General features: G+C 41.4%; 53 protein-coding genes and 1 pseudogene (1 of these 54 only partly in view). 20 read left to right on the plus strand and 34 right to left on the minus strand.

Annotated elements, in window-relative coordinates:
* The 7 genes from dnaG to radC all read left to right on the plus strand — a co-directional run.
* Positions 1 to 1,245: the 3' portion of a DNA primase gene (dnaG, locus tag FOC45_RS11115; protein WP_009390162.1), read on the plus strand. The gene continues 723 nt to the left of window position 1, outside the view; 1,245 of the gene's 1,968 nt are visible here — the last part of the coding sequence; the start codon falls outside the window, past its left edge; it ends in the stop codon at positions 1,243 to 1,245.
* Between the two features lie 70 nt (positions 1,246 to 1,315).
* Positions 1,316 to 1,576: a YkoF family thiamine/hydroxymethylpyrimidine-binding protein gene (locus FOC45_RS11120; protein WP_009390161.1), complete on the plus strand. Its 261-nt coding sequence runs from the start codon at positions 1,316 to 1,318 to the stop codon at positions 1,574 to 1,576.
* A gap of 10 nt (positions 1,577 to 1,586) precedes the next feature.
* Entirely contained in the window at positions 1,587 to 2,255 is a 669-nt protein-coding gene (pnuC, locus tag FOC45_RS11125) for a nicotinamide riboside transporter PnuC (RefSeq protein WP_009390159.1), read from the plus strand.
* On the plus strand, positions 2,210 to 2,770 hold the full coding sequence (locus FOC45_RS11130; RefSeq protein WP_034540344.1) for an AAA family ATPase: 561 nt from the start codon (positions 2,210 to 2,212) through the stop codon (positions 2,768 to 2,770). The genes pnuC and FOC45_RS11130 overlap by 46 nt, the downstream gene beginning before the upstream one ends.
* Positions 2,771 to 3,071: 301 nt before the next feature.
* Positions 3,072 to 4,052 carry a bile acid:sodium symporter family protein gene (locus tag FOC45_RS11135; RefSeq protein ID WP_009390156.1) on the plus strand — a complete coding sequence of 327 codons (981 nt, stop codon included), beginning with the start codon at positions 3,072 to 3,074 and terminating at the stop codon, positions 4,050 to 4,052.
* 6 nt (positions 4,053 to 4,058) lie between these two features.
* The gene (locus FOC45_RS11140) at positions 4,059 to 4,826 is read left to right on the plus strand and encodes a hypothetical protein (RefSeq protein WP_009390152.1); all 768 of its coding nucleotides are present in this window, start codon (positions 4,059 to 4,061) and stop codon (positions 4,824 to 4,826) included.
* Between the two features lie 25 nt (positions 4,827 to 4,851).
* Positions 4,852 to 5,532: a DNA repair protein RadC gene (radC, locus tag FOC45_RS11145; protein ID WP_009390150.1), complete on the plus strand. Its 681-nt coding sequence runs from the start codon at positions 4,852 to 4,854 to the stop codon at positions 5,530 to 5,532.
* 166 nt (positions 5,533 to 5,698) lie between these two features.
* Here radC and FOC45_RS11150 read toward each other — a convergent pair whose 3' ends face one another.
* The 3 genes from FOC45_RS11150 to FOC45_RS11160 are packed head-to-tail and all read right to left on the minus strand — an operon-like array spanning position 5,699 to position 6,895.
* Positions 5,699 to 6,070 carry a hypothetical protein gene (locus FOC45_RS11150; protein ID WP_009390148.1) on the minus strand — a complete coding sequence of 124 codons (372 nt, stop codon included), beginning with the start codon at positions 6,068 to 6,070 and terminating at the stop codon, positions 5,699 to 5,701.
* 6 nt (positions 6,071 to 6,076) lie between these two features.
* Positions 6,077 to 6,406 (minus strand): hypothetical protein, encoded by a 330-nt coding sequence (locus tag FOC45_RS11155; RefSeq protein WP_009390146.1) that lies wholly within the window; start codon positions 6,404 to 6,406, stop codon positions 6,077 to 6,079.
* A gap of 6 nt (positions 6,407 to 6,412) precedes the next feature.
* A complete protein-coding gene (locus FOC45_RS11160) occupies positions 6,413 to 6,895 on the minus strand; it encodes an SMI1/KNR4 family protein (RefSeq protein WP_009390144.1) in 483 nt (160 codons plus the stop codon).
* Positions 6,896 to 7,148: 253 nt separating this feature from the next.
* Here FOC45_RS11160 and FOC45_RS11165 point away from each other — a divergent pair.
* The 5 genes and pseudogenes from FOC45_RS11165 to FOC45_RS11185 form a co-directional block, all read left to right on the plus strand.
* Positions 7,149 to 7,532, plus strand: a pseudogene (locus FOC45_RS11165) (IS1 family transposase); the annotation flags it as partial.
* 161 nt (positions 7,533 to 7,693) lie between these two features.
* On the plus strand, positions 7,694 to 8,215 hold the full coding sequence (locus tag FOC45_RS11170; protein WP_009390143.1) for a YfbM family protein: 522 nt from the start codon (positions 7,694 to 7,696) through the stop codon (positions 8,213 to 8,215).
* Between the two features lie 20 nt (positions 8,216 to 8,235).
* Positions 8,236 to 9,006 (plus strand): NAD(+) synthase, encoded by a 771-nt coding sequence (nadE, locus tag FOC45_RS11175; protein ID WP_009390138.1) that lies wholly within the window; start codon positions 8,236 to 8,238, stop codon positions 9,004 to 9,006.
* A gap of 48 nt (positions 9,007 to 9,054) precedes the next feature.
* A complete protein-coding gene (gene purD / locus FOC45_RS11180; RefSeq protein ID WP_009390137.1) occupies positions 9,055 to 10,335 on the plus strand; it encodes a phosphoribosylamine--glycine ligase in 1,281 nt (426 codons plus the stop codon).
* A gap of 11 nt (positions 10,336 to 10,346) precedes the next feature.
* Positions 10,347 to 11,567, plus strand: coding sequence for a beta-ketoacyl synthase (locus FOC45_RS11185; RefSeq protein ID WP_009390135.1), 1,221 nt, complete (start codon positions 10,347 to 10,349; stop codon positions 11,565 to 11,567).
* Positions 11,568 to 11,590: 23 nt separating this feature from the next.
* Here FOC45_RS11185 and FOC45_RS11190 read toward each other — a convergent pair whose 3' ends face one another.
* From FOC45_RS11190 to FOC45_RS11265, 16 genes are all read right to left on the minus strand, one after another.
* On the minus strand, positions 11,591 to 12,172 hold the full coding sequence (locus FOC45_RS11190) for a DUF502 domain-containing protein (RefSeq protein ID WP_009390133.1): 582 nt from the start codon (positions 12,170 to 12,172) through the stop codon (positions 11,591 to 11,593).
* A 25-nt stretch (positions 12,173 to 12,197) separates the two neighbouring features.
* Positions 12,198 to 13,088: a histone deacetylase gene (locus FOC45_RS11195; protein WP_034540667.1), complete on the minus strand. Its 891-nt coding sequence runs from the start codon at positions 13,086 to 13,088 to the stop codon at positions 12,198 to 12,200.
* 11 nt (positions 13,089 to 13,099) lie between these two features.
* Positions 13,100 to 14,395, minus strand: a complete 1,296-nt coding sequence (locus tag FOC45_RS11200) for a Na+/H+ antiporter NhaC family protein (RefSeq protein ID WP_009390129.1) — start codon at positions 14,393 to 14,395, stop codon at positions 13,100 to 13,102.
* Between the two features lie 3 nt (positions 14,396 to 14,398).
* Positions 14,399 to 15,517 (minus strand): YhcG family protein, encoded by a 1,119-nt coding sequence (locus FOC45_RS11205; protein WP_009390127.1) that lies wholly within the window; start codon positions 15,515 to 15,517, stop codon positions 14,399 to 14,401.
* 55 nt (positions 15,518 to 15,572) lie between these two features.
* Entirely contained in the window at positions 15,573 to 18,362 is a 2,790-nt protein-coding gene (gene polA, locus FOC45_RS11210; RefSeq protein WP_009390117.1) for a DNA polymerase I, read from the minus strand.
* A gap of 152 nt (positions 18,363 to 18,514) precedes the next feature.
* Positions 18,515 to 21,547, minus strand: coding sequence for a leucine-rich repeat protein (locus FOC45_RS11215; protein ID WP_052141390.1), 3,033 nt, complete (start codon positions 21,545 to 21,547; stop codon positions 18,515 to 18,517).
* 29 nt (positions 21,548 to 21,576) lie between these two features.
* Positions 21,577 to 21,918, minus strand: coding sequence for a hypothetical protein (locus FOC45_RS11220; protein WP_009390113.1), 342 nt, complete (start codon positions 21,916 to 21,918; stop codon positions 21,577 to 21,579).
* Positions 21,919 to 22,208: 290 nt separating this feature from the next.
* The gene (locus tag FOC45_RS11225; protein WP_009390111.1) at positions 22,209 to 22,850 is read right to left on the minus strand and encodes a hypothetical protein; all 642 of its coding nucleotides are present in this window, start codon (positions 22,848 to 22,850) and stop codon (positions 22,209 to 22,211) included.
* Between the two features lie 193 nt (positions 22,851 to 23,043).
* A complete protein-coding gene (locus tag FOC45_RS11230; protein WP_009390109.1) occupies positions 23,044 to 24,210 on the minus strand; it encodes a hypothetical protein in 1,167 nt (388 codons plus the stop codon).
* Between the two features lie 37 nt (positions 24,211 to 24,247).
* A complete protein-coding gene (locus FOC45_RS11235; protein WP_009390107.1) occupies positions 24,248 to 24,766 on the minus strand; it encodes a bifunctional 2-polyprenyl-6-hydroxyphenol methylase/3-demethylubiquinol 3-O-methyltransferase UbiG in 519 nt (172 codons plus the stop codon).
* Between the two features lie 39 nt (positions 24,767 to 24,805).
* Positions 24,806 to 25,096: a type II toxin-antitoxin system RelE/ParE family toxin gene (locus tag FOC45_RS11240; protein WP_009390105.1), complete on the minus strand. Its 291-nt coding sequence runs from the start codon at positions 25,094 to 25,096 to the stop codon at positions 24,806 to 24,808.
* The gene (locus tag FOC45_RS11245; protein WP_009390103.1) at positions 25,086 to 25,325 is read right to left on the minus strand and encodes a hypothetical protein; all 240 of its coding nucleotides are present in this window, start codon (positions 25,323 to 25,325) and stop codon (positions 25,086 to 25,088) included. Before FOC45_RS11245 ends, FOC45_RS11240 begins: the two co-directional genes overlap by 11 nt.
* A gap of 80 nt (positions 25,326 to 25,405) precedes the next feature.
* A complete protein-coding gene (locus FOC45_RS11250; RefSeq protein WP_009390096.1) occupies positions 25,406 to 27,070 on the minus strand; it encodes a hypothetical protein in 1,665 nt (554 codons plus the stop codon).
* Positions 27,060 to 27,539, minus strand: a complete 480-nt coding sequence (locus FOC45_RS11255; protein WP_009390094.1) for a regulatory protein RecX — start codon at positions 27,537 to 27,539, stop codon at positions 27,060 to 27,062. Before FOC45_RS11255 ends, FOC45_RS11250 begins: the two co-directional genes overlap by 11 nt.
* Positions 27,540 to 27,716: 177 nt before the next feature.
* The gene (locus FOC45_RS11260) at positions 27,717 to 28,313 is read right to left on the minus strand and encodes a hypothetical protein (protein ID WP_009390092.1); all 597 of its coding nucleotides are present in this window, start codon (positions 28,311 to 28,313) and stop codon (positions 27,717 to 27,719) included.
* Entirely contained in the window at positions 28,310 to 29,872 is a 1,563-nt protein-coding gene (locus FOC45_RS11265; protein WP_009390090.1) for a hypothetical protein, read from the minus strand. The genes FOC45_RS11260 and FOC45_RS11265 overlap by 4 nt, the downstream gene beginning before the upstream one ends.
* Before the next feature lie 81 nt (positions 29,873 to 29,953).
* Between FOC45_RS11265 and FOC45_RS12020 the strand changes: the two genes are divergently transcribed.
* The 7 genes from FOC45_RS12020 to FOC45_RS11295 all read left to right on the plus strand — a co-directional run bounded on the left by FOC45_RS12020 (position 29,954) and on the right by FOC45_RS11295 (position 39,515).
* Positions 29,954 to 30,148 (plus strand): hypothetical protein, encoded by a 195-nt coding sequence (locus FOC45_RS12020; protein ID WP_196774057.1) that lies wholly within the window; start codon positions 29,954 to 29,956, stop codon positions 30,146 to 30,148.
* A gap of 153 nt (positions 30,149 to 30,301) precedes the next feature.
* Complete coding sequence (locus FOC45_RS11270) at positions 30,302 to 31,834, plus strand: thiol-activated cytolysin family protein (protein WP_009390087.1); 1,533 nt, start codon at positions 30,302 to 30,304, stop codon at positions 31,832 to 31,834.
* Positions 31,835 to 32,025: 191 nt separating this feature from the next.
* Positions 32,026 to 33,534, plus strand: coding sequence for a F0F1 ATP synthase subunit beta (gene atpD, locus FOC45_RS11275; protein WP_009390086.1), 1,509 nt, complete (start codon positions 32,026 to 32,028; stop codon positions 33,532 to 33,534).
* A 135-nt stretch (positions 33,535 to 33,669) separates the two neighbouring features.
* Complete coding sequence (locus FOC45_RS11280) at positions 33,670 to 33,837, plus strand: hypothetical protein (RefSeq protein WP_155846668.1); 168 nt, start codon at positions 33,670 to 33,672, stop codon at positions 33,835 to 33,837.
* 89 nt (positions 33,838 to 33,926) lie between these two features.
* Positions 33,927 to 34,163: a F0F1 ATP synthase subunit epsilon gene (locus FOC45_RS11285; RefSeq protein WP_009390080.1), complete on the plus strand. Its 237-nt coding sequence runs from the start codon at positions 33,927 to 33,929 to the stop codon at positions 34,161 to 34,163.
* A gap of 184 nt (positions 34,164 to 34,347) precedes the next feature.
* On the plus strand, positions 34,348 to 38,175 hold the full coding sequence (locus tag FOC45_RS11290) for a glycoside hydrolase family 2 TIM barrel-domain containing protein (protein WP_009390078.1): 3,828 nt from the start codon (positions 34,348 to 34,350) through the stop codon (positions 38,173 to 38,175).
* Between the two features lie 161 nt (positions 38,176 to 38,336).
* Positions 38,337 to 39,515: a dicarboxylate/amino acid:cation symporter gene (locus FOC45_RS11295; protein ID WP_009390076.1), complete on the plus strand. Its 1,179-nt coding sequence runs from the start codon at positions 38,337 to 38,339 to the stop codon at positions 39,513 to 39,515.
* Here FOC45_RS11295 and FOC45_RS11300 read toward each other — a convergent pair.
* From FOC45_RS11300 to FOC45_RS11365, 15 genes are all read right to left on the minus strand, one after another.
* Entirely contained in the window at positions 39,512 to 40,570 is a 1,059-nt protein-coding gene (locus FOC45_RS11300) for an FAD-binding oxidoreductase (RefSeq protein WP_009390074.1), read from the minus strand. The genes FOC45_RS11295 and FOC45_RS11300 overlap by 4 nt on opposite strands.
* A 118-nt stretch (positions 40,571 to 40,688) precedes the next feature.
* Positions 40,689 to 41,711, minus strand: coding sequence for a UDP-glucose 4-epimerase GalE (galE, locus tag FOC45_RS11305; protein WP_009390072.1), 1,023 nt, complete (start codon positions 41,709 to 41,711; stop codon positions 40,689 to 40,691).
* Positions 41,712 to 41,751: 40 nt separating this feature from the next.
* Positions 41,752 to 43,965 carry a hypothetical protein gene (locus FOC45_RS11310; protein ID WP_009390069.1) on the minus strand — a complete coding sequence of 738 codons (2,214 nt, stop codon included), beginning with the start codon at positions 43,963 to 43,965 and terminating at the stop codon, positions 41,752 to 41,754.
* Between the two features lie 25 nt (positions 43,966 to 43,990).
* A complete protein-coding gene (gene obgE / locus FOC45_RS11315; RefSeq protein WP_009390067.1) occupies positions 43,991 to 44,989 on the minus strand; it encodes a GTPase ObgE in 999 nt (332 codons plus the stop codon).
* Positions 44,989 to 46,113 (minus strand): adenylate kinase, encoded by a 1,125-nt coding sequence (locus tag FOC45_RS11320; protein WP_009390066.1) that lies wholly within the window; start codon positions 46,111 to 46,113, stop codon positions 44,989 to 44,991. Before FOC45_RS11320 ends, obgE begins: the two co-directional genes overlap by 1 nt.
* Positions 46,114 to 46,384: 271 nt before the next feature.
* On the minus strand, positions 46,385 to 47,059 hold the full coding sequence (locus tag FOC45_RS11325; protein ID WP_034540129.1) for a hypothetical protein: 675 nt from the start codon (positions 47,057 to 47,059) through the stop codon (positions 46,385 to 46,387).
* 62 nt (positions 47,060 to 47,121) lie between these two features.
* Positions 47,122 to 47,958 (minus strand): glycoside hydrolase family 16 protein, encoded by an 837-nt coding sequence (locus FOC45_RS11330; protein WP_009390062.1) that lies wholly within the window; start codon positions 47,956 to 47,958, stop codon positions 47,122 to 47,124.
* Complete coding sequence (locus FOC45_RS11335; RefSeq protein WP_009390061.1) at positions 47,948 to 48,511, minus strand: four helix bundle suffix domain-containing protein; 564 nt, start codon at positions 48,509 to 48,511, stop codon at positions 47,948 to 47,950. Before FOC45_RS11335 ends, FOC45_RS11330 begins: the two co-directional genes overlap by 11 nt.
* A gap of 78 nt (positions 48,512 to 48,589) precedes the next feature.
* Positions 48,590 to 48,745 (minus strand): hypothetical protein, encoded by a 156-nt coding sequence (locus tag FOC45_RS11340; RefSeq protein ID WP_196774058.1) that lies wholly within the window; start codon positions 48,743 to 48,745, stop codon positions 48,590 to 48,592.
* 136 nt (positions 48,746 to 48,881) lie between these two features.
* A complete protein-coding gene (locus tag FOC45_RS11345) occupies positions 48,882 to 50,579 on the minus strand; it encodes a RagB/SusD family nutrient uptake outer membrane protein (RefSeq protein WP_009390059.1) in 1,698 nt (565 codons plus the stop codon).
* Between the two features lie 24 nt (positions 50,580 to 50,603).
* Positions 50,604 to 53,435, minus strand: a complete 2,832-nt coding sequence (locus tag FOC45_RS11350) for a TonB-dependent receptor (RefSeq protein ID WP_009390058.1) — start codon at positions 53,433 to 53,435, stop codon at positions 50,604 to 50,606.
* Positions 53,436 to 53,490: 55 nt separating this feature from the next.
* Positions 53,491 to 53,760 (minus strand): carboxypeptidase-like regulatory domain-containing protein, encoded by a 270-nt coding sequence (locus tag FOC45_RS12140; protein WP_009390057.1) that lies wholly within the window; start codon positions 53,758 to 53,760, stop codon positions 53,491 to 53,493.
* A gap of 107 nt (positions 53,761 to 53,867) precedes the next feature.
* Positions 53,868 to 54,257: a hypothetical protein gene (locus FOC45_RS12025; RefSeq protein ID WP_196774059.1), complete on the minus strand. Its 390-nt coding sequence runs from the start codon at positions 54,255 to 54,257 to the stop codon at positions 53,868 to 53,870.
* Positions 54,227 to 54,358: a hypothetical protein gene (locus FOC45_RS12190; protein WP_255488582.1), complete on the minus strand. Its 132-nt coding sequence runs from the start codon at positions 54,356 to 54,358 to the stop codon at positions 54,227 to 54,229. The genes FOC45_RS12025 and FOC45_RS12190 overlap by 31 nt, the downstream gene beginning before the upstream one ends.
* Before the next feature lie 426 nt (positions 54,359 to 54,784).
* Positions 54,785 to 55,597 carry a S24 family peptidase gene (locus tag FOC45_RS11365; protein ID WP_009390054.1) on the minus strand — a complete coding sequence of 271 codons (813 nt, stop codon included), beginning with the start codon at positions 55,595 to 55,597 and terminating at the stop codon, positions 54,785 to 54,787.
* A gap of 583 nt (positions 55,598 to 56,180) precedes the next feature.
* On the opposite strand from FOC45_RS11365, the gene aspA reads away from it, so the two are divergent.
* Positions 56,181 to 57,566, plus strand: coding sequence for an aspartate ammonia-lyase (aspA, locus tag FOC45_RS11370; RefSeq protein ID WP_009390052.1), 1,386 nt, complete (start codon positions 56,181 to 56,183; stop codon positions 57,564 to 57,566).
* The last annotated feature ends 105 nt before the right edge of the window (positions 57,567 to 57,671 follow it).

Here is a 57,671-nt window from a genome sequence, read left to right on the forward strand (position 1 = left end):
AGCAAAGTGCTGTATGGTATTTTCTTTGCCAAGCAGGCGATTGCCAAGGCTGATAACTGCTACCTTGTAGAGGGATATACCGATGTGATACAGCTACACCAGAAAGGCATTGAAAACGTGGTAGCCTCGAGCGGTACTGCCCTTACCCCCGACCAAATAAGGCTTATACACCGCCTAACCCCCAACATCACGGTGTTATACGATGGCGATGCGGCAGGTTTGCGCGCTTCTATTCGCGGGATAGACCTTATCCTTGAGCAAGGTATGAACGTAAAGGTCTGCACCTTCCCCGATGGCGAAGACCCTGATAGCTTTGCGCGCAAGACCGCCTACGAAGACCTTGTGATATATCTGCAAGACCACGCTACCGACTTTATCCGCTTCAAAGCCTCTCTACTGATGCAAGAGGCGCAAGACGACCCTATCAAAAAAGCCGAAACCATACGCGATATGATAAACAGCATCGCCAAAATACCCGATGCTATCAAACGCGAAGTGTATGTGCGCGAGTGTGCTGTGATAATGGACATTTCGGAAGAGGTGCTCTTTAGTACCCTTTCGCAAATGCTCAAAAAAGACCTGTACGAAGGGCAAAAAGTAGAGCGCAAGCAGCCTACTATGCAGGTAAGCAGAACGCCCGAAGCCGTAGAGCAACGCGGCATCAACAAACTCGAAACCCTTGAGCACGACCTTATCAAAACGCTGTTGCTATACGCTAATCGCGAGTGTGAGTTTATCGATACCATACTCGAACAAGACGAAGAAGGCAACCTAAAGGAAAAGCAAGTGCAGCAAACCCTAAAGGTATACGAGAAAATATTCTTAGAACTGCAAGAAGACGAAATAGAGCTTGCCAATCCCGATTTTAAGCAAATATACCAGCTGCTGATGCAGAAGCTAAACGAAGACCCTGAGTACAACATAGATAGAATAGCTAACGAACTGCCTGTCGAGCTATCAGAAAAAGTATCAGACCTAATAATGGAAGATGAAAACCGCCATTTAGACGATTGGGAGCGGCGTGACATCATCGCTAAAGACAAAGATGCACACATCAACGCAATGGTAAGCGATATCATCTTAAACATTCGCACGCTATTAGTGCGCCACCTTATTCAGGAGATACAAGCGCAATTTGCTTCAGCAGAAGAAGAGGAGAAACGAGAGCTCTTAGAAACCGTAAAGAGCTACTTACAACTACAGAAGCTATTAGCCAAACGCCTAAATGTAGTAGTAAATTATTAAAGAGTTCCTTGTGCTTTAAGAAAAAGTTATTACATTTGCACCTCGTAAACACTAAAAACTAATAACCATTATGAAAATATCTGTAGAACTAACCTTTAGTCCGTTGCAAGACGATTTTGAAAAACCTATTCAGCACTTCATCAGAAAACTACGTGCCTCAGGACTTATTATCAAAGAAAATCCGCTAAGCACGCAAATCTACGGCGATTACACCCAAGTGATGAGCCTCCTCACTACCGAAATAGAAGAAGCTCTTGATTTGGTAGAACACGGACTTATGTACGTGAAAATAGTAAAGTCTGACCGCCACGACTACGTTCCTTTCTCTTAACTAACTACCGATGACTGATTTATTTGCTCAATACCAAGGGGTAGAAACTCACTTGGTAGTCTTAGAAATTATCGGAGTCTTTTTCGGCTTCTTAAGCGTTTGGTTTGCTAAAAAAGGGAATATATGGGTGTACCCTACGGGTATCATCAGCACTGTACTCTTTGTCTATCTGCTTTGGCACTATGTGCTGTGGGGCGATATGCTTATCAATGCTTATTATACCGCAATGAGTATCTACGGATGGGTACTATGGGCTAAAAACGCTCATAACAATGTTATTACTATCAGTCGCACTACTTCTCGCGATTGGTATATCTGTGCCGGCTTAGGGCTCTTCAGCCTCACTTTCGTTACTACAGTCTATTACCTCAAGCCTTTTATACAAAACAACTTCTCTATGGAAGGCGTAGCTTTAGGTTTTGAGCACTTCTTACCTACCGAATACGTTGATGTATTCACCACCGCTATCTTCTTAGTAGGTATGTGGCTAATGGCAAAACGCAAAATCGAAAACTGGATTTTCTGGATTGTAGGCGACTTTATCTCTGTACCCCTATACCTCAAAAAAGGAATGCTCTTTACTTCATTCCAATACCTTTTATTCACCATCATTGCTATTATGGGTTATATAGAATGGAAACGACACTTACGCAACACCCCAGCCCCCTCACAAAAGTAGCTTTTATAGGCCCTGAAAGCACAGGCAAAACTACCCTAAGCGCGCTATTGGCGCAGCACTACCATACCCTATATGTAGAGGAGTATATGCGCACCTATCTGCAACGCAAATGGGACGAGCACCGACTTACTTGCACCCCTGACGATGTGCTACCCATAGCCGAAGGACAGATGCGCACCGAAAACGAGCTCGCTGCTCAAGCCCATCGCTTCCTCTTCTGCGACACCTGTCTGCTGGAGCTGATGATTTACTCTTATCTGTACTACGGTTATTGCGACCCACGTATAGAGCAGGCAGCCCTCTCTCACCATTACGATTTTATCTTCCTAACCTACATCGATGTGCCTTGGGTAGCCGATGACCTACGCGATAAACCCAACGAGCGCGATGAGGTATTTGCTTTCTTCCAACAAATGCTTGACCTACACCACATTAGTTATATTATCCTCAAAGGCGACTTACACACACGGCAACAACAAGTAGTACATTTTTTAGACAGCTATCAAAAAAATTAACAGTATTGCGTTAAAATTTAACATAGCTTTAACGTATAGGGGGGGGTAAAATGCTTATCTTTGCCCCCGAAAATACACAAGATATTTGCTTTTCTTAAAGTCCCGACTTTCATTCTCTTTCATCTATTCTATTCTCCTCAGAAAGTCGGGCGATATTTCAGAGAATAGCAGAAGGGTTCCCACAATCATACACACCCTTCTGCTTCTTTCTCTGATTTTTTTATAGTTCCTTCAAAAGTTTTTTATATTTTTGCGCTATTAAATCACAATAAACAACTAATGGTTAGTAATATAAAAGAAAATGAGCAAGATTTTTAGTAAAAACGCCTTCCTTTGGCTCTTAGTACTAATGGTACTATTGGGCAAACTAATCCCCTATCGCGAAAGCTATAACGCTTACTTCAATTTAGGTACTTTTATTGATTGGGGCATAGTGATTATCTTCCTCCTCTATGGGCTTAAACTCAATATCCGCGAGGTGGTAAACGACATCAAAAACTGGAAACTACACCTACTAGTGCAGCTGGCTACCTTTGTGCTTTTCCCGCTTTTGGTCATTGCTTTCTATCCGCTAGCCAAAGACACTACTTTCTACCTGCTATGGTTTTCCATATACTTCCTCTCTTGCCTACCCTCTACAGTATCATCATCAGTGGTGATGGTCTCTATCGCTAAAGGCAATGTACCCTCAGCTATCTTCAACGCCTCTATATCAGGACTTATCGGCATCTTTGCCACCCCTATGCTAATGCACCCCTTCATGGATAACAGCAGCAACGCTACAGTCGACCAAGCCTCTATCATCCAACAACTATTGCTAAAAGTACTCTTGCCTATCGTATTAGGCTTGCTTCTAAACCCCTTATGCCGAAAGTTCATCACCCGTTACGGAAAACTCATTGGCAAGTTCGACCGACTTATCATCTTACTAATCGTTTATGAGAGCTTTTCTACTGCCTTTGTAAATCAAGTGTTCAGCAGCGTACCAGCCGTAACGTTTCTTATTATCGCAGGGGCATCAGTAGGACTGTTCTTCATTGTCTATCACGTATTAAGCTGGGCAGCTAAGCGTTTGGGCTTCAACCGCGAAGACACTATCACTACTACCTTCTGCGGCTCTAAAAAATCATTAGTACACGGCAGCTTGTTTATGATGGTATTAGGCATTCCTGACGATAATAAAGTAATGTTTCTCTTACCCATAATGCTATACCACAGCTTTCAGTTGTTCTACGTAAGCTGGCTAGCAAATAAATTATCAACAACACAAAGCAAACCCTAACAAACTATGAGAAAAGCACTAATCATCTTAACCACCTTAATAGCCATTGTAGGCTGCCAAACACGTATTAAGCCTCTTACAGATTTAGACGACAACCAATTGCACGGCAAGGTAAAACAAATGCTCGAGCTAACCTATTACTACGGCAATGTCGATAGAGTGTTTTTTGAAGAGAAAACCAAAGCCTCCGATTCAATGTTGTATATTTTTAATGAAAAAGGCTATTATACCGAAGCCGTTCGCTTAACTCCTTCTGATGATGACGAGGACGAACAGGCGGCCAGAAAAATCTACGTTACTCGCACTGCCGACGAAGTAAAAACAACCGCTTACAACAGCGATGGAGATATCCTATACCAAAGCATAAGTAAGCTAAACCCAGAAGGCTTAGAGCTTACCCGAACAGATGTTTATAAAAAAGATGATGAAAAGATTGTAATGAACTCCACTTATGACCATAAGAATCTCAAGAGAGAAATAAATATTGAACACAAAGACGGAAGTAAGCAGAAAAATGTACTAACCCATAACAAAAAAGGACAAGTCATTAAAGGAGAGTTTTACATAGGCAGCGAAAATGAGCTTTTTTTAACCTCTATATGTACCTACAACAGCAAGGACTATTTAGAAAAACGTGAACGGAAGTATGCTACTTATTCGGTTACTACCACTTACGAGTATGAATATGATGCCCAAGGCAGTGCCACTGTCGTCAAGGAATACGAAGACGGCAAACTCACAACCACAAGAAAGAGAATCATAGAGTATTATTAACACCCCCAATCCAAACCACTAAATTATGACGATTAAAAACTGGGAAGACACCGATAAACCTCGCGAAAAGATGATGGCGCAAGGCAAAACCGCATTAAGCAATGCAGAACTTTTAGCCATTCTCATTGGCTCAGGGGCTGCCAATGAAAGTGCCGTTGCTTTAAGCAGACGCATATTGGCTTCAGTAGGCAATAGCCTAACCACTTTGGGCAAACAAACCCTCGCACAGCTCACCGCCTTCAAAGGCATCGGAACAGCCAAAGCAATCACAATTCTCGCCGCTACCGAAATCGGGCGTAGGCGTGCTGCCGAAACACCTGAGCCACAGCCTAGAATCGAAGCCCCTCATAACATCTTCACCTTAATGCAACCCCTTATTGGCGACCTGCCGCACGAAGAGTTTTGGGTGCTATACCTCAATAGCGCCAATCGCGTCATTCACAAATGCCGACTTTCTTCAGGAGGCATCACGCATACTACCGTCGATATACGACTTCTCTTCAAAAACGCCTTAGAGCAAGGTGCCGTCGCAATTATTTTAGTACACAACCACCCTTCAGGCAGCACCGAGCCCAGCCACGACGACATACAGCTAACCCAGAGAGTAAAAACAGCAGCCGAAACCTTAGACATCAAACTATTAGACCACGTAATTATCACCGAGAAAGCCTATGAAAGTTTAGTAGAAAACGGAATTATGTTTTAAATTTAGAAATTTTGGAGGTGATTTAAAATGGTAAATTTCTGTTTTAAGGGCTCGTGTGATTTCCATATAGTGTTATTTTATCTTTGCTATGTCGTTTTTATAACTCGCAAAAGTATAGCGATGCAAAAGCGATTTTGAGACTTTTCAGATAGCCTCAACGGGTGTATTAACAACTAAAGTAGTGAAATACAAACTTAGGAAATTGGTCTCTAAGGTTGTAATATCCTTTGATGATGGCAAAATATTCTTGATCATCCCACAAGTGGGCTTCCACTCCTACAGCGGTATCATCATTGTTGAAGTTATACACCTCTAAATTCACCCCTCCGCCTTCTTCTTTATCCATTTCTTCTATAGGAAAGAGGTGTAATACGCTTTTGTCTTCTACAAAGTCAAGCATTTCATAGATTTCTTCTAAAAATTCTCCTGAAATATCAAATTTTTCAGCTAATACTTGGGTATTTTGCGATTTATAAGCATTTAAAAAATCGGTAAGAGCGTAGTAAATTTCTGTTTTAAGGGCTTGTGTAATTTCCATATAGTGTTATTTTATCTTTGCTATGTCGTTTTTATAACTCGCTAAACTGATGTTTCCTTCTAAAACCAATTCGCAAAGGGCTGTTGGGTCATAATTTTTAAAGGAATGAAGGGTATAATAGCAATGCTTGTTATCGCGCTCTAAGTGAAGTACATAACCATCGGGTTCATCTTGAAAAACAACGATTGCTTCTTTGTACTTTTCTAAGGTTGCTACCGAGCGTATCAAATCCTGCCTACTATCGTGCAAGTGAGAGGCTACAAAGGCTATTTCGGTAGTGCCATTGCTAATAGTTACCATTGCCCAGCCATGTTCTTTGGGAGTGTAATCAATCATTGCAAATTAATAAAGTTTCATTAGTAAATCGGCAAAAGAAGTAGCAATAGGAGAGGGCTCTATGTCTTGTATATTATGATTAAAAAGATAAATCTGCTGGTCTTCTGCTAATAGAAGCGTATCGCCCGCAGGAGTGCACGCAATCGGTATTCCCTGTTTCTGAAAGTCAGTATACAAGTCTATCAGCGAATGAAACTTATAAGCCGACCGAAAAGCCAAAAAGCGGTCTATTACCACCTTACTGCCTTTCACCCTGTTTTTAGAAGGAATGCCTCCGTTGTGCTCCAACAGAAAACGAATATATTCCTCATCGATAGGCTGGCTCAGCTCTCTCTGAAAATCAGCAATTTCTGTTTCTTCCGCCTTGTCCGTTTCGTAGGCTTTGATGAGGTTTTTTAGGGTTTGTTTATCGGGCAAAATCTTATAAGCCCTGAGCTGTTCCACTTTCTCCGGACTCAAGCCATATTTCTCAAAAGTAAGTTTTTTCATAGGTTTATTATCCACTAATCGTTTCTAAATGAAGGCGGTAGTTATCATCGAGCCTGATATTCACCAGATGCCCCAAAAAGTAATCAGTGTCCGTATCTACATCAAAAATGCAAGGGTAGTTTGTATGTAGCCATAGGGCTTAATTTTGGGCTACAAAAATAACAAATAATCAACAGATATACAAACGTATCAAAAATTTCTTTCTATCATAGATAAAAAAATTTGGAGGTGATTTAAAAAGTATGATGAATTTTGGACTTATGTTCAGAAAAAAGAGAACAAACAGTGGCTTATATACGCTTATGACAGAGAAACACGAGAAATTATAACTTATGTTTGGGGTAAAAGAGATTTAAGAACAGCTAAAAAGTTAAGGAAGCAACTTAAAGAACTGAATATTACCTATGATTCTATAGCAACTGATGATTGGAAAAGTTTTAAAACAACTTTTAAAGAGGATAATCATCTAATAGGAAAAGCATATACTGTTGGGATAGAGTGGAATAACTGTAAATTGAGACATAGAATAAAACGAGCTTTTCGCAAGACTTGTTGTTTTTCATCATACTTTTTGAAACACCACCGAAATTTTTTCTGTTCTTACTTACCCTATACAAACAATATAGGAACGATATAGGAACGATACAGGAACGATACAGGAAGAACACAACATCGCCCAAAGTATAAATATCTCCCCAAAAACCCGAAAACAGAAAAATATCCTAATTTGTCATTTGCCATTTGCCATTTGTCATTAAATTACTATCTTTGTGCTTTCAATAGTAAAACAGCAATATTATGGGTATGATTATGAACTACCTCCGCGTACCTAAGGCGGAGTTTGACAAATATCTAAAAGAACCTAAGGCACTCGAAGAGGAGATTCATACGCTTTTCGAGGCTGAAGAAACCAGTGAACGTTTATTTGATGTTGATAAGGCATGGAGCGGCATTATGTACCTACTCACAGGCAGTGCTTTCGTATGCGGCTACGAAGAAGATTCCGACGATGATGTATCTCGCCTCTTTTTCAGCGGACAGCTTTTTGATGAGCAGTCTGACCTCTATGGATTTGGACCTGCGCACTACATTACCCCCGCTCAAGTGGCGGCACTCAGTAAGCGACTCAGTGCTATGTCCGAAGCTGACTTAAGGGAAAACTACAATCCCGAAGAGATGGCTGCAAATGAAGAGCTTTATCCCTCATTAGAGTGGAACGAAGATGATTTTTCTTACCTAAAGTATCACTTCGAAAAGTTGCAACAGTTTTTTACCACAGCAGCCCAAAACGGCGATGCTATAGTAAATTTCCTATCATAACAATTCAAAAATATCAAAAAGTGGAAAAAACAGCTTCTCAAATCATTGATTGGATAAAAAACTACGCCCAGCAAGCCCGTGTCAAAGGCTTGGTGATAGGCATATCAGGAGGGGTAGACTCAGCCGTAGTCTCTACTCTCTGCGCGCGTACGGGGTTACCTACCCTTTGCCTCGAAATGCCCATTCATCAGGCAGAAAGCCACATAAGCAGAGCCGAAGAGCACATCAGCTTCCTCAAGGCGCACTACCCTAACGTCACTAATTTGCGGGTAGACCTCACCCCTGTATTCGACCAATTCGTAGTGCAAGTGCCGCTGACCGATAAGCCCACCTACGAAATGGCTTTGGCGAACACCCGTGCCCGCCTACGAATGACGACTCTTTACTACTTCGCTGGTTTAGAGGGGTATATCGTAGTAGGTACCGGCAATAAGATAGAAGATTTTGGCGTAGGCTTCTTCACCAAATACGGCGATGGAGGCGTAGACATCAGTCCTATAGCCGACCTGATGAAGAGTGAAGTGTACAAACTTGGCGAGTACTTACAGGTGCCTCAAAGCATTCTCAAAGCCAAACCCTCTGACGGACTTTTTGGCGATGACCGCAGCGATGAAGACCAGTTAAAAGCCACTTACGACGAGTTAGAGTGGGCTATGCTCCAAACTGAGCAAGGACAAACTGCCGAAGCCTTCACAGGCAGACAGCGCGAAGTATTCGAGATATACACCCGCCTCAACCGTGCTAACCAACACAAAATGCAACCCATACCCATTTGCAAAATCAACAAATAAAACAAATTGACTAATCGGCAAAATCAACAAATCGACAAATTGACAGAAATGAATATACTAATCTTAGGCTCTGGCGGTCGCGAACACGCCTTTGCCGTAAAACTACACAGCAGTCCACTTTGCGACCAGCTCTACATAGCCCCTGGCAATGGGGGTACTCACCACGTAGCTACCAATGTAGCTATTAGCCCTACCGACTTTCCTGCGCTAAAAGCCTTTGTACTCGAAAAAGAGATTGCAATGGTGGTAGTAGGTCCCGAAGACCCTTTAGTAAAAGGGGTATATGATTTCTTCGTTAGCGACAAAGACCTTGCTCACGTACAAGTAATAGGCCCTTCGCAACTCGGTGCTACCCTCGAGGGCAGTAAAGAGTTTGCCAAAGAGTTTATGGTGCGCCATAACATTCCTACGGCTAAATATGCGAGTTTTACTAAGGAAACGGTTGAAGAAGGTTGTGCTTTCCTCAGCACGATGAAAGCCCCTTACGTCCTCAAAGCCGACGGATTGGCGGCAGGCAAAGGGGTCGTAATACTCGAAGACCTACACGAAGCACAAGCCGAACTACGCCATATGCTTATCGATGCTAAGTTCGGGCAAGCCAGCACCAAAGTAGTGATTGAAGAGTTCCTCAAAGGTATAGAGCTTAGCTGTTTTGTGCTAACCGATGGCGTCGATTATAAAATATTGCCTACTGCCAAAGACTACAAGCGTATAGGCGAAGCCGATACAGGGCTCAACACTGGTGGTATGGGGGCGGTTTCTCCGGTGCCTTTTGCCGATGCCGCTTTTATGCAGAAGATAGAAGAGCGCATCGTAAAACCTACCATCAACGGACTACAAGCAGAAGGCATTGTCTATAAAGGTTTTGTTTTCATCGGACTTATAAAAGTTGAAGGCGAACCTTACGTGATAGAATACAACGTGCGTATGGGCGACCCCGAAACAGAAGTGGTTTTACCTCGCATAGAAAGCGACTTAGTGCCTCTATTCCAATCGCTTTACAACGGCACTTTGGCTGCACAAGAGCTAAAGGTAACCCCAGAAAGCGCTACCACAGTGGTAATGGTATCAGGGGGCTATCCTGAGGAATACGAAAAAGGGAAAGTCATCACCGGCACCGAAAGTGTAACCGATAGTATGGTATACCACGCAGGCACAACCCTAAAAGAGGGCGCACTGCTAACGGCAGGCGGTAGGGTATTGGCAATCACCTCATTAGGTGCTGATTTTCACCAAGCGCTACAGAAGTCATACCACAGTATCAGCAAAATACATTTCGAAGGGGCTTATTACCGAAGAGACATCGGTAAAGACCTTTCATCACTCTAATCAAAATTCTTATGAGGGTTGTCATCACAGGAATGGGGATTTATTCGTGTATAGGCACTTCGCTAAGCGAGGTCTATAGCTCATTATATCAGGGGAAGTCGGGTATTGTAGTACAGCCCGAGCGCAAGCTGATGGGCTATAGGTCAGCCCTTACAGGTGTTCTGCCTACCCCAGAACTCAAAGGTATATTGGGGCGGAGAGAGCGCATATCTATGGGGCAGGAAAGTGAGTTTGCCTATATGGCTACCCGCGATGCCCTTAGCGCGGCACAGATAGACCTCGATTTTCTACGCCAGAATGAAGTAGGCATTCTCTACGGAAACGATAGCGTAGCCGAATCGGTAGTACTCACACACGACAAAATACGCGAGAAGAAAGACACGGCATTACTCGGTTCAGGGGCAGTATTTCGCACAATGAACTCTACCGTTACGATGAACCTCTCCACGCTCTTTCAGCTGCGCGGAGTGAATATGAGCATTAGCGCGGCTTGTGCCAGTGGTTCGCACGCCGTAGGGTTGGGCTATCTACTGATACAGAGCGGTATGCAAGATTGTATCATATGCGGCGGAGCCCAAGAGGTAAACCCTTATTGTATGGGCAGTTTCGACGGATTAGGAGTTTTCTCAATACGCGAAGAGGCGCCTGCACTTGCCTCTCGTCCGTTTGATGCACATCGAGACGGCTTAGTACCTAGCGGAGGGGCTGCCACCCTTATACTCGAAAGTTATGAGCACGCGCTAAAGCGTGGGGCTACCCCTATAGCCGAAGTAGTAGGCTACGGCTTTTCTTCTAACGGCGCTCATATCTCTACCCCAAGTGTAGAAGGCCCCGCCCGCGCGATGAGGCGAGCACTGCAAAATGCAGGTATGCAGCCCCACGAGATAGACTATATCAATGCGCACGCTACATCTACCCCCATAGGCGATGCCAATGAAGCAAAGGCTATTTACGAAGTATTTGGCAGCAAAACGCCTGTGAGCTCTACTAAATCGATGACGGGACACGAATGCTGGATGGCAGGGGCAAGCGAGCTCATATACAGCATACTAATGATGCAACACGACTTTATAGCTCCTAATATCAACTTCGAAACCCCCGATGAAGACAGTGCCAAGCTAAATATTATCAGCAGTACGCAACAAAAGTCCATCAATGCTTTCTTGAGCAATTCATTTGGCTTTGGTGGTACTAATTCAGCTTTAATAATTAAAAAAATGCCCGTTAGCTAAAGCTAACGGGCATTTTTTTGATATTATTTATCACTTTTAAGGATACCCCCACTCAGGGCGAACTCCATAGCTTTTTGGGCGGTAAAACCCTCAGCAGGTTTAATATTTTCAGCAGAAGTAACGATTACCCACCCCGATATAGCATAAGAGTGCGGCAGATAAACACTTACCATACCTTCCAGATTTGTAAAGTTCATAGTATGCTGGGTAAGGAAGCCTATACGCCATATTTCAGGCGTTTCATTAACACGCACCCACACAGGATTGGTAAACTTGCGTTTATCGCCTACAAACGAAGCCAGCATATCTTTAATAGACGAATAGATAATCTTCACCCCAGGTATGTGCGCCACTATATAATCCATTAGGCTAACGAATAGTTGCCCCAAAATAAGTTTACTACCTACAAAGCCGATAAGTGCCGTACCGAACAGTACAGCCGCAAATACAGCTCCTGGGTATTGGCGAGAGATATTGGGTACTAAGTTATCTACACTCTTAAAGATAGACCATATAATCCAAACGGTGGCACTAAGAGGGCCTATAATAAGAATTCCTTGAAAGAAAAACTTGATAAAGATGCCTAAATAATTCTTTTTTTTCATTTGTTTTTTAGTGAATATTTAAGGGTTATTGGCTCATCATAAAAGTATTGGTATGCGCTCTAAGAATAGCTGAAAGCTGAGGCGAATAGCCTCCTCCCATAGAGCATTGCACCGGCAAATGGTGTTGCCGACAAAGGTTAAATACAAATCGGTCGCGGTCAGCACAGCCTTGCACACTCAGCGATAGTTTACCGAGCTTGTCGCTACTAAGCACATCTACTCCCGATTGGTAAAACACAAAATCAGGCTGATGAGCGGTGATGATTTCGGGCAAAACAGAAGTAAGTACAGAAAGGTAAGCCGCATCAGTAGTGCCTGTAGGCAGGGCAATATCTCTATCGGACTGTTCTTTTACAAAAGGGTAATTGCCCTCTGCGTGCATCGAAAAGGTAAAGACGCGCGGGTCGTGCCTAAATATCTCGGCAGTACCATTGCCCTGATGTACATCTAAATCGATAATAAGCACTTTTCTAACAGCTGTATGCGCCAGCAAATAGGCAGCAGCCACCGCTTGGTCGTTAAGCATACAGAACCCCTCTCCCCTATCAGAAAACGCGTGATGCGTACCCCCTGCTATATTAAACCCTACCTCAGCGGTGCGCAGTGCCCATAGGGCTGCCTCAATGGTACCTTGTACTAAGGTGAGTTCGCGGTCTACTAACTGCTGATTTTGCACAAAACCAATAGGCAATGCCTCTTTATGCGATAGCTGTAGATGCACAAACTTATGCACATAATCAGGGGTATGCGCCAAGCAGAGCGTCTCCAAACTTACCTTAGAGGGGGTGCGAAAGTCAGCAGGATCGGCTATGCCTTCGTGCAGAAGCTGTTGCGGCAAAAGGGCGTACTTCTGCATCGGAAAGCGATGATTATCAGGCACTGGGTGATTATAGATAGGGTGGTAACTGATGTACATTTCAATATAAATTATACCGTTTGTGCTTTCTTTCTACTGAAGTAAATATATACCAAAGTACCTATAAGCAGCAAGTGTAAATATACTGAATACATCACTAATTGAGGATAATCCATTGTATGGGCGAACTGATAAAGCCCAATAACCTGTGCTCCGTAAGGAATGAGGCCTTGAGCATAGCAAGAAAAGATATCGAGCACCGAAGCGGCATTGCGCAGCGGTACATTAAACTGCTCACTGATGCGCTTGCTTATCTTCGATACAATAAGAATCGCTACCGTATTATTGGCTACACAAACATCGGCTACCGTCACGAGGAAGCCCATACCGAGCAATGCCGATGCCCCACTCCTAATATGCCTAGCAATAAGATTCATCAGGTATTGTATACCGCCGAAATGTTCCACTAAAAGAGCCAATCCACCGATGATAAAGTACAAGAAGAAAATATCAGCCATATCCATAAAGCCTTTATAGGTATGCTGAGTAAAATCTAAAAAGCCAAACTTGCCATAAGATAGTCCTATCACTCCTGATAAGAGAACCCCTAAGAAAAGCGACACAAATACATTCACCCCAAAAAGAGAGATAATCACTACGGCTATATAAGGCAAAATAAGCACTATATTAAAGTCGTGATATGCCTCGCTATGGGTGAAGGTCTGCGCTTCGGGATTGCCTATAAACAAAAGAACAATCACAGAAAGCAATGCCATTGGCAGGGCAATCTTAGCATTGGCTTTCATCTTATCGCTCATCTTACAACCCAACGACTGGGTAGCGGCAATGGTAGTATCAGAAATAAGCGAGAGATTATCGCCAAACATAGCCCCTGACAACAGCGATGCCCCAATAAGAGCCGTATTAGAGTGACTTTCGGTAGCGAGATTGAAGACAATAGGCGAAAGCGTCATAATAGTACCTACTGAAGTACCCGTAGCAAACGATAGGAAAGAAGCCATAACGAAGATACCTACCGGAAAGTACTGAGGCGAAATGTAGTACATACCCATATTCACGATACTGTCTATACTACCAGAGGCTTTGGCTACTGAAGCAAATGCCCCTGCTAAGAGGGCAATAACGCACATTTGCAACACATTGCTATCGCCTGCCCCTTTAAAGAAGAGAGTTATTTTCTCATTAAGCGGAGCCCTATAAATAAGGAGAGCTATCACTACTGCAAAGAGCGCTATAATAGGAGCTGGTAGCGAATAAAAGTTATCGAAATACAAACCACTTCCTAAGAATATTGCTACGAATATCAGTAGCGGTATAATGCTTATTATATTTAATTTCTGTTTCATTATTTAGTTATTTGATATTTCTAATGGTGATAAATTATTTGTTTTCTGAAAAATAGATAGCAACTGGTTGAGCTTGTTAATTAGCAACTGTTTGTCAATTAATTGGGTTTGATATTCTGCAATAATAGTAGGACTTGCACTTCTTGCCAATGAATACTCTACCACTTCAGTGTCTTTCCCCTTACAAAGCAAAATGCCTATACTAGGATTTTCGTGAGGTCTTTTTACATCTCTATCCAAAGCTTCTAAGTAAAAGTTTAATTTCCCTAAGAATTCAGGCTCAAAATCCTGTATTTTAAGTTCAAAAAGTACTAAACATTGCAAATCGCGATGATAAAATAGCAAATCAGTATAATAGTCCTTATTACCTACTTGTAGGCGGTACTGCTCGCCCATATAAGTAAAGCCTTTGCCTATTTCGAGGATAAACTTTTGCAAGTTTAAAACAATAGCTTTTTCAAACTCCTTTTCAGAATGGTTATCAGGTAAATCTAAAAACTCAAACACATAAGGGTCTTTAAACAAGGCTTGGATATTGTCCATTTTCTGCACCATAGGCGAAGTTGCTTGTTTGGCTAACAAAGTGCGTTCATAAGTAGCTGTTTTTAGTTGTCTTCTCAACTCAGCTTTTGTCCATTTTTCAGTAATTGTTTGTAAAAGATAAAACAATATTTCTTCAGGATTTCTTATAGAAGAAAAAATATCTAAATGTTGAGACCAAGATACTTTTAGGAGCACATTTTCCATATAAAACTGATGCTTTTGAAATTGTGTCGCCGTTGGCGACACAATTAGAACATCTTGTTTTTCAGTACGTTCTACACTAAAGAACAACTCTTCCCACAGTTTAAAAACTTCAGAATTCACAGCGTGAATTTCATAGAATTGTTTCATTCGGTATAAACCTCTTCTATTAAACCCTGAAAGGTTAGGCATTTTGGTATGGATAAAATCAGCTAATGCAGTCATTGTTTTATCACCCCAAACACCTTTACCAATTTTGTCGGAAAGAATATTACCTACATTGAAGTACAACGCTACTAGTTCGCTATTAGCCTTTACATATACGCGCTCTTTAGCACTTTCTATCAGTTGTACTATATGCTGAAAATCTGTATCCATTTCTGTAATCTTTTATCATTAGTTTTATAATTGTGTCACCAGCAGTGACACATTTTTAGTGAGCATCAAGCCAGTTATTACCTACACCTAAATCGGCGACTAACGGAACGGCAAGAGTAAAGGCGCTTTCCATCACTTCTTTTATGAGAGGTTTCACTATTTCTAATTCGGTTTTAGGCACATCGAATACTAACTCATCGTGTACTTGCAGCAGCATACGGGTTTGCAATTGCTGGGCTTGCAGTAGGTCGTAAATGCGTATCATCGCTATCTTGATAATATCGGCAGCCGACCCTTGTATAGGCGCATTTACGGCATTGCGCTCTGCTGCCCCTCGCACTACTTGATTGCGCGAATGTATATCGGGCAAGTAGCGACGCCTGCCCAGTACGGTCTCTACATAGCCGTGCTCTTGGGCAAAGTGTATCTGCTTCTGTATGTAGTTGCGCAGATTGGGGTAAGTAGCGTAATAGGTATCTATCAGCTCCTTGCTCTGCGACCTACTCAAATCGGTTTGTGCTGAAAGCCCAAAAGCCGATACGCCATAGATAATACCGAAGTTTACCGTTTTGGCGTGGCTACGCTGCTCGCGAGTAACCGCCTCTAAAGGTACATTGAACACTTTGGCTGCCGTAGCGCGGTGAATGTCCTCGCCGTGCAAGAAAGATTCTATCATATTATGCTCTTCGCTTAAGGCTGCAATGATGCGCAACTCTATCTGCGAATAGTCGGCAGAGAGGAGTATATAATCATCATTACGAGCGATGAATGCCTTGCGCACTCGTTGCCCACGCTCGGTACGAATAGGGATATTCTGCAAGTTAGGATTATTGCTACTAAGGCGCCCCGTAGCGGCTACCGTCTGCATATAGGTAGTATGCACACGCCCTGTGCGGGGGTTCACCTCTAACGGCAACGCATCTACATAGGTAGATTTGAGTTTCTGCACTTGTCGCCACTCTAATATATCGGCTACTATCTTATGTTTAGCGGCAAAAGGTGCTAACACTTCTTCGGAAGTAGCATATTGCCCTGTCTTCGTCTTCTTAGGCTTACTGTCTATCTTAAGTTTCTCGAAGAGAATATCGCCTAACTGTTTGGGCGATGCCAAATTGAAAGGCGTACCAGCTTGCTCAGCTATAGTGGCTTCTAATTGTGCTATCTCTGCGTCTAAGGTTTTAGAGTATTCTTTCAGATACGCCACATCAAGGGTTACCCCCTCGCGCTCCATTACCGCTAATACTTTCAGCAGGGGCATCTCTAAATCGGCATATACTTTTTGGGCATTTACCTTAGGCAATTCTGCCTTAAAAACGTCCTTTAGTTGCCAAGTAACGTCAGCATCTTCTACCGCATACTCTTTCACCTCTTCCAAAGCTACGGTACGCATTGAGCGTTGCGCCTTACCTTTGCCTATAAGACTTTCGATAGCAATAGGGGTATAGCCCAAATAGGTTTCCGAGAGCAAGTCCATATTATGGCGCATATCGGGGTTGATAAGATAGTGGGCTATCATCGTATCGAATAGCGCCCCTTGTACCTTTATGCCGTAATTTTGGAGTACTTTGAGGTCGTATTTCAAATTCTGACCTACTTTGGTTATCTTCTCATTCTCAAAAAACGGTCGGAGGGTATTGAGTAACGCTGTAGCTTCTTCTTTATCTACAGGGAATGGCACATAATAGCCTTTGTGCGCCGTCCAACAGAAGGAAATGCCTACCAATTCAGCTTCGAGAGCATCAATAGCAGTGGTTTCGGTATCAAAACAGACTTCAGTCTGCTGCAATAGCGATTGTAGCAGTAGTTGTTGTGCCATTGGGGTATCTGCCAACTGGTAGTAATGGGGGGTATTGGCGGCTGTCTTCTTCTCGACCGCTACTTGGGGCTGAGCAAATAAGTCGCCTTGTACAGCAAACATATCTAACTGGGCTGACGGTGCTTTCTGGTTGCTTTGTACTACCGCTTCTGGCTGATATACCTTTTGGAAATTGACTAATAACTGACGAAACTCTAACTCTTCAAAAAGTTTGCCTACCGCCTCGAAATCGGGGGTAGAGACTTCGCAGTCCTTCTCATCAAAAACAACGGGTACATCAAGCATAATGGTAGCCAACTGCTTAGAGAGGATACCTTTTTCTTTATTATTCTCTATATTCTCGCGCAACTTGCCTTTAAGCTGGTCGGTATTAGCAAGTAGGTTTTCTAAAGAACCAAAATCGGCAAGGAGCTTTTTGGCAGTCTTTTCGCCCACCCCAGGGAGCCCAGGGATATTATCGACCGCATCGCCCATCATACCCAGAAAGTCTATCACTTGCAAGGGGTTTTGTACCTCAAATTTCTCTTGTACCTCTTTCACCCCCCATATTTCTATGTCGTTTCCTCCGCGAGGGGGGCGATACATAAAAATATTGTCGCTCACCAGCTGTGCGTAATCCTTATCGGGGGTAACCATATAGACCTGATAATCTTGCTTTTCGGCCTGCTTGGCAAGCGTACCGATGATATCGTCGGCTTCGTAGCCCTCTTTTTCGATAATAGGGATATGCAAGGCATTGAGAATCTGATGTATATAAGGAATAGCTATGCGGATAGCCTCAGGGGTTTCTTCGCGGTTAGCTTTATAATCGGCAAAGAGCTCGGTGCGCGCTACACTACCGCCCTTATCGAATGCTACGGCTAAATGATGAGGTCGCTCCTTTTTCATCACATCGAAAAGGGAGTTCATAAAGCCCAAAATGGCAGAGGTATTCAGTCCTTTGGAATTGATACGCGGGTTTTTAATAAAAGCGTAGTAGCCCCTAAAAATAAGGGCATAGGCATCGAGTAAAAATAGGCGTTTTTTCATAACGGCAACTATTAAGCGTTTTAGGGGGCAAAGGTACTAAAATAATGACAAATGACAAATGACAAATGGCAAATGACACGGCATTTGTATAATTAATAAAGAAAGAGCTACCTCTCTTTGTGAAGTAGCTCTTTTTGTAGATAACAAATAACCTATTTAAGGGCTTTTATTCTGTCTTTATAGCTACTATCATTATATTTTTGGTATGCTTCTAAACTTATTTCAGGCACATACACAGTAGCATTAGTATAATTCATAATAGGATAAAGACCAAAGGGTATTGTACCTTTGATATTTACTGTTTTTAAGTTTGTACAGCCGATAAATGGAGAATTATTACTATAGTATATACCGCTGATAGTTTTAGGGAAAGTAATTGTAGATAAACTCTTACAATTCTCAAAAGCATAATAACCTACAGAGGTTAAACTACTTGAAAACGCTATACTTTTCAAACTATAACAATTAACAAATGTACTACTTGGTATAACTGTTATATTTTCAGAGAGCTTAGCACTTTCAAGAACTGAACAATTTCGAAATACAGTTTCTCCCATATTTCTAACGGAATCGGGGATTACTATTTGGGTAAGGCTGCTACAATTATCAAAAACACTATGCCCTATATTTCTAACAGAATTAGGTAATAGTATATTGGTAAGACTGCTGCAATTAGCAAAAGCATAGTGTCCTATATCCCGTAAACCATTAGCTATAGTAACACTTGTTAAAGCACTACATCCATTAAAGGCTTCATAATCTATAGTTTTTACATTACTAGGAATCGTGATGCTTTTTAAAGCCTTACAATTGCGAAAAGCAGCATAATCTATTTTACTTACTGAATTAGCAATTTCTACAACACTCAATTCGCTACACCCTTCAAAAGCTTTGCCACCAATTTCAGTTACATTACTAGGTATTACCACTTTACCATCATCAGGAATCTTGTCGCAAGGCCATTTTTTAAGCACTCCATTTTCAATTATTACTCCATCAGGAATATCAGAAGCACTTGCCTGAACATTTACTGTTATACTTTTCTTTTCACCACTTTCATTGTCGGTTACTACTATTACAGCAGTACCTTTGCCTTTACCAAAAACGGTTATAGTATTCATTTTTACCAAGCTGGCAGTAGCTATGTAGGCATTGCTAGTAGCAAGAGTATAGCTACCTGTACCAGAGGTAATGTTTACTTGCACATTTTCTCCTTTTTTGAGAGTTACTGCATCGGTAGAAAGGGTGAGAGGAGCTAACTCTTTGGTTCTAAAATTACCATAAGCTGACTCTACCTTCATATTGCTATTGAGACGGTGACGGGCTATCACTTTCCAACGGAAGATATATAAGCCTTTGAAACTTGCAATAGTATTGAGGTCTACTGTCTTTTCGCGGGCGTCATAAGGCAAATCTGGTATAGTTTCTATAATATAAGACCCATCGCGCTGTAGACATTCTATTACCAAATCTATTTTCATTCTATCACCAAATGCATTGAAGTTGCCTCTGAAGAAATCCCATCTAAAGGTAATAGTCTTAGTATCGTTGAACGCCTCGCCTTCTTTAGGGTTATTTAGTGTAAAGTAGGGAGCATCAGCACGGTCTTCAATAAGCTGAGAAACAGCATTAGTATTAAAATAAGCATAGATTGCACCTGCTACATCTACTGCCAACTCACTTATCTTAATTACTTTCGTTACAAAATTAGCTTTTAGTATATGAGAACTTTGGTTGTAGTAACTTTTAAGGGTACTTCTATAGATATCTTTAGTACGAGTTACTCCTGCATACATTTTGGTTAGCTCATAAATATTACTCATATACTGATTTTGCTTTTTAGCATCAGGGTTGTTAAGCAACTGTTGAACCATAAAATAGGATAGTTGCCCACTTGCTATCAAAAACTCTCTATCGTGAATACTCTTCAAGAATTTTTTTAGTTCTTCAGGGTCTTTCATAAAATCCTCTGCTAAGGTAGTAAGAAGCTGTCTCATAGGATGGTTTCTAGAACCATAGCGAAAATCATACTTGAAGTTGTCAACTCCTGAAGCATTTCCTAAATCTTCAAGTCCTAAAGCTAAATCAATAATAGGTTTTATAAAATCACTGTATCCACTATGTAAGAAAGCTATAAGAATACGTTTTTTTTCGTCTTGAGAATACTCATCAAAAGGCTTTTCTAATTGTCCTACTCCATAAATTTCTAATTTCAGTTTATCGGCATTACCTATATCTACATTTATAGGGTCGGTAGTAGCTTTGAAAATGCTACCTGTCTCTCCTTGCAATGAGCCGTATACCACTTTCCAATAATTAGTACCTTGTGGTTTGAGCACTTCTACTTTTGAAAGTCCACCTTCATCTATATACTCTTCACTAGCAATAAGCCCATTGTTTTGCAATTTCATTTTTTTAGGATAGATGTGTATCACTCTCTTCAGATGATTAGTAACTGTGAAATTGAAAGCACCATCTTTCTTCTTCATACTACCCTTAGTAAACTCTACTTGGCTTTCATTACTATTTGAAATATTAGCTCTTACTTTTTTCAGTAGGGCAACTAAAACTCTGTTATAACCATTGAGTCCTGAATAATTAGGGCACTTACGAGCATTCATACTTACGAGCATTTCAGCAGCTACCTGAGCTCTATAATCTCCAAATTCAGGTAAACTTCTGATAATTTTCACAGCTTGCTGAAACTCAGCTTTATTACTTGTAATAAGCTCAGGGCGCAACATTAGTAAGGCAATGGCTGTTTGTTCAGCATCTATAATAAGACTTCCTGTTCTTGCTGTAGGGTCCGTTACACAGCACATCATTAAGTCTCCTTGTTGGTTGAGTACATTGTTGATAATAAGCCCAGGTGAAGTATACTGAAAAGTTCCCCCATAGAAAACATTTCCATTAATAGCACCTCTTCCCGTAGGATTAGGTTTGCTCTCTTCTGGCTTTTCAGTTAGTTTGAAATTTCCGTAAGCATTAGAGACTACTAACTCATCTAAGATTTTCTTATCTACTTCTTTAGGAAGTTCAACGGTGATACTTTGTTTTTTTACCACTTCTTCTTTGGGAGTGGGTTCAGGAGGAGTAGGAGTTGGGTTGTCTTCTCCCTCGTCTTTCTTGCTACAGCCTACCAAAATAGCCATACTGAGGCATAAGATACCTAAATGTTTTAACATCTTCATTACTTTTTTTGTTTTTAGGGTTATTATTTAAGAGTAAGGGTGTACGAACCGCCGTCTTGGTAGTCCACTTTGTATTTATCACCTTTTACAAATACAGCTGTAAGCTTACAACCATCTACCCAATAAAGGGTTACTTTGCCATTAGCGTTCGCCTCAAAAGTACGTCCGCCAGCACAGAACACGCCACCTGACACATCGGTAGATACTTTGGCGTATTTAGCTGCCGAACCATCAGCATTGCGCACTTCTACAGTGCAACTAAGGTCTTTACTACTCGCTTCGGTTGAAGGAACAAAAGCGGTAGTGAGCAGTATGAGGCTGCAAAGAAGTGCGCCCCAACGAAGGGTTTTGAATACTAAACTCATATTACAAAAAATTAAAATTATATGCTTCAGTATTACACGCTTTTCTTGTATGTAGAACAATAAAAAAAAACGTGAAACTTTTCTTAATATGTTGTGTTTAACAAACTCGTTGTTTCATTTATTTACGACGCAAAAGTACATATTATTTCTAAATGCGCAAATATTTTAACATAAAAAGCTTAAAAGAATAACTACTACTCACTAAATAATTACACAAAAAAAACTTTGTCAAGAAAAAACTGTATAGCAGTTCGTTTCTTGACAAAGTAATTATATCGAGTTGAAAAAAGTTATATTTTAGGCTTTTCTTCTGGCACTATGTGCGAGGTGTCATAGCCTGCAAAGAGCTTCAGATAATGTTGCAGTGTAATGCCATTGCCATCGGCAAAATCATAATTGCCTTGGCGTTTAAAATATTTGCGCACCGAAGTAGCCCCTGCTAAGTGTGCGGCTGCTAGAATACCTGATTCTGTTATTTCTATTCCGTTGATTTTTTTGCCTACATATTTTTCTATTTCCTTGCGCAAAAACCACTTGCTGCGCTGTAGGCTGAGGGTGAAGACCCGTTCTTGCTGCTCAGGAGAGTTGAGAAACTCGTCCATATCATTTACCCCAAAAAAGCGCAAGATACGTTTGCCAAATTGGTATTTGCCCATATACCCAAAACGGTTTACTACCGTATAACTGCCTCGCGACTCGCGATAGGCTAGGGCTTCTTTAAATCCTACAAAGGTTTTACCAGCGTGTAGGGCACTGAAAGTAATAGTTTCCTCATTATTGGTAGCTTCTGGCATAGCGGTAGCCAGCTGAGGAGTTTCTACTAAGAAATTGGTTGGTACAACAGTAGCTTTAGTTTCTTCATCTTTAATGGTAAATCCTAAAAAGAAAAATACCATAATCACAAATAAATACCTCTTTTTTTGTAAATTCATATAAGTTGTTTTCTTTAAGACTGACAGCGTTTTTCCGTGCGGAAAAACACCTGCTTAAAATTATTTCGGCGGCAAAAGTACAACTTTTTTTGAAAATGACCAAAAATAGTGGTTAGTCTTTAGTCGTTAGCCGTCAGAAAGAATACCTAAGTTACTCATTATTAACTACTAAATGCTAACCATATCAGTATCTTTAAAAATTAGATATTACACGATATTCTTTTTGGTTATGAGCTTTATTGATAAAGTTACGCATTTCATTGGTAAGAGGCAATTGGTTTTGGGTTTCCCAAAACTCTTTGTTATAAGGTATCTCTAATTTAAACAATTCTTTTTTACCATTTACATTGGGTTTAAAAGTGTTGATATCAGAGAAAGGATGGGTAACAATAAGCTCGAAACTTACCTCATATACTATTCGTTCTTCTCCTGCATATACTTCTACTTTTTCAGTATATATAGCAGTAGCTATAAAGTATTTGCCTTTTTCAACATCTTTTTCACATTTATCTTTATAAAAATAGTCAGAAGTTCTGTACTTAGTAAATAGTTTTTTAGTGTAGGGTATTTTGCTAACTATTTTAGGATTAATTTTATGAATTCGTTCTTTAATAGCGTAATCATCGGTATTGACAAGGAAATGACCTATTCCTTTTCTATAATTTTCTTCATTTTCAGGAGTGTAATTTACCTGCTGATGGTCTTCATCTATTATTTTGGAGTGTGAAAAGCGGTATTCGTTTGGGTTTAGAAACAAAATATTACTCCACCATTGAAATACGTCATCTAAAGAAGGCAAATCAAAATCATCTGCTCGCATTCCTTTCTTTTCTATACCGAACTTACGCATATTAAGCAACTGAAAGGTAAAATCCTTCTTAATACCCAATAATTTATCGCGTTTGATACGCCCACTAAAATCTTCTATTTTTACGAGTTCGCCATTGCGCTTAAGTACACAACGCAAAAAGAAATCTTCTGCAAAAGGCTCCATAGGATAATTGGTGGAGGCACGATTATAGGCTTCTTGAAGAATATTTTTGTTAGAAAGAGTTACCTCATCTAACTGAAAGGGTTTAGGGGTAAAATACAAGGTGTCTTTAGTGTGGCTAAGGGCTTTAAAAGTAGTTTTGAGTGTTTCATAGCCTAACATTTTTATAGTAATGCTGTCATTAGTAGAATAGAACACAAAGTACCCATCAGCATTAGTAATGGTGTAATCATTAACATTATGGATAGTAGCAGACTGTAGAGGTGCCTTAGTATCTTTATCTACAAGGTATTTAGAGATAGTATTTTGAGAGAAAGATAATGGTATTAGGGCTATATAGATAATGACTGCGATTATATTTCTTTCCATAGCTATATTTTCAATTTAAATTGTCTAATGCATTCAACTAACCCCTAACGGCATAGACAGCGTAATAGCGAGGGGTAAATAGGCGCAATAATGGGCGTATACCCCATTTGCTGACAGGATGCGTCCATTTTTCGCGATATACGATGTGCCAACCAGCCTTTTCTAACAACATATCTAACTGCCAGTCCTCAAACTCGTGGTAATGGCAGTCGCGAGGGTCGTTAGTATTGCGGTAAGCACGGGCAAACCACAAGCGCAAAGGCACGGTAACTAATAGCTTATCGGTAGGCAATTGCTGTAGTACCGCTAACGGATTGACTAAATGCTCGAGAATTTCGAGTGCCGTAGCAAAATCGGCAGGGAGCGACTGCAGGCACTCGGCTTGAAAGTCCAAGTCCTCGCCCTGAGTGTTGCGCACCGTGTAGCCCTCAGCTTGCATCAGTTCGCTAAAAGGGTTTACCACTCCTACATCTAAGATAGTAGCCCCCTGTGGAGCGTACTTTTTGAGTATGGCAAGGGTACGCTCGTAACGCTTTTTAGGAAGTTTTTTGTACATTCTTAACCTTGATTAATAGAGGCAAAAAGCTAAACATAATTAGAATAAAGGTCTCTGTTTATTGCTTCTGAAGTCTATTATCCAAATAATTTCTTCAGCTTCATCTATTTTGTAATAAATAGAGAATTTACCTTTGAAAAAGATTTTTCTATACAAATCTAATATATCACTATACTGCTTGCTGTAAGGATTGCTAAGTATCTCTTTTTCTACTTTTTCAGTTTCATTGAGAATTTTTTCTGAATAAGTGAAAGTTCCATTATTTCTATACCAATAATCGAGGGTCTGCTCTATGCTATCAGACGCCTCTTCTGTCCATCTAATTTGCATATTTAGCTCTTAATCTCTTAAACAGTTGGTCACTGCTTATAGTTTTCCCCTCTTTTATTTGTTGTTCAGATTTTCTCAATCTCTCTACCTCTTCAGATGATAGTTCATAATAAAAATCATCTTCTTCTGGCTCTGCTATCTGTATACCTATATTCAACAGAGCTTTTACAGCCTTTTGGTATTGCTGAAAATCTAACTTTTCTCTTAAAGGAATGGCATTTGCATACATAATTCTTATTATTTTTACGGCAAAGATACAAACTTATTTGTTAATTCACCAATTTGCTAATAAAAAACACCTATTTGTTATTAGCTTTTAGAAAAAATTTGCTCTAATATCTTAAGGGTTATAAGGTAGGTGGGTTTTACTCCGATGGTGCCCAAACCGCCTGAGGCAAGGGTGCTACCAGTTTCGAGGGGGTTATCAGAGGCATAGTACGCATAACGCACTTTTACGTCTTCGCGTATGCTCTTGCGTATCTTTGAGGCCGACTGTATCGCTTTCTGGTAATGCACGCCCTCCATCTCTAATCCTACAGCTTTCCACGTAGAATGTAAGAAAAACTTCAGTATATCTTTGTTCTGCAACGAGGTACCTAATACAGTAATCATAGAGCCCTCGAATACTTTTAGTCCGTGTCCTTCAAAATCGGCTTTAGAAAACTCATTGTTGAAAGGATAATTGTCGGCTGTACCCTCGAAAATATGCGATGTAGGTATCATTATATCGCCTTTGTCGCCCTCTAAAATACCTGCTTTGCCCATAATCGATACGGATACTACATCTAAAAAGTGAGTGTCCCCGCCCTTGTGGTAAGGCTTCAAAAGTTCGTCTATCGTTTCGTAGGCTTGTTCGCCAAAAGCATAGTCCATTACTAAGAGCACTGGTTTTTCTTCTTCCTTTAGGTGACTTAAATCATAAGGAGTACCTGTAAAGTCTATCTTGGCAGTATCGAACAGCTGCACATCGATATTCGTGCCTGAAGCATCGTCTACCGAAATCATACCGTGCGAGTGGGCATAGTTTTTCACTTTCTGTCTAAGCTCTTCGTTCTCGTGCTTGCTGAGCGACTCGAATAGCGCCATTTGGCTGTCTGCCTGTGTCTCTGTCCCTATCGCTTTTTGGGCAAATAGACTGTTCATCACGCTGTGCATATTGGCACTTATAATATGTATAGGTCGGTGCAGCAATCCGCGTTTGAGAAGAAGGTGTTTGAGGTGTTCTGCCCAAATCTCGCCGTGGAGGTGGTGACCAATGCGCTCGCGCAAAACGGTACTAAAGGTGATGGTGCGACGCTCGTCGTTAAGGCGTTCATTGACCGCTATTTTGCCCAACCAATAGATAATATGTATAAACCGATTGGGTTGTGCTACTGTAGAAAGGGCATTGTGTGCCTCGAGTACCTCTTCAAAAGTACGCCCCAACAGATTGCCTATGTGTATAAAGCAGGCTTCGCGCTCGGCAAGCGTCAGTTTGGGTTTATTAACCGCCGCGGTTACTTTTTCCCAATCGTGAGAAATCTTATTATCGTCTAACAAAATACGGTCGGCTATTTTATGCGACTCTATAAACAGAAACGTTAGGTGTGTAAGCACATCATAAATATCAGAACGCCCGCGGGTGATTTCGATATTCATCTGCTGGTCGTCTATACGATAGCAGTTGCGGCGGCGCTTGGGCGGAATGATAGGTTTGAAGTGCGATTTGCGATAACCCTCATCGGCTATAAGGTTGATATACAAACACTGCTCGATGCCCTCGGGCAGGCGGTCGAGTACGTAAATAAGTCCGTTGAGTTCGGTTTTGCTTTCGGCTATAGAGCCGTATATTTCGGGGCGCAATACCAATAATGATTCGCGCAATGCCTCGCCCGATACGCCCATAGGTTTGTAGAAACCTCGGGTGAATAGGTGACGCATAGTAACGTACATACGCTCAATAGCGTTAGTTGATTCTTGTGCTCTACTCTTCATATAATTCGTCTATTTTGCTGTATACTAAGTCGGGTTCGAAACCGCGATACAGCAGATAATTAGCTAATTTTGCTTTTGCTTTATAAGGGTTTGTGTCTTTTATCGAGGCAAATTTCTTTTCGGCTACAGTATCGAATACTTCTTGGTATTCATCTTCATCAATTTCTTCTAAGCCAGCTTCTATAAGGTAGTCGGTAAGCCCCATAGCGTAAAGCGAGCGAGTGATGCGGTCGCGCCCCCATTTTTTAAGGCGGAACTTACCGCGAGCATAGCTGCGAGCAAACCGCTCTTCGTTAAGGAAATCGTGTTTAATAAGATGCACGATAACCTCGTCAATAGCCAGCGGAATCATACGCATCTCGCGGAGCTTCTCGCGCACTTGCCTATGCGAGCGCTCTTGGTATGCGCAGTAGCGCTCTAAACGCCGCTTTGCCTCTTCTACGGTATATGTTTTTACTGAATCGTTCATAATAGCGCACAAAGGTAGTAAATAATTTGGCGATGCGCAAATTTGGTGGTTTGCCTATTAAAAAAAGGTTGCTCGCGTTTGCAAACAACCTTAATTTTATTGTTATTTTTTGCCAAATCCTTAGCATATTCTACTTTTGCCCCCTTTGAAAGTCAAAAGGAATAATGTTTATAATTTCTAAAACCTAATAGAAAAACCTAATCCTACACTTCGGTACTCTACTATATCAGGAATTTCATCGCCTAAAATAGGCACTGCTACATCATAGGTTACATAAGCAATATGAAGAAGCACTGCCACAGCAAAATTATCTTCTTCAGCGATAGGAATAGAAAGTCCTAATTTAGCTTCACCCAATGAAGCTTTTACCTTTTTACTAAGGGGTATAAAACCAGAAAGTTGTCCAAATATATCAGTATTATAAGAATCTTTATCCATAAAAAGTCTCACAACACCCCCTACTTTAAGAGCTGTAGCTACTGGATTTCTAAAATGATTAATTCCTGTAAGGGCTCCTACTGAAATAGTTTTTGACAAAATATAATTTACTGAAAAATCAGTACTATAAATAGGTTTAGTTTTCAAATTAATATCTTTACCATAGATACCTTTTTGTTTATCTAAATCATTTGTAGCATAAGAATAAATTGATTTTGATTCCGGAGAAATATTCAAACTTATATCAGAATGAAAAAACCACCTTTCATTATAAAAATCTTGTGCTTGTATTCTTTGAAATAGCAAAAATACTACTAACAAAATTATCTTTCTCATTGCTTAACCATTCTAAAACCTTTCCATTCTCCACCTACACGAGCCATGCCATAAAAATCATATTTTATAGCTGAAACCTTTTTCATATCAGGAGCCTGCAAATTATATTTAGCACTTTTCCATTCCGATCCTTTTGCTCCCCCAAAACTCATTCCAAAACTTGCTACAAATCCCCAATCTTTACTTATATAGTGCTTCAAATTGGCATCATTTTCTTCATGATAACGCTCTGAAAAATAAACAGCTTCTATAGTATCCTCAAACCAAGGAATTCTTGTAACTACAAACTCTTTTCCTTTTCTAATTTCTGATCCTAAAATATTTGCTCCCATTTCATATAGTTTAAGAATATTAGATTTTGATAATATATCATCTGTATAAAGTTGATAATCTTGGTTATTTACTAATGGCTTAATAAGAGCTGGAATATGAATATTTAATATTTCTCTATTTTCTATTCTTATAAAAGGGACTGGTATTTCACGTATATCAATATTTGTCTTAACTAAAGGGACTGGTGTATTATAATATCGTATCTGTGCATTATGTACATACATAATATCTTCTGGTCTTCCAGGAGCTTTTAACTCTTTCATTGTAGCCGTAGGCATTACATACTTTACATAAATATAATTCATCCCTAAAGCTATTTCATTAGCTTTTGATGCCCACCATATTCTAAAGCGTCTTGTTTGGTTTCTTACTGAAATTCCTGTAGATTTGTAAAAACCATAATCTTGATTAAAAAATTCAACTTTTACCCGATGTCTCCTATCAAAATAAGCCTCTGCAACGATACTTTGCCCTGTAATTCTATGAAGAAACCAATTTTTATCTCCTTCAGTTTGTGGCAAATTATTGATAATTAATTGCAAATCAGCCTCAGAAGTTCTACTTACAGCTTTCTTCTTTTCTTTTTCTAAATTATTTTTTTCTAATTCTGAAATTGGTGCTATAAAACGATATACCCCTTCTACCATTCTACGTTTCCCAAACTCAGTTTCACGCAAACGCCACACTTCTTCTTCTGAAATTTTTTCTTGCTCAATACTTTTTAAATAGGAAACTAATTTTAAAGTATCTTTTAAATGAGAAGAAAACACTCCTTTTTTAGTAAATTTATATAAAGTATCTCTTACTACAAGTTCGTTGTTCTCATTAAGAAATGTAGATAGAATAGGATCGCTTACCAAATCATTTTCTGCCTCAGCCTCTTCTGCTACTCCATCATCTAAATCATCTCCTAAGGGCATCCTGCTTGCATAAAAAGAAGTAAGCTTAGGGTCATTATCAATATCTCCAACAGGGTATTTAGGACGAAATCCCTCCTGATAAAGTTCTTCTATTTTCCTATCTAAAAGATGACTATTTTTACCTAATGTAGTCATCATTTTGGTTAAGCTTTCTATAGAAGAAAAATGATAACGTCCCGCGACCACACCATCTGTTACTATAGGTTGTGACTCTTTCTGTGTGTTAATAATAGAGTTTTCTTCTTTGTTACAACTTACAAAGAAAGAGGGAACTGTTAACAGCCCAATTAAAAATCTTTTTTTCATTAAACTAGTATTTATAAATTAGGGGGCAAAGATAATAAGTAATTTGGAAATACACAAATTTGGTAGCAAGCTGCTGGATTAGTGGGACGGGTGGGACAGGTGGGACAGGTGGGACAGGTGGGACAGGTGGGACAGGTGGGACAGGTGGGACGGATGGAGGTAGAGAGTAAAATAGTATATTTTTCTGAAATTGGGAGGTACAGTAGATATTTAATCTTTAGCAATATTTCGACCTTCCTATATCGTTCCTATATCATTCCTATATTGTTTGTATAGGGTAAGTAAGGACAGAAAAATTTTCTGTTTCTAAACATAGATAATAAAAATAAAGCACTCCTTTATGGCACGATTTTTGTTTTTTTAAGAGTAATAATGAAAAAAGAAGCTTAATATATTGTTATAATTGAAAAATTTATAAAAATATATTATATGAAATTACAAAATTTTACTTTCTTAAAAAGCTCTTTATTGCTTTTTGCAGCAATTACTCTTGTCGCTTGTAAAAAAGACGACTCCGACCCACAACGTAGCCCTTTAAACGCTACCCAACTTAACAACTACGTAGCACAGCTGCCTTCAGTTAAACAGATGTCCCCTTTTGCTGAAAGACCCGCTAAAAATGCTACCAGTCGTGCAGCTTCTTTCTTAGACGGTGCTCAATTCACCTCTGCTTATAACTATTACGAGCAAGCCAAAGAGTACGACAACCAGTTGCTTTACACTGAAAATGACGAGGTGTTTTACCCTGGTGCCTTAGTGAAAGCCCAAAGTGCTGTAGATGGTTCTTACAAACCTATTGCTGCCCCTCGCAAACCTATTACCATTTCGGTTTCGCTTACGGGTAGCAAACCTAGCATCACGATTGAAAAGCCTTCACTTTCTACTGTCCGTACGGGTATTAGCGAGTTGCTGAATCGCTCTTTTAACCCTCCGCCGGCTAATATTACCTATAGTAGCTACGAGGTGCACGATGAACAACACCTTAAACTCGCTTTAGGAGCAAGCTACAATGGGGCTATTAATACTGTAAAAGGCAGTGTGAACTTCAGCTACGAAAAGCAAAAAACGAGATATATCGTAAAAATAGAACAAGAGTTCTATACGGTAGACCTTGATATCCCTCAGAAAGCATCGGATTTCTTTAGCGATGATTTCGACTATAAAACGCAATTTGGCGCTGAAAAGCCTGTTTATGTATCGTCTATAAAATACGGGCGCGTTTACCTATTAGGTATAGAGTCTGACCTTAGCAAAGCAGATTTTGAAGCTAAGCTAAACGCCTCTATCCTCAGTGGTAAAGTGGGTGCTGAAGCAGAAACAGCTTATAAACAACTGAGCAAGAGTTCTAAAATTTCAGGACGTGTATTAGGAGGTAATGCCAAACTTGCGGGCAAGACGATAGGCGATATTGCATCGGTACGTGCTTTCATAGAAGACGGTGCTACCTTTAACAAAGACAATCTCGGGGTACCACTTTCGTACCGCCTAAGAGAATTGGGCAGCAACGAAACTTTTAAGACCGTTATCTATTCTAAATACCTCAAAAACGACAGTGGCAATATAGACCACAAAAAGTTAGATTTCAAACTGGTGATAAGAGAGGATAAACTAAAGAATGGTACTGGTGATAAAATTGAAGCTGACTATCTTCTCATTGAGAGAATCAACCCTAAAAGCAGTTCGCAAGGCAGTTCAAATAAAGAATATTTCAACAGAGGCGAACTTTCTAAAGATTTTTCAGCTTTTGAAAAAGGTGAAAAGATTCATATCAACATAAAAACCAAAAAAGGGAAATTCCTTCTGTTCAAAATAGATAATTTTGCTGAGTTAGTACAGCGCGCCCAAAGTACCCCCGCCAATGCGAATATGTACGACTTAGATAAAAATGAGGGGTTACAACTAAAAGACGAAAATAATAACATACTTACTATTGGTATTCACAACCAGAAACTAAGAGAATAGTGCATTCTTTTTTTGTTTTCTTCATCGATTTTTGAAAACGGGGCTTACTCGAAAAAAAGAGTAAGCTCCGTTTGGTGCATTTTTTTTAAAATTAAATTTTGCTTTTTCAAAAAAAGTCCCTACATTTGCGCGGTAATTAGGTTTGGGTTTTAACATAGCAAACCTAACAACTAACACCTAAACACTAAAATATGTTACAAAAAGGTAAAGTATCCCAAGTAATTGGGCCGGTAGTAGATGTGCAATTTGCCTCTGATAAAGAGTTGCCTCGCATCTATGACTCATTGGAAATTGTAAGGCCTGACGGCACTAAACTTATCTTAGAAGTGCAATCGCACATAGGCGAAGACGTGGTAAGAGCTATCTCGATGGACTCTACCGAAGGGCTTAGTCGCGATACTGAAGTAATCGCTACGGGTAGCCCTATAAAAATGCCGGTAGGGCACGATATATACGGTAGGCTCTTCAACGTAATCGGCGATGGGGTTGACGGACTTGGCAACCTGCCTAAAGAAGGCGATAACGGTCTGCCTATTCACCGTCCGGCTCCTAAATTTGAAGATTTATCGACTACTACCGAAGTGCTCTTCACCGGTATTAAAGTAATCGACCTTATCGAACCTTACGCCAAAGGGGGTAAAATCGGTTTGTTCGGTGGTGCCGGTGTGGGCAAAACGGTTCTTATACAAGAGCTTATCAACAACATCGCTAAAGGACACGGTGGTCTTTCGGTATTCGCTGGGGTAGGCGAACGCACCCGCGAAGGGAATGACCTACTGCGCGAGATGCTTGAATCGGGCATTATCAAATACGGCGATGCCTTTATGGAATCAATGGAAAAAGGCGGTTGGGACTTGAGCAAAGTAGACAAAAATGCGCTGAAAGAATCGAAAGCTACCTTTGTGTTCGGACAGATGAACGAGCCACCAGGGGCGCGTGCGCGTGTGGCACTTTCGGGTCTTACTGTAGCTGAGTACTTCCGCGATGGGGCTGGCGAAGGACAAGGAAAAGACGTTCTTTTCTTCGTTGATAACATTTTCCGTTTCACCCAAGCGGGTTCGGAGGTATCTGCGCTATTAGGGCGTATGCCTTCGGCAGTGGGTTACCAACCTACGCTGGCTACCGAGATGGGGGCTATGCAAGAGCGTATTACCTCTACTAAACACGGTTCTATCACCTCAGTACAAGCGGTATACGTGCCTGCGGACGACCTTACCGACCCTGCGCCTGCTACTACCTTTGCGCACCTCGATGCTACAACGGTATTGTCACGTAAAATTGCAGAGCTGGGTATCTATCCTGCGGTAGACCCTCTTGACTCAACTTCGCGCATCCTTACCCCTGAGATTTTGGGTAAAGAGCACTACGAGTGCGCACAACGCGTAAAACAGTTATTGCAACGCTACAAAGAACTGCAAGATATTATCGCTATCCTCGGTATGGAAGAGTTATCGGAAGACGACAAAGTAGCGGTGGCTCGTGCGCGCCGTGTACAGCGTTTCTTATCGCAACCTTTCCACGTAGCAGAACAATTTACCGGATTGCCAGGGGCTTATGTAGATATCAAAGATACTATCAGAGGCTTTAATATGATATTAGACGGCGAATTAGACCATCTGCCAGAAGCGGCTTTCAACCTTAAAGGTACTATCGAAGAGGTTATTGAAGCTGGTGAAAAGATGTTGGCAGAAGCGAGTTAATTAGTCGATTTGCCGATTTGTCGATTTGTCGATTTGCCGATTATTAACATCCCCCCTGCCCCCTTCGAAGGGGGAGATGGGACGGTCAATATACACGAAAAACTTTTTCGACAGACTCTTATAATAACAATAATAATGGAAGTGTTGGAAGAAGTACAGGTAGGCTTAGAAGAGGCTTTGTTATACTCTGATGAGTATGCCGATGAGATAAATAGAAGAATAGCTGAAATAAAGGTAGCTCCTGAAATAGGAATACCTTTTGAGGAAGTTTGTGCTGAAATAAGACAGACTTATGGCTTTTAGTTATAATACTCAAATGCTATTAAGCCGAATATCAGATATAAGAAATAATTAACAAATTGGCAAAATCAACCTATTAAAAAAAAGATTTTATGACAGTAGAAATTTTAACGCCAGAAGCATTGCTTTTTAAAGGAGAGGTAACAGGGGTGACAGTGCCAGGGGCAAAAGCGCCTTTTCAGCTGTTAGACCACCACGCCGCTATTATCTCTATACTTACTTCGGGCGAAATAAAACTATACGAAGGTAAAAAAGAACTGAAGTCTATCGCTATTACTGGCGGTACTATAGAGTTTAATAACAACAAGGCCGTAATACTTGTGGAGTAAGGCTTTGTGGTTAGTACCTAAAAACATTAGTCGTCAGAGGACAGCTGAAGCTGATACCTCTGGCGACTAATGTTTTTTTAAGGAATGATATTTGCTAATTTGCTAATAATTCTTACCTTTGCGAGAAAATTGAAGAGGCAAATTGCCCTATGACCTGACACCTAAGATAAATTACATAAATAGAATGAAAAATTATTTGAAAATGAGTAGTGCCTGCTTGATGATGGCACTCTGGCCGTGTGCGTGGGCTCAGCATAATCCGTTAGGAGGATTTGCTTACGGAGACAAAGATGCCCCTACTGGTAAAGAATGGGAATCAGTAGAGGAACTCGCTCTAAACAAGGAGTATCCACGCGCTTATTTCTTCTCGTTCGACAATGAAGCGCAGGCTGCCCAAGTACGCCCCGAAAAATCGCCTTATTGGCTGTCGCTTAACGGTCAATGGCGTTTCCACTGGTGCAAGACTCCTGATGAGCGCCCCAAAGACTTCTACAAAACCAACTACGACGCCTCTGGCTGGGATATGACGCCCGTACCCTCGAACTGGAACGTACAAGGGATACAAAAAGACGGTAAACTGAAATATGGTTTGCCTATCTACGTAAACCAACCTGTGATTTTCTATCACGAGCGCAAAGTAGACGACTGGCGACAAGGAGTAATGCGTACCCCTCCGCAAACGTGGACTACCTATGAATACCGCAATGAGGTGGGCTCGTATATCCGCTACTTCGAAGTGCCTCGCGAATGGAAAGGTAGAGAGGTGTATATCGATTTTGACGGAGTAGATTCTTTCTTCTACCTCTGGATAAATGGTAAATACGTAGGCTTCTCTAAAAACTCGCGCAACGCAGCTTCTTTCAACATAAGCAAATACCTAAAAAAAGGTCAGAATAAATTGGCGGTAGAGGTATATCGCAACTCTGACGGTTCTTTCTTAGAGTCGCAAGATATGTTCCGCCTGCCTGGTATCTTCAGAACGGTAGCACTGCGCTCTACCCCAAAAGTGCAAATACGCAACCTAAATGTACTGACCGACACTGACAACCTAAGCGATTGGCAGCTAAAAGTAACTGCCGAAGTGCGCAACCTCGGCAAAAAAGAGGCTAAGGACTATCGCCTACAGTATGCCGTGTACAAAAATATACTTTACAAAGACGATGCTCAGAAAGTAGATGCCCTACAAGCCACTACTGAAGTGCAGGCGGTTGCTCCTAACGCTATAGAAAAAGTAAGTGCGGCTATTGATGTGAAGCAGCCCGATATGTGGTCGGCTGAAGCTCCTAACCGCTATGTGCTTGTTGCCCAATTGGTAGATAAAAAAGGCAAAGTGATAGAAGCTGCCTCTACCTATTTCGGTTTTAGAAAAGTAGAGATAAAAGAAACTAAAGCCGAAGACGACAGTTTTGGCAATGCCGGCAGATATTTCTATGTGAATGGCAAACCTATCAAACTAAAAGGGGTAAACCGCCACGAAACACACCCTGAACAAGGACACGTAGTAACCCACGCACAAATGGAAGAGGAAGTAATGCTAATGAAACGCGCTAACATCAACCATGTGCGTTGCTCTCACTATCCTCCTGACCCTTACTGGTTTTACCTTAGCGACAAATACGGCATCTATTTAGAAGATGAAGCTAATATAGAATCGCACGAATATTACTACGGCAAAGAATCGCTTTCGCACCCTAAAGAATGGGAAAAAGCCCATACCGCACGAGTGGTAGAGATGGTAGAAGCCGCTTATAACTCGCCTTCTATCGTAATATGGTCGTTAGGAAACGAGGCAGGACCAGGACAGAACTTCGTAACTGCTTACAATCACCTAAAAACCTTAGACACCAGTCGCCCAGTGCAATACGAGCGCAACAACGACATCGTAGATATGGGCTCTAACCAATACCCATCGGTAGCGTGGGTAAAAGGCGCTGCAACAGGTAAATACGATATTAAATATCCGTTCCACATATCAGAATACGCACACTCTATGGGGAATGCTGTGGGTAACCTCGCTGACTACTGGGAGGCAATAGAAAGCAGCAACTACATCTGCGGAGGGGCTATCTGGGACTGGGTAGACCAAGCGCTAACTAACTACACCCCTGACGGCAAGCCTTATGCTGCCTATGGAGGAGATTTTGGGGACTTCCCTAACGATGGACAATTCGTAATGAATGGTATTATCTTTGCCGACCGCACTGTGAAACCTCAGTACTACGAAGTGCAAAAGGTATATCAGAATATAAAAGTGAAGAAACTGTCGTTTGATACTTTCCAAATCACCAATAAGAGTTATTTTGAACCTATGGAAGGCTATGAAGGGGTATGGAAACTCTACCGCAATGGCGAGTTAGTAGAAGAACGCTCTTTTGATGTATCGCCACTAAAACCACAATTAAAAGGCACTATTACCATTGCGCCTAAACGTATGGATAGCAAAAGCGAATACATAGTGGTAATAGAGTTTAGACAAGCTGCTGATAAACCTTGGGCTAAACAAGGTTTTGTGCAAGCACGTGAACAGTTTGTAATACAAGAAGCAGGACAAAAACCAGCTATCGCAACTGTAGCTGAAGGTAATGCATTAGAGTTATCGCCTGACCAAAAAATGATAGTAGGCAAGGACTTCAGCGTGATGTTTGACTTTGACAAAGGTACTATTGAAACCCTCAGATACGGCAATAACACCATCATAGAAAACAGTGGTTTGGCTCTTAACGCTTTCCGTGCCTTTACTAACAATGACCGCTGGGCATACCAACAATGGTTTGCCAAAGGGCTACACAACCTACAGCACAAAGCGTTGGCTAAGAGTGTAAAAGCTAATGCTGATGGCAGCTACAGCTACAGCTTCACGGTACAATCGCAAGCGCCTAATGCAGCGAAAATAGAAGGCGGCACCGCCAGCGGACGCAACAAGATAGTAGAACTTACTGACCGCGCCTTTACCGATGCTGACTTCCGCTTCGTTACTAACCAAGTATTTACTGTATATCCTGACGGGTCTATAGAAGTACAAGCGAGCATCGGCAGCAATGATGATTTTGTAAATCTTCCGCAGTTAGGTTATCTTGTGACAATGCCTAAAACTTACTTCCGTTTTACTTACTACGGCAGAGGCAAACAAGACAACTATCCTGACCGCAAATCAGGTGCCTTTTTGGGTATCTACGAAAGCGATGTACTGAAAGAAGCAGGGAACTTCCCTAAACCGCAAGATGTGGGTCACCACCAAGATAGCCGCTGGGCAGCCCTAACCAATATGCGTGGCGCTGGTGCTATATTCGTAGGCACACAGCCAATGGACGTAGCCGCACTGCCTTACACTGCCCAAGAAATGACCCTCGCGGGGCACCCTTTTGAGTTGCCAAATCCTTCGGCTACCTATCTACAGCTAAATATAGCTACTACAGGAGTAGGCGGTAATAGCTGTGGCCCTACCCCTCTACAAAGAGACCGCGTAATGGCTACTCAACACCGTTTTGGCTTTATCATTCGTCCGGCACAAGAAAAACTAACTCAAGCCGCTAATGTAAGCGCTAGCACTGAAGCTCCTGCGTTTGCCCCAGGGCTTATCAACCGCAGTACTATACCGATGAAAGTTATCTTTGCCAGCAGTGAAGAAGTAGGGGCAGGCAATGCTACTCACTTAGTAGATGGCAACCCTAATACAATATGGCACTCTGCTTACTCGGTAACCGTAGCTAAGCACCCTCACTGGGTAGATTTCGACCTTAGCAAAGAAGTATCTTTCAAAGGTATTAGCTACCTACCTCGCACAGACGAAGCAGGTAATGGTGATGTGAAAGACTTCAGCATATCAGTAAGCGATGACGCTAAAACGTGGAAAGAAGTGCATAAAGGCAGTTTTTCTCAAAACAGAGGCACACCACAGCAAGTACTCTTCAAAAGCCCTGTAAAGGCGCGCTACGTGCGTTTTACCGCCCTAAGCGAGCAGTACGGACAAGACTTTGCCAGTGGTGCTGAGTTTGGATTGATAGCAGAATAGAGATTAGTCGCTAGTAGTTAGTCGTTAGCCGTTAGAAATGAGTCGTTAAGTAAGCGACACCCTTCTAACGGCTAACGACTAATTTTTAGCGACAAACTTGCTAATTTAGCAATTAATTGTTACTTTTGCCTCGAACTTAATAGCTAAAAATAAAAATACAAATGGAAAAAATCTTTAACAGTTTATTATTTAAAGTATTCTGCGGTATCGGATTGGGTATATTATTAGGCAACTATGCGCCTGACTGGCTATATCGCATTCTCATTACTTTTAAATCATTATTTGCAAACTTCCTCAACTTCTCTATTCCGCTGATTATGATAGGGCTTATTATGCCCTCTATTGGCGATTTAGAAAAAAATGCTGGTAAGCTACTCGCCATCACAGTAGTGATTGCCTATGGGTTTACCCTCTTTTCAGGGTTCTCTACTTATTTCATAGGAGATGCTCTCTTCAGTTCTCTATTAGAAAACGAACAAATAGGCACTTTGGAAGACCACAGCCGGTCACTCCCCCCCTATTTTACAATCGATATGCCGCCTATCTTTGATGTAATGACGGCACTCTTACTCTCTTTTATCGTAGGAATTGGACTCTCAGTACGCGAAGCTCCCGTACTTACTAATGTAGTTAAAGAATTTGGCGATATAGTGAAGTGGCTTATTACTAAAGCTATCATACCCGTATTGCCCTACTATATTATGACGATTTTTGCGGAAATAACTTTTAGCGGACAAGTAGCTTCAGTAATGGTAGTGTTCTTTAAACTCATTATTATCCTCTTTATTATGCACATAGTGCTGCTGCTATTGCAATATATTTTCGCAGGGCTTATCTCTGGTAAAAATCCGATTAAATCATTAGGCACTATGCTGCCTGCTTACGCTACGGCATTGGGTACGCAATCGTCGGCAGCTACTATACCAGTAACTTTGCGCCAGTCGCTTAAATTAGGTATTTCGCAACGCATTGCTGGCTTTGTTATTCCGCTCTGCGCTACTATTCACCTATCGGGTAGTACAATGAAGATAACCGCTTGTGCTCTTGCGCTAATGATGCTGCAAGGCACTCCATACGATTTTAGTATGTTTGCAGGCTTTATAATGATGCTGGGTATTATTATGGTAGCGGCACCTGGGGTACCTGGTGGTGCGATTATGGCGGCATTGGGGGTACTACACTCTATGTTAGGCTTCGACGAGAACCAACAGGCGCTAATGGTAGCCCTCTATATAGCTATGGATAGCTTCGGTACTGCTTGCAACGTAACAGGTGACGGGGCTGTAGCTCTGATAGTAGATAAGATAGCTAAAAGACCGCAAACAGCTGACGAAGATTAGCCCTTGCGGCGCAACCGTTTGTTAAAGCGATTGACATTCATTTCTGACGGTATTTCCTCCCCTTCAAATACCGCTTTATATAATACTTGGGCACACAGAGGCGCATTGAGCACGCCGCGTGTGCCCAAGCCATTTAATACCCATAAGTGCGGATAAAGTGGGTGTGCCCCCACCAAAGGACGTCTATCGCCTACAGTAGGGCGTATAGCCGCTTGGTGCGATATGATTTCATAAGGAGAATCCGTCATCTTATGCAGTTTTTCGAGCAGTTCGGCACGTCCTGCCTCGGTAATAGTGTCGGTAAGGTCTTCGGGGTCGTAAGTAGCTCCTACGCGGTAAATATCGGCCCCCATACTGATAATAGAGCCGTCGCTTTTGAAGATAGCTTGTAGCTGTAGGTCGGGAGCTTTGATAGTAAGGCTCTCGCCCTTGCACGGACGCATAGGCAAAGAATTAAAATACGGATTTTTGCTAATACCACAGCCTTCGCAGAAGACAATATGCTGAGCTGTTACCCCCTGATAAGCCACGAAGTCAGGCTGTATATCGAGGGCTGAGTAGTCGAAAGAATGAAAGTGGTATACCCCCGCCTCTTGCCAAGAGCGCAGACTGAGCTGTATATAACGCTCAATATCTAAGCGCCCTGTATGTAGCACCTCGCCTAATAGGTAAGGAGCAGGCAACGCCTCAGAAGGGGTAGTGCGTAAGGTAGTGCTCAGGTAGTGTTGGAGTATGGGCGTATCGGAAGCTGCAAACCAATTGTTTTGCTCTTCTACAGAAGCGAACTTGCGCAGTACCGGCAAACTAATGCGCAAAGGTTGCCCCATTGTAGCCTCTATATTGTCATAAAAACGATTGGCGCACGCCATAATCTCTTCTGCTTTCCAAATAGGGGTAAAACGCTTTAACACTACCGGATTATAGACCCCTCCAGCTATTAAGCTCGCTACCTGAGAGCGGTCGGATAGTAAGCAGAAGCTTTTGCCGTGCTGCTCAAGCAAATGAGCGAAACTAACGCCTGCTAATCCTGCCCCTACAATTATAAAGTCAAACATCTTCTTCTTTCTTTTTGAATGCAAAGGTAATAATTTAATTGTGAATGATTAACTTAACAATAAAAAACTGCCTGAGAGCTAAAACCTCTCAGGCAGTTTTTTTATTAATTGTTTAAGACTATTTGCTTCTAACTTTTTGTTCCCATTTCCAAGCTGAAAGCATCGCATCGTCTAAGGTCGATTTAGCTTCCCAACCCAATACGTGGTTTGCTCTATCAGTATTAGCATAAGCAGCTGTTACGTCACCTGCACGACGAGCTACTATTTGGTAGTTTAGCTTCTTGCCTGATACTCGCTCAAAACTTTGTATTACCTCTAACACGCTGCTGCCTTTGCCTGTACCGATATTAAATACCTCGTAATTCTCAGCATTCTTATCGTTTAAGAGACGTTGTAACGCAATAACGTGTGCTTTTGCCAAATCGACTACGTGTATATAGTCACGAATACAAGTGCCATCAGGAGTTGGATAATCATCACCAAATACCGATAGTTTTTCGCGCAAGCCTATAGCTGTCTGGGTGATATAAGGCACTAAGTTCTGAGGTACGCCCAAAGGCAACTCGCCTATTTCGGCTGAAGGGTGTGCCCCTATAGGGTTGAAATAGCGCAAAGCAATAGCATTTAACTGAGGCGTTACGCGGCAGGTATCGCTAATAATCTCTTCTGAAATCTGCTTAGTATTGCCATAAGGCGACTCTGCTTTTTTCACAGGAGCATCTTCGGTGATAGGTAACTTATCAGCTTGCCCATATACGGTACAAGACGAACTAAAGATAAAGTGCGCCTTTTTCAGCTTGCTGAGTTCTTCTAACAGATAAATAAGGCTGGTGAGGTTGTTGTTGTAATAAAGCAAAGGTTTTTCTACGCTCTCGCCCACAGCTTTAGAGGCAGCAAAGTGTATAAGCCCCTCTACATCAGTATGGCGACGGAAGAAATCTTGTACATCTGCCTTATCTCTAAGGTCAAACTTCTCAAACAGCGGTTTTTTACCTGTTATTTTAGTGATGTGCTCTAATACACTCTCTTGCGCATTAGATAGGTTATCGATGATAACCACCTCAAAACCTGCATTTTGCAATTCTACTACGGTGTGCGAGCCTATAAAGCCCAACCCACCCGTTACTACTATCTTTTTCATTTTTATATGTGTTGGTATTTGTTTGTCGTTAAGTATATGGCTAAAGTCCTTGCTTCATCTTTATAAGATTTTTCTTTATCTCCTCTTTCTGCTCAGCATTGCCATCTTCATCTTGGCTCAACAGACTTACCGCCTTCTCTTCAGTAGCAACAGCCTCTTTCTTATCGCCGTGAGCAAACATCAAGTGAGCAAGCGTATCAAGGTAATAAGGACTCTTAGGCTCTAACTGCACGGCTGCCTTTGCCCATCGATAAGCCTCTGCCATAAGGGCTTTACTATTAGGCTGGTCTTCATATACCTTCCAAGCTATATTATTAGCGCGATTGGCAAAGAGCATCTTATAATAACGCCAGCTGTTCTCTGGATTATTATTGGTAAAATCGTTATCGAGGGCAGCTATTAGGTTAGCATCGGTAGCCATTAGGTTTTTGAAGTAAGTATCAAAAGCCATAGCAGCATCAGTAGTCAAATCTTGATTATAAAGAAAGTCAATATAATCTAAAGACGAAAGAGCGCCATTTTTAATCCCTTCAGCATAGGCTTTTTTCACCTCTGGCAGGGTAGCCTTGTCGAGGTCGTAGCAAGCCTTTAGAGTGCGTTCTACCGCAGCGGTATTAAATGCTATATACCCTCTATCAATGCGTTGTATATAGGTATAGTCGCCAATATCTTTAAGGGCATCATTATGAGCTTTTATCTCTTTGAAAAACCTTAAGAGGTAAGCTCCTGCTTCAAGGTCAGTTGTAGTAGGCTCATAATTTAAGTAGAAAGTTTTAGTGAAAAAATTATCATTTATCTCTACATTAAGCGATGCCAATAGCGCGAAATCAGTATCGAGCTTAGCGTCTGCCTTATGCGCAGCGACTACACGCTTCCATTGGGCGATAAGCTGCTCTGGAGTAAGCTGCAAACGATATAAGTTTTCAGGTTTTTTGTAGTAAGTGATAAGGTTTTCTAATTGGTAGTCTATTGTAGCCTGTTTATCTTCATCAGTTTCTACATCACCAGTTTTAGGGCGTTTGGCTAAGAGCAATTGCACATCAGGGTCTTGAGTGTAATTAGAGAGTGCTATTAAGACCTTTACAACCTCTTTTAGCGGTGCTTTAGGATTGCTGAGTACTCTATCGGCTAAACTTGCTTTAGCTGCTGTGCGCAACAGACCGGTATGGTTGTACTCCAATGTTTCATCAGCTAACACTTGCGCTATGGTAGCCGGTTCGTGGTAAATCACCTCTCCTTCAGAGGTCAGAATGATAAGCTGGTCTTCGTTAGTGAGCCCTTTAGCTTTCAAACTTTTTAGCTCTTTAGCTGTCGCTAAGTAAAGTTCAAAGAGGTAAGGGTCAGTCAGCACTGTCTCCCCGTTCTGCTCATACCATTCAAATAGCTCTTTAAATTCGTTAGTAGCATTCTTGTTGTTAGGCTGATAAAGCAGCGCTACCAATCGATTATTTTTCTTAGCTGCTGCAAGGGCTGCACTAAGGCTATTAGCCTGTTTTAAGGTACTAAGGGCTTTCTTCTCTGGGTTAAATTCAGGTATATCTTTCTCTTCGTCAAAAGCAATAAGATGCTTCCACTGCTTTACCTTTTCGGTAGCTACAGGTTGCAATGCCTGCGCATCAACAGCCAACACTTTGCTAAATACTATAGGATTAGACGAGAGTGATTTATCATTGAGGGTAAGCGTTTGCTTTTCAGGGTTATAGGTTGCTTGCAACTCATTTCTAACCGAATTTTCTGTATCAAAAGTAATTTCTACTCCGCTAGTATTTTTACCAACAAGATATTCTTCAATAATTACGGCAGCCTTTTTATCGCCTGTAATAGCTACACCATAAGCATTCACAAGGTAAAGATTATCCGTGCGCGGTATTTCTATCGTATAATCATCTTGCCCTTGCAGTTTGTTATACGCACTTTCGTACACGATTTCTCCTTTGCTGTTTTTGTAGCCTATATACAAGAAACGAGGGTCGAACATATTTATATCAGCCTCTTTAAACGTAAGGGTCAGCTGGTCTGTTGTACCTTGCGTTTTCACTACCCTAAAGCTATTACCGGTGCCAAACTGCAAACTAATATTCTTATCTTTTGCGGTATAAGTACCCGTAGCCATCAGCGCATCTACCGTATTATCAGCATTGATGCGAAGCTGAAACTGTCGCGCTTCTTTTGATTTGTATACCCCGATAAGGTCAGACGGCTGTGCTACTGCCACCAAAGGGAATAATGCACAAAGTGTAAGTATCTTGTTCATATTGATTTGTCAATTTGCTAATTTACTAATTGTCTAATCGACTCATTAGCTCATCTTTTAGTTTTTGTATGCCTTTGCCCGAAACCGACGAGATAAACAGATAAGGCACTTTCAGCTTAGCAGCCAATTCCTTATCTATAGCAGCCGTCAGTTCCTCATCAAGCATATCCGATTTAGAGATTGCCACCAACCGCTGTTTGTCCAAAAGTTCAGGATTATACTTCTTGAGCTCATTCAGCAGTATCTCATACTCTGCTACTATATCATTAGCATCAGCGGGAATGAGAAACAGCAATAGCGAGTTGCGCTCAATATGTCGCAAGAAGAAATGCCCCAATCCTTTGCCTTCAGCTGCCCCCTCTATAATACCAGGGATATCAGCCATTACAAACGATTGAAAGTCGCGGTTTTCTACAATGCCCAAGTTAGGTTTGAGGGTAGTAAAAGGATAATCGCCAATTTTAGGTTTAGCAGAAGTGATAACTGATAGTAGCGTCGATTTACCCGCATTAGGGAAGCCCACCAATCCTACATCGGCAAGCACTTTCAGCTCTAACAACAGCTCGCGCTCCTCACCTGGCAACCCTGGTTGTGCATAGCGTGGTGTCTGGTTAGTAGCCGTCCTAAAATGCCAATTGCCTAAGCCCCCTTTGCCACCGCGTAAGGCGATAACCTCTTGCCCGTCTTCGGTGATTTCAAAAAGAACTTCTTCCGTCTCTGCATCTTTTACGATGGTGCCCAGCGGCACTTCTAAGTAAATATCCTTGCCATCAGCCCCAAAACTGCGGTTAGCCCCTCCTGCCTCGCCGTGTTCAGCGCGAAAGTGCTTCTGAAATTTGAAGTGTATGAGCGTCCATAGGTGCTTATTACCTTTTAGGATAATATGCCCCCCACGACCCCCATCGCCTCCATCAGGACCTCCTTTGGGTACAAACTTCTCGCGGTGCAGGTGCATAGAGCCTGCACCACCGTTGCCCGATGCCGCGTATATCTTTACGTAATCTGTAAAATTACCTTCCGTCATTATTGGGCTTTTATTTGGTCAATAGCCTTAGATAAGCGTACAGTAATCTCTTCTACTGTACCAATACCATCTACAGCGTGATATTTGCCTTGTGCTTTATAATAAGCGATAAGCGGAGCAGTCTTTTCGTTGTATTCTACAAAACGATTTTTTATCTTTTCTTCATCTTGGTCATCAGCGCGTCCGCTCACTTTACCACGCTCTACAATACGTTTTATAAGCACCTCATCATCAGCTTCTAAGGCAAGTGTACCGTGTATGCGCATTCCTTTAGATGTCAAGAAAGCATCAAGAGCTTCAGCCTGTGCTATCGTACGTGGGAACCCATCAAAAAGGAAGCCTTCAGCGTTAGGATTCTTTTCTACTTCCTCTTGAAGCATCTGTATAGTCACCTCATCAGGCACAAGATCGCCTTTTTCGATGTATGATTGTGCTAATTTACCTAATTTCGTCTCGTTTTTGATATTGAAACGGAAAATATCGCCGGTAGAGATATGCACTAAGTTGTATTTGTCTTTCAAAAAAGCGGCTTGAGTGCCTTTGCCAGCACCTGGTTTGCCAAAAAGTACTAAATTTGTCATTGTTATAGAGGTGTTTAATTGATATACTTGTGGTAAGTTACGCCCTACCTCGTCAAAATCTAAGCCATAGCCTACGATAAAGCGGTTAGGGATAGGCTTGCCCACGTAGTCTATTTTGAAGTCTTTTTTGTAGGCATCAGGTTTGAAAAATAGGGTAGCGATTCTAAACGATTTCACTTTTTTATCTTTGAAGATACGGTATATTTCTTCTAGTGTATTACCGGTATCTACTATATCTTCCAGTATTACCACGTCGCGCCCTTCTACCGAACCTGATAGACCAATAAGTTCGTGTACCTTTCCGGTAGACTGGGTGCCTTCATAAGAAGACATTTTTACGAAAGAAATCTCGCATTCGCCTTTGTAATGTCTCACGAAGTCGGCAGCGAACATAAACGAACCATTAAGGACAGCAACAAACACAGGTCGCGACTCTCCTAAGTCTTGATAGACCTCAGCGGCCATACGGGCATTAATTTCATCAAGTTGCTGAGCACTGATATACGGCTCAAAAGTTTTATCGTGTATTTTTATAAGTTCCATTATATAATTATTAATGGTTATTTGTAAATGGTTAAAAACTAATTCTTATTTTGGCAATACTAAATTTATAATGGGAGTTAAACTTTATATCCAATAGATTTGGTATGATATACAAGTATAATATTCGTGTATATTGCCCATCACGTCTCCCCCTTTTGAAGGGGGCAGGGGGGATGTTTGTATAAAAACAAATTCCATTATAAATTTAGTATAGGCCTTATTTTTTGGCAAAAGTAATCATTTTTTTACAAACCAGCAAACTTCCCAATCCCTACGGCAAAGTAGCTCCCACCGCTATATCGCAACGGTGACCGGGTTGTCCGTGTGGCGGATTAGGTTTCCCTGAGAAGCCGGGTTCTGTCGTGCCCGTATGCTGTTGTGCCTGCTGAGGGTCTATCACCACCTGCTGTTGCACTACTTGCGGTTGTTGGGCAGGAGCGGCTGTAGTAGCCGCTGCAGGCTTGCTGTTGAGTGGGGCTCCTACCGGTATATCACAACGGTGACCAGGTTGTCCGTGTGGCGGATTGAGCTTTTCACCATTAGCCCCTACATAATTCTGAGGCTGCGATACTTGTATCACTTGCGGCTGCTCCATTCCATTCGACACTACGGGCATCGCCTCCCCCTGACTTACGGGGTGACTTACATTTTGGGCTTGAGCTATCACGTTGCCGTCATTAGGCAGAGGAGCTCCTACTGCTATATCGCAACGGTGACCAGGTTGTCCGTGTGGCGGATTGAGTGTCACCCCACCTCCTTGCGAAGTAGCAGGAGTTGAAAGTGCTGTCCCTTGGTCAAACGGATTAGCGTCTTTTGTCTTATCGCGTTGTTCTTCAGCCAACTGAGTATTAGCCATAGCATCTTCAGCTACGGTTATTTCTTGCGGATTATTTTTGCACCCAATAAGTGCCACCGCCGAAAGAGCTATAAAAAATTGTATTTTCATTGTAGATAATAATTTCGGCAAAACTACAACATAATTTGCTAATTAGCAAATTTGCTAATCGACTAATCAGCTAATTGATAGTATCGTACCCAATCGATATACATAGCCACAGGCTTATCAAAAGGCTTAACGGCTCCTACCCAGTTGCCGCCGAGCTGCATATCTATAAGCAGATAATAAGGTCTAACAAAAGGGTACTGACCTTTGTCTTGCTGATCTTTCAGATAAGGGTACAAAAGCGTCTGCACCCCATTCACATACAAACGCACACTTTCAGCATCCCATTCCACCGCATATACGTTGTAATCATTAGCATTGATTTTAGCAGTGCTACCACTTTTAGGGTTTTGTTTGCTCACGTTTTTAGTGTATGAAGTATGGAGCGTTTGATAGACAAAATCATCGTAATTCAGATGCTCCATAATATCTATTTCGCCTCCTGTAGGCCATTTGCCCTCTTTAGGGAGCATCCATATTGCAGGCCACGCCCCTTGAGTCGATTCCAGCTTACAGCGCACCTCTAGCCTACCTGTCTCAAAATACTTTTTATTAATAGTATAGACCCCTCCAGTGATATACTCCGATGGGTCTGCCTTTAGGTCAGTATTCATTTTGCCGTATAGTATAAGGTTACCCTCTTTTATGTCGTACAGACTAGGGTCATCGCTCATTGTATTGCGCCAATCTATCTTCTCATTGCGCGATATTTTAGACCATATCCCTGTAGCGAAAATATCATCTCGATCAAAATTATCTTCCCATACCAATTGCCATTGTTTGCTCACAGACTGTTCTACTTTAGGTTTCTGAGGTTCTTGAAGTTTCTTTTCCTCTTGCGCAACCTTATAGCAAGCATTGCCTAATACAAAGGCACTTAATAATAAAAAACTAATTTTCATTGCTATTATGATTTGTTAATATTCTTCTTCTGGCTACACTCATTTGCTCTCTTACGCCACCTTTTTGCAAAAACACCTCTTGTTGTTTTTCTATTAATCGCCGAAGTAAAAAAGTAGTTTGGTTAATAAGAGTAATGCAAAGATTTGCTAAAGACGCATCATCATATTTAGGCAGCAAAGACGGATAAAGTTCAAAGATTTCCTTACTCGAAGCAAAAGTGCGAACCTTATCATAGCGAGGGTGTCCTATATGCCATTGTTCTTTATTTCTAACTCTCAAATAGTCTTCATAATCTATGAGTAGTTCCTCAAGACTTGCTTTAGCCACGTTAGTAAGTTTTATTTCAGTTTCAATCGAAGTAGTCGAAGCCTTACTTCCTTCAGCAATATTTTGTTTGCCAGAGCGAGCAGCTTGCAGCATTTGGTCTATAGTACGGTCACCTTTAGTAAGAAAATGTTGAGTGAAGTAAAAAGTAATATCATAAATTACCTCTGCTTTTTGGTAAGCATACAAAGATCTGTATCCTCCTTTCAATTTCAAAAAAGTTGTCATTATTTTGTTTTTAGTTTGTTATTATAGAGCACAAAGTTAGTATTTTTTTCGATACAACGGCCTATTCCCTCTATTTTTTTATCCCACTCGTCCCACCTGTCCCACCTGTCTCACCTGTCCCACCTGTCTCACCTGTCCCACCTGTCTCACCTGTCCCACCTGTCTCACCTGTCCCACTTGTCTCACCCGTCCCACTCGTCCCACCTGTCCCATAATCGCCCGTGCGGCTCGCACTCCCACCTGTCCTACCTGTCCTACAATCGCCGGTGCGGCTCACACTCCCACCAAAAAAAACTTTGCCAAAGGTCATAACAAATATGCTATAACCTTTGGCAAAGTTAAAATACTAATTGGGTAATTCTCTAAACTTCTACCATCCAGGGTTTTGTCTGTAGCCTACTAACTGAAGTTGGTCGGTAGGTAGCGGATATAAATATTGTTTATCATTCCAAACACGGCCAGTTAGAGGAAGTGAAGGATACATTATCAAATAGTTATTGCTATCTACAGGTAGATTAGCTACTCCCGATCTGGCAGGGTATAGTGCTTTTAGGGCAGGAGTAAGTTTCATACCTCTGATAGTTTTAGGATTTTCTATCAATTTTCCTGCTTTCCAACGCATTATATCATCAAAACGGAAACCTTCTCCTATTAATTCAATACGGCGTTCTCTGCGAATTTCGTATAGTAGAGGGGTTACTGTATAGCCGTAGTTATCGGCATTAGCATCTGCACTCACTGTAGTGGTTAGGTGTGGCATACCCACACGGTCTCTTAGCTTGTTGATGCTGATATCCAAATCACCTTGACTCAAAGTTCCTAATTCATATTTAGCTTCTGCGTAGTTTAACAGTATTTCTGCGTAACGGAATATGAATAAATCCAAATCACTTTGCTGAGCTATCCATTGTTCTGGGTCGCTTGAGCGTCCTTTTATAAACCAATAACCAGAACTTGTTTGTCCACTACCTACAGCAGGTAGGGTTACTACTTGTTGTCTTGTAGGGTCAGGATTTTCTGTCCATACAAATCCTGGGGTAGCAACTGTCTGTGCATAGCGAGGGTCGCGGTTAGCAGCTTCACCTGCAGGAGTGCTATCATCATAAGTAAATGAAGTACCACTAATAGGCTTACCATCAGTAAATAGGTAATTTTCCATAAAGTCTTTGCTACAGCCGGTACTATTTTCACCCGCAGTACGAGTATAACCGTGGGTACCTATCCCTTGTATATAGGTGCGTGCCATTATAGCCTCGCTATTAGTAGAAAGGTCTTTTTGTATAAACAAATTACGATAATCCTTAGTCGGATTTCCAGTGCTGTACACTCTATATCTGCCTGAGTTTATAAGCGCTTGCGAAGCATCTGCTGCTGCTTGTAGCCAGCTTGTCTCATCTCCTAATCCGTGATATTTCCTAAAAGTACCTTCCCATAGCGCTATTCTCGATTTTAGAGCTAAAGCAGCATCTTTATGTAGGCGTCCAGCTTCTGCCGATGCTTTTGCAGGCAAATGTTGTACCGCAAAGTCCAAGTCTTCTAATACTTTCTCCATCACTTGCTTATGTGGCACTCTAGGACCGTAGATAATAGGCGAAGCGTCGTTTACCTTAGTCAAAACCAAAGGCACATCACCAAAGGTCTTTACTTTATCCCAATAGTACAATGCTCTGAAGAAACGCACTTCTGCTGCAAATTGTTCTTTGTGCAAACCTGTTGAGCGGCTGTAGTTGTCTAAGAAAAAGTTACAGTTATAAATACCGTTCCAATCTCCTGTAGACCAACCTCCTCCTGAAGCAGGTACTGTATAGTTTCCTGCCAAAAAGGTATTCACATTTCGGGGCACCATATTGTCAGAGTCGCCATCGTTATAGATAAGAATTTGCACTGGCAAACTACCGTAAAAACGATTGGCAAAAATCTTCAAGTCATTATCTGTGTTGAAGTACCCCTTTTCGTTAAATGAATCAGGTGGATACTTATCCAAAAAATCGTCATTCTTGCAAGCGGTTTGGCTTAAGGTCGCCAACAAAATACCCGCAAATACTATGTGTTTATATAGATTTTTCATTGTTTATGTTTTTTATGTTTAGTACTAAAAACGTGCTTGTAAGCCTAACGTTACGATACGGTTGATAGGATAATCTTGCGATAGCAACTCTGGGTCGTATGATTTAAGTAGCTTAGTCCATTCCCAAAGGTTCTGACCTGTCACAAACAAACGCAAATTGTCTATTCCTATACGGCCCATTACATCTTTCGGTAGTGTATAACCTATAGTTACTTGTTTAAGGCGTATATACGAAGCATCTTGCATATAGCGTGTTTGAGTATTCATATTACCTCCACCAAAACGCAAACGTGGGTAATAAGCATCTCTGTTATCAGGTGTCCAGTGGTCTAACTGATTAGTAGCAGGTACATCCCATTCGTTAGTAAAGCCCCAGAAATAAGCACCTCCAAGTACCGCATCGCGTTTGCCTACTCCTTGGAAGAAGACTGTAAAGTCGATGTTCTTAAACTCACCTCCTAAATTCAAACCAAATGTATAGCGCGCTTGCGAATTACCGATAATTTTTCTATCACCAGGGTTATCTAACGTATTATTACCCCAGTCAATTTTGTTGTTACCATCTAGGTCTTTATACTTCACGTCTCCCGCTAACCATTTGTAGTTCCCTAATTTCGAATTGTCTACAGCAGCTGCTTCAGCGTCTGTTTGATACAAACCTTCTGTTTCATAACCCCAAATTTCTCCTATCTCTCTACCTACGTAGTAATGACCCAAATCGTTAGTAGGGTTAAGATCGTATTTGGTGATAAACGAACGGCTATCTGCTAAGTTGAAAGATACGTTATATTTAAAGTCTTCTCCTATTTTGTCTTTCCATCCTAATACTAACTCAAAACCTTTAGTTTCTAGGTCAGCTGCGTTGCGCTGAGGAGCTCCTGTACCCAATACCGCTGGTAGAGGGATACCACTTACTAACATTCCATTAGTATTACGAATATAGTAGTCAAATGACCCTGTAAGGCGGTTGTCAAAGAAGCCAAAGTCTACCCCAAAGTTACGAGTCGCTACTTCTTCCCAAGTAAAGTTATTACTTACTAAGCCAGGAGCTGAAACGTATGGCAATTGTTGGGTACCAAATATATAACCTGTTTTAGTACCATATCCCATTGTAGGTAGATAAGGGTAAAGTGCTGACACTTGTTGGTTAGGCAGTTTACCGTATGAAGCTCTTAGTTTCAAATCGCTTACAATGGTATTGATAGGTTCAAAGAATTTCTCTTTAGAAATACGCCAACCCAAAGATGCTGACGGACTAAATACATAACGGCTTTCACGGCTAAAGCGTGATGAACCATCATATCTACCATTTACCTCTACCAAATATTTTTGGTCAAATACATAGTTCAATCTGAAGAAAGAACCTATCAATGCCCAATCGCTTATGCCGCTACCTACTGATGGTTTTTCATCGTTGTTAAGTTTCAAAAACGGATAGTCTTGGTTTACTAAGTTTTTAGTCGATACACTGAATGATTCATTGTGTTTTTCTTCTTGGTTGTACCCCACCATTGCCTTTACATAGTGTTTTTCAGCAAAAGTATTTTCGTACTGAGCGTAAATATTGGCTGCCTGATACAAATCGTGACTATTGTTTTCTGACACTCTCGAAGGGTTATTGTGTGGGTAATAACCCAAATCAGTTGCTTTCAGAGGGTCGTAAATGCTTGTGCCATCAGTAGGAGCTCCGTATTCTTTAAATTGCTTTACAAAGCTCTTACCGTTGTAGTGATACGGATTCCAAGTGTAATCACCTACTATTTTCACGTGTTTAATAGGGGTGAGGGTAAAGCCACTAGTTATCCAAATATCATCTGATTTATAAGTGCTTCTACCACCTGTAGCTATTACCGCAAAAGGGTTAGTAAAGTTTCCTTGTCCTGAGAAATGACCATCAGGGTGATATACAGGCATCAATGGTTTTACGTCTGTAGCAAAACGTTCTGGCGAGAAACCTAAACCAACATCTGAAGGCTGGTTGTTATCTTTGTGATTGATGGCAGATTTTAAGTGAAGTGATAACCACTTAGTAATATCAGTATTTAAGCTAAGGGTTACGTTGTAACGTTCAAATTTTTGTTTAGCGGCTTTAAATAGCCCATCTTGGCTAAACATACCTACTGAAGCCAAGTAAGTAGTCTTTTCACTACCTCCTGAAAGAGATACGTTGTGCTGTGCTTGCGGAGCCCAACCTGGGAACATCTCTTTCACCCAATTGGTATTGCCCACATATCTGTATTTTTTAGGGTCATTAGGGTCAGGATATACTGAATTGGCAGGAGTCGGATTGTTCAAATAAGCCTGTGCTTTTTCAAGGTCTGTTTGAGTGAAGTTTTGAGACCCTGTTCTACCTCCTGATATTCTTCCTGTATTATCTGCCTCCATATACATTTTTAGATAGTCTACAGAGTTTACTAAGTCAGGCAATCTGGTAGGTCTTGTGATAGAGTAGTCGGTAGAGATATTTATCTGCATAGGAGTACTCTTTTTACCTTTTTTAGTAGTGATAAGCACCACCCCAAAAGCAGCACGTCCTCCGTAAATAGCCGCTGAAGCAGCATCTTTTAGTACAGTTACGTTCTCTACATCATTAGGGTTGATTTGGTTAGGGTCCATTTGTACTCCATCTACTAACACTAATGGCGAACCACCGTTAATAGAGGTAAAACCCCTAATATTAAATGAAGAGCCAGCCCCTGGACGACCGTTAGAAGTGCTGATGTTCAAGTTCGGAATAACCCCTTGTAGTCCTTGTCCTATAGTAGTAAGCGGACGGCTTTCAAGTACTTTAGCATCTACAGTCGCTATAGCTCCTGTTAAGTTTTCCTTTTTCTGAGTACCATACCCTACAACCACTACTTCAGTAAGTTCTTGGGTACTTTCTTTTAGTACTACACTAAGTGAGTAACTTTTACCCCCCCCCTACAACTTTTTTAGTTTGGGTAGTATAGCCTACTGAACTAAATTCAAGTACATCACCGGCTTTAGCCTGCAATTCATACTTACCATCAATGTCAGTCGAGGTACCGTGGGTAGTGCCTTTCACCACTACTGAAACCCCTGGCATCGGTAGTTTGCTTTCATCAGTAACTGTCCCTTTTACTGATATGGTTTGCGCTAAAGCTGCACTAAAACAGCAACCTAACACAAACCAAATGACTGTTAAAAATTTTACTTTCATAAGTTTGGTTTTATTAAAAATGAAATTACGGCGGTAAAAGTACGCCCCTTTTTTTATATAAGCAAATATTTTGTTAATTATTTTATTTCATTTAACAAAATAAATTCTTAACAAATTGAAATACAATTAAAATCCGAAAGTAAAATAGAAAATTTAGAAGGTGTAAAAATTAAAAAAACGAAGAGAACAATATAAGAAGAGTAAACGATGAGCGAAGGATAAGCGAACAATGAGCGAACGATAACTGAACGATAACCGAATAATTCTCCCACCAGTCTCACCTGTCCCACTCGTCCCACCTGTCTCACTCGTCCCACTCGTCCCACTTGTCCCACTCGTCCCACTTGTCCCACTCGTCCCACTTGTCCCACTCGTCCCACTTGTCCCACTCGTCCCACTTGTCCCACTCGTCCCACTCGTCCCACTTGTCCCACTCGTCCCACTTGTCCCACTCGTCTCACCTGTCTCACTCGTCCCACTCGTCCCACTCGTCCCACTCGTCTCTCAATCCTCCTAGCCCTCTCAATCCTCCCAGCCCTCTCACTTGTCTCACCTGTCTCACCTGTCCCATAATCGCCCGTGCGGCTCGCACTCCCACTCGTCTCCCAATCCTCCCAGCCCTCTCAGCCGTCCCACAATTGCCCGTGCGGCTCGCACTCCAAATTAAATTTTGCCAATTCAAAAAATAGTAGTACCTTTGCATCGATATAAAAAGAGAAAGGCAGCAGGAGTTGCCGCTCCCACTGCCTGCCCATTAATAAGTAATTTTAATGAGGAATTTCTTTTTAGAAATTCTTATCAAAATCTTAATGAGCTTGAAGCTAAAGTTGAGGTTTACCTTCATTTTTCTCATTTTATATCGCAAAACACCTGCCCGTCTTGCATTGGCACCTTTGGCTTTCAAAGGTGCTGCAAAGGTAGGATACGCTAATGGCTTTAGCAAAATTTTAACATCAAAAATTAAGGTTGCTTGCATCTGCAAGCAACCTTTTTCAATTTACTAATTCGCTCATTTGCTAATTTCCTAATTTGCTAATTTCCTAATTTCTGCAAGCTCTTCTTTCAGGTGCGCTACATCAGCTTCCAGCTCAGCTATTTTTTGGTAGTTCGTCACAGGGTCGAGGAACTCAAACGAAAGATGCATCTTACACTCCCATATCTCCTTCACATCTTCTATATGTATAGATAGGTGCGGATAGTCGCGGTTGTCCGACTTGCAATACAGCGTACCATACTTACTGATGCTATTCACCACGCGCTTCACTATCACCCCATCATTAGCCGTCACCACCACACACACGCGGTTGTTAGAGAGCATATCCCAATCTTCAACAAACTTCCCCACCACATAACTACTGTCTTGCAAGGTAGGATACATCGACAGACCGCTCACCTGAAACATACGGTAAGTACCGTTTTGCATAGTAGGCAGGCTATAGGTAGGTAGCTGCTCTATGAAGCGCTCATCGTCATACCCATTCAGGTACCCCGCTTGCGCACGCACAGGCACTAACGGAATGCGGTCATTATCGCGGTCATCTACCACTATCACCTTAGGCACCAAACTGCGGCCCTCCACCTTTATAGGTTTAATAATCTCCACTCGGGGCAACAATGGCAAAGCACCCCCCGACTTTAGCATTTCGCCTTTTCCGGTGATAAGCCATTCCACATTCAGTTTAGGGTATTTCTCTAAAATCGTATTGAGTTTGTCAATGCCAATATTCTTCGAGATGCTATTGATGTAGCCATTCGAGGCGTTTATTTCCTTCTCAAAAGCCGAAACTGTAAGGTTTTGAGCTTCTATAAATTGTTTTATTCTTTCTTTTACATTCATATACAAACACTTAAATGCTATTAGCGCACTTTTTAGAGAATTTCTTTTATAAAAATTTGCACAATAGAGAATATCTCTATACTTTTGCCTTGTAAAAAAGAGGGGACAAAAAGTTGCGACAAAAATACAAAACAATTGATAATTAACAACTAAATAAGATAAACAACAATGAAATCAACAAAAAAAACAAGCAAGAGCTATCAAGTCGAGAGGATGTTGATAGAGAGTCACCATTCGCGTCAGCAGAACTTAGCGCTGCGGGACAGAGCGGTGATAGAAGAGTTTAACCGCCACGATGCCCGCTACATCCCCATCACCGTGATATGGCGCGAATTCATTCACCCCAAATTTTTCATCTCCCGACAGACTTTATACAGAATACTCAACCGATGCACTGATTAATGATTTTTTTATATTCTATGAAATCCAGCAGGGGCAGCTGCCAATTGACAAATCGGCAAATTGGCAAATTGACAAATCGCCAAATTATTTTTTGTATTTAAAAAAAAGTTCGTACCTTTACCGAAATTTTAGTACAGCTTTTTATAACCCGACAAATTAAATTAAAAAAATAGTAAGAATTATGACAAAATTTAGAACTGAGTCTGACCTTATTGGCGACTTACAAGTGCCTGCAGAGGCATACTACGGAGTGCAAACCCAACGTGCTATCGAAAACTTCCGTATTACCGGAACTAAAATGGGTGACTATCCTGAGTTCGTAAAAGCCATCGGCTACGTGAAGTTAGCAGCGGCACAAACCAATCACGAACTTGGACTTCTCCCTGACAACCTCCTAAAACCTATCAGCCAAGCCTGCGAAGAGGTGATAAGCGGCAAGTTCGACCATCAGTTTTTGGTTGATATGATTCAAGGGGGGGCAGGTACCTCAGTAAATATGAATGCTAATGAGGTCATTGCCAACCGCGCGTTAGAGATTATGGGCTACGGACGTGGCGAATACCAACACTGCTCGCCTAACGACCACGTAAACCAGTCGCAATCTACTAACGATGCCTACCCTACTACCGTGAAGTTGGCTGTTATCAAGATGAACGAAAAGCTCATCGAACGCCTATCATTGCTCATCGAGGCATTCCGTCAAAAAGGAAAAGAGTTTGCCGATGTAATAAAGATGGGGCGCACCCAGCTACAAGATGCGGTACCTATGACTTTAGGACAAGAGTTTGAAGCCTTTGCTGCCAACCTCGAAGAGGAAATCGCACGCCTACAAAGCAACGCCAAACTTTTCTTAGAAATCAATATGGGTGGTACAGCTATTGGTACAGGGCTCAATGCTCCTAAAGGCTATGCACAGCTATGCGCTCAGAAGTTAGCGACTCTCACAGGCGAAAAATTTGTTACAGCAGCCAACCTTGTAGAAGCTACCCCCGACACAGGTTCGTATGTCATTTACTCTTCTGCCCTAAAACGTATGGCGGTGAAACTATCAAAAATATGCAACGACTTGCGTTTGCTCTCTTCAGGACCTCGTGCAGGTTTAAACGAAATCAACTTGCCTAAGATGCAGCCAGGGTCATCAATTATGCCAGGCAAGGTAAATCCTGTGATTCCCGAGGTAGTAAACCAAGTGTGCTTCAAGGTGATAGGCAACGACCTAACGGTTACCTTTGCAGCCGAAGCCGGACAGTTACAGCTCAATGTAATGGAGCCGGTGCTTTGCCAATGTATTATCGAGTCAATCGTATTCTTAGAACGTGCTATCGACACCTTGCGCACTAAGTGTATAGAGGGCATCACTGCCAACCGCGAAGTGTGTCTCAATATGGTGAAACACAGTATAGGTATTGTTACGGCGCTCAACCCACATATTGGGTATAAGAACAGCAGCAAGATAGCCAAAGAAGCGTTAGAGAGCGGCAAGTCAGTATACAACTTAGTCCTTGAGCACAAACTGCTATCTAAAGAAGAACTTGACAGAATCTTAGACCCCAAAAATATGATTTAATCAGATCTTTAGTGATGAATCGTTAGTCGTTAGCAGTCAGCATTCTAACGACTAACGACTCGTTACTAACTACTAATTCAAAATTTTCTTCTCCGTTTTATAAAA

Source organism: Capnocytophaga sp. FDAARGOS_737, assembly GCF_009730375.1.
GTDB classification, from domain to species: domain Bacteria; phylum Bacteroidota; class Bacteroidia; order Flavobacteriales; family Flavobacteriaceae; genus Capnocytophaga; species Capnocytophaga leadbetteri.

What these genes read in the sequence shown, in the direction of transcription:
- FOC45_RS11120 (WP_009390161.1), top strand. Translation starts at nt 1,316, where the DNA reads ATGAAAATATCTGTAGAACTAACCTTTAGTCCGTTGCAAGACGATTTT.
- pnuC (WP_009390159.1), top strand. Translation starts at nt 1,587, where the DNA reads ATGACTGATTTATTTGCTCAATACCAAGGGGTAGAAACTCACTTGGTA.
- FOC45_RS11130 (WP_034540344.1), top strand. Translation starts at nt 2,210, where the DNA reads ATGGAAACGACACTTACGCAACACCCCAGCCCCCTCACAAAAGTAGCT.
- FOC45_RS11135 (WP_009390156.1), top strand. Translation starts at nt 3,072, where the DNA reads ATGAGCAAGATTTTTAGTAAAAACGCCTTCCTTTGGCTCTTAGTACTA.
- FOC45_RS11140 (WP_009390152.1), top strand. Translation starts at nt 4,059, where the DNA reads ATGAGAAAAGCACTAATCATCTTAACCACCTTAATAGCCATTGTAGGC.
- radC (WP_009390150.1), top strand. Translation starts at nt 4,852, where the DNA reads ATGACGATTAAAAACTGGGAAGACACCGATAAACCTCGCGAAAAGATG.
- FOC45_RS11150 (WP_009390148.1), bottom strand. Translation starts at nt 6,070, where the DNA reads ATGGAAATTACACAAGCCCTTAAAACAGAAATTTACTACGCTCTTACC.
- FOC45_RS11155 (WP_009390146.1), bottom strand. Translation starts at nt 6,406, where the DNA reads ATGATTGATTACACTCCCAAAGAACATGGCTGGGCAATGGTAACTATT.
- FOC45_RS11160 (WP_009390144.1), bottom strand. Translation starts at nt 6,895, where the DNA reads ATGAAAAAACTTACTTTTGAGAAATATGGCTTGAGTCCGGAGAAAGTG.
- FOC45_RS11170 (WP_009390143.1), top strand. Translation starts at nt 7,694, where the DNA reads ATGGGTATGATTATGAACTACCTCCGCGTACCTAAGGCGGAGTTTGAC.
- purD (WP_009390137.1), top strand. Translation starts at nt 9,055, where the DNA reads ATGAATATACTAATCTTAGGCTCTGGCGGTCGCGAACACGCCTTTGCC.
- FOC45_RS11185 (WP_009390135.1), top strand. Translation starts at nt 10,347, where the DNA reads ATGAGGGTTGTCATCACAGGAATGGGGATTTATTCGTGTATAGGCACT.
- FOC45_RS11190 (WP_009390133.1), bottom strand. Translation starts at nt 12,172, where the DNA reads ATGAAAAAAAAGAATTATTTAGGCATCTTTATCAAGTTTTTCTTTCAA.
- FOC45_RS11195 (WP_034540667.1), bottom strand. Translation starts at nt 13,088, where the DNA reads ATGTACATCAGTTACCACCCTATCTATAATCACCCAGTGCCTGATAAT.
- FOC45_RS11200 (WP_009390129.1), bottom strand. Translation starts at nt 14,395, where the DNA reads ATGAAACAGAAATTAAATATAATAAGCATTATACCGCTACTGATATTC.
- FOC45_RS11205 (WP_009390127.1), bottom strand. Translation starts at nt 15,517, where the DNA reads ATGGATACAGATTTTCAGCATATAGTACAACTGATAGAAAGTGCTAAA.
- polA (WP_009390117.1), bottom strand. Translation starts at nt 18,362, where the DNA reads ATGAAAAAACGCCTATTTTTACTCGATGCCTATGCCCTTATTTTTAGG.
- FOC45_RS11215 (WP_052141390.1), bottom strand. Translation starts at nt 21,547, where the DNA reads ATGTTAAAACATTTAGGTATCTTATGCCTCAGTATGGCTATTTTGGTA.
- FOC45_RS11220 (WP_009390113.1), bottom strand. Translation starts at nt 21,918, where the DNA reads ATGAGTTTAGTATTCAAAACCCTTCGTTGGGGCGCACTTCTTTGCAGC.
- FOC45_RS11225 (WP_009390111.1), bottom strand. Translation starts at nt 22,850, where the DNA reads ATGAATTTACAAAAAAAGAGGTATTTATTTGTGATTATGGTATTTTTC.
- FOC45_RS11230 (WP_009390109.1), bottom strand. Translation starts at nt 24,210, where the DNA reads ATGGAAAGAAATATAATCGCAGTCATTATCTATATAGCCCTAATACCA.
- FOC45_RS11235 (WP_009390107.1), bottom strand. Translation starts at nt 24,766, where the DNA reads ATGTACAAAAAACTTCCTAAAAAGCGTTACGAGCGTACCCTTGCCATA.
- FOC45_RS11240 (WP_009390105.1), bottom strand. Translation starts at nt 25,096, where the DNA reads ATGCAAATTAGATGGACAGAAGAGGCGTCTGATAGCATAGAGCAGACC.
- FOC45_RS11245 (WP_009390103.1), bottom strand. Translation starts at nt 25,325, where the DNA reads ATGTATGCAAATGCCATTCCTTTAAGAGAAAAGTTAGATTTTCAGCAA.
- FOC45_RS11250 (WP_009390096.1), bottom strand. Translation starts at nt 27,070, where the DNA reads ATGAAGAGTAGAGCACAAGAATCAACTAACGCTATTGAGCGTATGTAC.
- FOC45_RS11255 (WP_009390094.1), bottom strand. Translation starts at nt 27,539, where the DNA reads ATGAACGATTCAGTAAAAACATATACCGTAGAAGAGGCAAAGCGGCGT.
- FOC45_RS11260 (WP_009390092.1), bottom strand. Translation starts at nt 28,313, where the DNA reads ATGAGAAAGATAATTTTGTTAGTAGTATTTTTGCTATTTCAAAGAATA.
- FOC45_RS11265 (WP_009390090.1), bottom strand. Translation starts at nt 29,872, where the DNA reads ATGAAAAAAAGATTTTTAATTGGGCTGTTAACAGTTCCCTCTTTCTTT.
- FOC45_RS11270 (WP_009390087.1), top strand. Translation starts at nt 30,302, where the DNA reads ATGAAATTACAAAATTTTACTTTCTTAAAAAGCTCTTTATTGCTTTTT.
- atpD (WP_009390086.1), top strand. Translation starts at nt 32,026, where the DNA reads ATGTTACAAAAAGGTAAAGTATCCCAAGTAATTGGGCCGGTAGTAGAT.
- FOC45_RS11280 (WP_155846668.1), top strand. Translation starts at nt 33,670, where the DNA reads ATGGAAGTGTTGGAAGAAGTACAGGTAGGCTTAGAAGAGGCTTTGTTA.
- FOC45_RS11285 (WP_009390080.1), top strand. Translation starts at nt 33,927, where the DNA reads ATGACAGTAGAAATTTTAACGCCAGAAGCATTGCTTTTTAAAGGAGAG.
- FOC45_RS11290 (WP_009390078.1), top strand. Translation starts at nt 34,348, where the DNA reads ATGAAAAATTATTTGAAAATGAGTAGTGCCTGCTTGATGATGGCACTC.
- FOC45_RS11295 (WP_009390076.1), top strand. Translation starts at nt 38,337, where the DNA reads ATGGAAAAAATCTTTAACAGTTTATTATTTAAAGTATTCTGCGGTATC.
- FOC45_RS11300 (WP_009390074.1), bottom strand. Translation starts at nt 40,570, where the DNA reads ATGTTTGACTTTATAATTGTAGGGGCAGGATTAGCAGGCGTTAGTTTC.
- galE (WP_009390072.1), bottom strand. Translation starts at nt 41,711, where the DNA reads ATGAAAAAGATAGTAGTAACGGGTGGGTTGGGCTTTATAGGCTCGCAC.
- FOC45_RS11310 (WP_009390069.1), bottom strand. Translation starts at nt 43,965, where the DNA reads ATGAACAAGATACTTACACTTTGTGCATTATTCCCTTTGGTGGCAGTA.
- obgE (WP_009390067.1), bottom strand. Translation starts at nt 44,989, where the DNA reads ATGACGGAAGGTAATTTTACAGATTACGTAAAGATATACGCGGCATCG.
- FOC45_RS11320 (WP_009390066.1), bottom strand. Translation starts at nt 46,113, where the DNA reads ATGGAACTTATAAAAATACACGATAAAACTTTTGAGCCGTATATCAGT.
- FOC45_RS11325 (WP_034540129.1), bottom strand. Translation starts at nt 47,059, where the DNA reads ATGAAAATACAATTTTTTATAGCTCTTTCGGCGGTGGCACTTATTGGG.
- FOC45_RS11330 (WP_009390062.1), bottom strand. Translation starts at nt 47,958, where the DNA reads ATGAAAATTAGTTTTTTATTATTAAGTGCCTTTGTATTAGGCAATGCT.
- FOC45_RS11335 (WP_009390061.1), bottom strand. Translation starts at nt 48,511, where the DNA reads ATGACAACTTTTTTGAAATTGAAAGGAGGATACAGATCTTTGTATGCT.
- FOC45_RS11345 (WP_009390059.1), bottom strand. Translation starts at nt 50,579, where the DNA reads ATGAAAAATCTATATAAACACATAGTATTTGCGGGTATTTTGTTGGCG.
- FOC45_RS12140 (WP_009390057.1), bottom strand. Translation starts at nt 53,760, where the DNA reads ATGAAAGTAAAATTTTTAACAGTCATTTGGTTTGTGTTAGGTTGCTGT.
- FOC45_RS11365 (WP_009390054.1), bottom strand. Translation starts at nt 55,597, where the DNA reads ATGAATGTAAAAGAAAGAATAAAACAATTTATAGAAGCTCAAAACCTT.
- aspA (WP_009390052.1), top strand. Translation starts at nt 56,181, where the DNA reads ATGACAAAATTTAGAACTGAGTCTGACCTTATTGGCGACTTACAAGTG.